Below are 57,671 nucleotides of genomic sequence, written 5' to 3'. Positions count from 1 at the left end.
CTAAATCAGCTCGCGGTTGTTTCGTCTTTGAGGGATGACTGGGCCCTGTGGTCCCGCTTCCTATCGCTAAGGACGCATCGCATGAATGCCGAAAACTCGTTGAAACTCGCTCGCCGCTTTATCGAACTGCCGCCGGAAAAACGCCGTTTGTTCCTGGCTGGGCTACAGGCAGAGGGCGTCGACTTTTCCGTGTTTCCGATCCCTGCCGATGTCGCCTGCGATGACCGCGACGGGTTGTCCTACGCCCAGCGACGCATGTCGTTTCTCTGGCAGCTGGACCCGCAGGGCGCGGCCTACAACCTGCCCATGGCCGTGCGCCTGAAGGGCGAGCTCGACCGCGCAGCCCTGCAGCAGGCGTTCGATCGCCTGGTCGCGCGCCACGAGAGCCTGCGTACGCGCCTGCGCACCCAGGGCGAGCACCTGTACCAGGAAGTTGTCGCCGCACAGGCCGTCGCCATCGTCGAGCATGACCTCACCGCCCTGGCGGTGGCGCAGCGCGAGGCCCGTGTCGCGGCTCTGGCTGAAGCCGAAGCGCAGGCACCGTTCAACCTGCTGCAGGGGCCACTGCTGCGCGTGACCCTGCTGCAACTGGCCACCGACGAGCACGTGCTGCTGCTCACCCTGCACCACATCGTTGCCGACGGCTGGTCGCTGAACGTGCTGATCGACGAGTTCGTGCGCTTGTACGATGCGGCCTGTCAGCGCAGCGAAGCGACCCTGCCGGCTCTGCCCATCCAGTACCGAGACTACGCGCTGTGGCAACGCAGCTGGCTGGAAGCCGGTGAGCAGGAGCGTCAGCTGAACTACTGGCGCGACAAGCTGGGCGATGATCATGCCGTACTGGAACTGCCGTTCGACCATCCACGTGTCGGGGCACCGAGCCACCGCGGTGCGCGGCGCGAGTTGCAGGTCGATCCGGCGCTTGCCGGGCGCCTCAGGGCGCTGGCCAGTGCCCAGGGCGTCACCCTGTTCATGGTGCTTCTGGCGTCGTTCAAGCTGCTGCTGCAACGCTACAGTGGCCAGCGCGCAATCCGCGTCGGCGTTCCGGTCGCCAACCGTCACCGTACAGAAGTCGAGGGCTTGATCGGCTGCTTCATCAACACCCAGGTGCTGCATACCGATATCGACCCGCTCATGAGCGTGAGCCAGCTGCTCGGCCGGGTCAAGGACACCGCCCTGGGAGCCCAGGCGCACCAGGACCTGCCGTTCGAGCGCCTGGTCGAGGCGCTTGAACTCGATCGCAGCAGCGCGCAAAGCCCGTTGTTCCAGGTGCTGTTCAACCATCAGGCGGCTATCGCCGACCCCGGTCAGGTCCGCCTGGGTAACGGGCTGACGCTGGAAAAAGTCGCCTTGGACAAGCACAGCGCTCGCTTCGACCTTGCCCTCGACACCTACGAAAGCGCCGGGCGTCTGCATGCTGTGTTCACCTATGCGCTGGATGTCTTCGAAGAAGCCACCATCATTGGTTTCGGCGAGGATTGGCTGCGACTGCTCGACGGGCTGAGCCAACCGTCCGCCACCCCGGTTGGCGAGCTGCCCTTGGCGACTCAGGCGTCGCACGGGGAGCAGCAGCAAGCTGCCGGAACGCCAGAGCCTGAGTTGTGCATCCATCACCTGATTGAAACGGCCGCCAGCCACAACCTGCAGGGCCTGGCAGCGAGCGGCGACGCCGGTCGGCTAAGCTATGCCACCTTGCAGGCACGCTCGGATGCCCTGGCTCAGGTACTGCTGGCGCGTGGCATACAGGTGGACCAGCGGGTCGGCGTGGTGGCCGACCGGTCCTGCGAAATGCTCATCGCCATGCTGGCCGTGCTCAAGGCTGGGGCGGCCTACCTGCCGCTGGACCCTGAGCAGCCCCAGTCGCGCATCGACTTCATGCTTGCCGATAGCGCGGTCAGCTGGGTACTTGGCCGAGCCGGGCAGATCAGCCTGCCGCAAGGCGTTGCGGCAATCGACGTGGAAGGTGACTACCCCTCGGTTTCGGCGCCCAAGGTGGCGGTGGGTGCAGACAACCTTGCCTATGTCATCTACACCTCCGGCACCACTGGCAAGCCCAAGGGCGTCGCGGTCAGCCATGGCGCCTTGGTCAACTATGTGCGCGGCGTGAGTCAACGCCTGCCAATGGACGAGATCGGTAGCCTGGCGATGGTCACCACGCCGGCGGCCGACCTTGGCCACACCATGCTGTTCGGTGCGCTGTGCTACGGCAAGACCCTGCACATGCTGCCCAAGGAGACGGTGCTCGATGCCGAGGTCTTCGCCGCCTACCTGCAGACGCATGCCATCGATGCACTGAAGATCGTCCCCTCGCACTTGCAGGCCATGCTCGCTGCGGGTGCCCAGGCTTTGCCGCGGCGTTGCCTGGTGGTTGGGGGTGAAGCCTGTAGCCCAGCACTTCTGAGCCGGATCAAGGCATTGGCGCCCGGCCTCGACGTGATCAACCACTACGGCCCCACCGAAACCACGGTCGGTGTGCTTACTCATGCCCTGCAGGAGCGGCCGCTGCTCGGCCAACCCCTGCAAAACCTGCGCGCCCATGCGCTGGACAGTTGCCTTAACCCCGTGCCCGGCAAGGCCAGGGGGGAGCTCTATATCGCCGGTGCAGGGCTTGCTCGTGGTTACCTGGGCCAGGCGGCGCTCACGGCCGAGCGCTTCGTGCCCGACCCCAGTGGCTGCAAGGGTGCGAGGATGTACCGTACCGGCGACTGGGTACGCCTGAACGCTGACGGCGAACGGGTTTTCGCCGGACGTATCGATGGCCAGGTGAAAATCCGCGGCTATCGCGTCGAGCTGGCCGAGATCGATACCTGCCTGCGGCAGTTGCCGGGCATCGAAAGCGCCGTTGTGCGAGTCGTTGGCGAAGACGCCGATCGGCAGCTGGCCGCCTACCTGGTCCCGCAGCACTGGGCTGCACAGGACGAAGCCCGTCAAGCCGTGGTCGACAGCATTCGGGCAGCGCTGAAGCGGGCCTTGCCCGAGCATCTGGTACCGCATTACCTGATGCTGCTGGAGCGTCTGCCAGTGACCCTCAACGGCAAGGTCGACGTCAGGGCGCTGCCTGAACCGGTCGCTGTCACGGCCGTTTACCGGGCGCCCGAAACACCCCTGCAAATGCAGGTCGCGGCCATCTGGGCCGACGTGCTGCAACAGACCCAGGTCGGCCTCGACGACAATTTCTTCGCCTTGGGTGGGCATTCGTTGCTGGCTACCCAGGTGGTCTCGCGGATCAGGCAGCAACTGCGCCTGGACGTGGCTTTGCGGGTGCTGTTCGACACTGCCGACCTGTCCAGTTTTGCCGAAGCTTTGCAAGGCCTGGAGCAGGTCGCCGGGGGCGATATCCAGGTCCTGGACCGGGCACTGCCGCTGCAGGTTTCGCATGCTCAGTATCGCCAGTGGATGTTCTGGAAGCTGCACCCGCAAAGCACCGCCTACAACACCCCCCTGGCCATACGCTTGCACGGCGAGGTGGACCGGGCCGCCATGCAGGCCGCGTTCGATGCACTGGTCATGCGCCATGAATCCCTGCGCACGGTCTTCGAGGAGCATGACGGCATTCCCCGCCAGCGCATACTGCCCGCAGCGTCGGCAATCATTGAATTCCATGACCTCAGTTCGGCGGATGGCCGGGCGCTGCAGCAGCGCATACAGGAAGAAGCGCTCACGCCCTTTGACCTCGAGCAGGGTCCGCTGATCCGGGTCAAGGTGTTCCAGGGCGGGCCGCAGGAGCAGGTGCTGACCGTGCTGTTGCACCACATTGTCTCGGACGGCTGGTCCATGAGCGTCATGGTCCGCGAGCTGGCGGGCGTCTACAACGCCCACACCACCGGGCAGCCGCTTGAACGCCAGGCGCTGGCGGTGCAATACGCCGATTACGCCGCCTGGCAGCGTGAACGCCTGGCCTCGGGGGAGCTGCAGGCCCAGCTGGCATTCTGGAAAGCCACGCTGGCAGACGATTTTGCAGTACTCGAGCTACCCGCCGACCGTATTCGGCCTCAGGCCCAAAGCTATCGTGGCGGGCGCGTGGATGTGCTGCTGCCTGCCGCGCTCACGGCCGATCTGCAACGTTTGGCGGTTGCCGCCAATGCCACGCTGTTCCATGTGTTCCTGGCTTCGTTCGCACTGCTGCTGTCGCGCTACAGCGGGCGCGAAACGCTCAACATCGGCATCCCGGTGACCAACCGCAATCGCCTTGAGCTGGAAGGGCTGATCGGTTTCTTCGTCAACACGCTGGTCGCGCGCGTGGCGGTCGACCCGTTGCAGTCTTTCAGCCACTTGTTGCTGGCGGTCAAAGAGACCACCCTGCAGGCTCAGGCGAACAAGGACATCCCCTTCGATGTACTGGTGGAAGCGCTCAAACCCGAGCGGGGGTTGGGCCACAACCCGCTGTTCCAGGTCATGTACAACCACCTGAGCATTCTTGGCGAGCGGGTCTCCGGCGACAGCGTGCAAGGGCTGAGCGTCGAGGAGGTCGAGCTGGTCGAGCACACCACGCAGTTCGATCTGTCGCTGGACACCCTCGAACGCAGCGATGGCGTGATCGCCTCCTTCGGCTATGCATCGGACCTGTTCGACGTCGAGCGTATCGAGCGCCTGGCATCGGTCTGGGTCAACCTGCTGGGTGCACTGGCCAGTGAGGCGGCATTGCCGGTCGCCGAGCTGCCTCTGCTCACAGCCGCACAGCACAAGCTGGCAGCCCAGGCCGTCGACCCGGCCCCCTTGCGTTTCGCCGAAGACCTTGGCGTGCACCAGCTGTTCGAGGCGCAGGCCCAGCGCGCGCCGCAGGCCACAGCGCTGGTCCTTGATGATCAGGCGCTGACTTACCAGGCACTCAACCGCCGCGCCAACCAGCTGGCCCACAAGTTGCGCGAACTGGGCGTGGGGCCGGATGTGCGTGTCGGCATCGCCGTGGAACGCAGCCTGGACATGGTGGTGGGCCTGCTGGGCATCCTCAAGGCCGGTGCTGCCTATGTGCCGCTCGACCCGCAATACCCGCAGGAACGCTTGCGTTTCATGATGCAGGACAGCGGCATTCACTTGCTCCTGACCCAGCCTCACCTGACACCGACGCTACCGATTCCCCCGGCAGTGACCTGCCTGCAGATGCAGGCGGATGAGCAATGGCTGGCCCAGTACAGCGCAGCCAACCCGGTGAACCTCACCGTCGCCGACAACCTTGCCTATGTGATCTACACCTCCGGGTCCACCGGCAAGCCCAAAGGTGTGGCCGTCGCTCATCGGGAACTGTCGGTGTTCTGCAGCGTGGCGGCCGATTATTCGCGGCTCGACGCCAGTGATCGGGTGCTGCAGTTCGCCACGGTCAACTTCGATGGCTTCGTCGAGCAGCTGTACCCGGCCCTGTGTTGCGGTGCGCGGGTTGTCATGCGTGGACCGCAGCTGTGGGACATTGAAACCCTCCAGCAGGCCATCGTTACCCACGGCATCACCGTGGCGGACCTGACAACCGCCTACTGGCGCATGCTGGCTGCGCAAAAGCTGCCCGCCGGCGCCTGCGCGTCGCTGCGCCAAGTGCACGTGGGCGGTGAAGCCATGCCGATGGAAAGCCTGGGCGACTGGTACGCCAGTGGCCTGCAGCAGGCTCGTCTGCTCAATACCTATGGGCCTACCGAAGCGACCGTGGTAACCACGGTGCAGGACTGCGCAGGCTTGCAGCCCGGTGCCGGTGGCAAGGCCATTGTGCCCATCGGCCGAGCGGTGGGGGGGAGGGTGACGTACGTCTGTGACGATGGCCTGGCCTTGGCCCCGGTCGGTTGGGTGAACGAATTGCTGATCGGTGGCCGGGGCTGCCTAGCCCGCGGCTATTTCAACCGCCCGGGGTTGACCGCCGAGCGGTTCATTCCCGACCCGTTCGACCCGGTCGGCGGCGGGCGCCTGTACCGTACCGGCGATCTGGCGAGCTACCGCGTCGATGGTGTTCTCGACTATGTGGGGCGCATCGACCATCAAGTCAAGATTCGCGGCCTGCGCATCGAAATGGGCGAGATCGAAGCGCGGCTGCAAGAGCACGCCATGGTGCGCGAAGCGCAGGTGATCGACATCGACGGGCCCACCGGCAAGCAACTGGTCGCCTACCTGGTGATAGAGGGCGGTGTCGAGCAGCAGGATGCGTTGCGCGAAAACCTGGCAAGCCACCTCAAGGCCGCATTGCCGGACTACATGGTGCCGGCGCACCTGATGTTCCTCAGCGAGTTGCCGCTGACGCCTAACGGCAAGCTTGACCGCAAGGCGCTGCCAAAGCCCGACCTGGGCCGCGACCAGCCTGCCTACGTGCCCGCGCGCAGCGAACGCGAAAGACAGATCGCGGCTATCTGGGCGCAGGTGCTCAAGGTTGAGCGCATCGGTCTGACCGATCATTTCTTCGAACTGGGCGGGCATTCGTTGCTGGCCACGCAGGTCACCTCGCGTATCCGCCAGGTACTGGGCCTGGAAATCCCCCTGCGCACGCTGTTCGAAGCCCCGGTGCTGGCTGATTTCGTGGCGCTGACCGGGCAAGGGACGGACGCGCCGGCCCCGGCGTTGCAGCCGGTCGACCGCGCGCAGCCGTTAGCCTTGTCCTACGCCCAGCAGCGGCAGTGGTTCTTCTGGCAGATGGCACCCGAAAGCACCGCCTACAACATGGCCACGGTTCTGCGCCTGCGTGGCGATCTGGATGTAGAAGCACTGCGCCTGAGCTTTGAAGCGTTGATCGCGCGACACGAGACCCTGCGTACGACCTTCCGCCAGGCGGGTGACCATGCCCTGCAAGTGATCCATCCGCCGCAGCCGTTCCACCTGCCAAGCGAAGAGGTCGAACTGTGCCAGGGGGATGAGCAGGCGGCGCTGCTCAAGCGCCTGGTCGAGGCAGAAACGCAATGCCCCTTCGACCTGGAGCACGGGCCGTTGCTGCGGGTAAAACTGTTGCGCGTGGCGGAGGATGACCATGTCCTCGTACTGACCTTGCACCATATCGTCTCTGACGGCTGGTCGATGCCGGTGATGGTCGATGAGCTGGTGCAGTTGTACCAAGGGCTGTGCAGTGGGCAAACAGTCGAGCTGCCTGAGCTGCCCATCCAGTACGCCGACTACGCCGTATGGCAGCGGCAGTGGATGGAGGCGGGTGAGCGGGAGCGCCAGCTGGCCTACTGGAAAGGCCAGCTGGGAGACCGGCAACCGGTGCTTGAACTGCCTGGCGATCGCCCACGCCCGGCGACCCAGGACTTTGCCGGCGCCAGCGTCGCCATCGACCTGGATCGCGACCTCGTGCACGCGCTCAAGGCATTGGCCCAGCAGCAGGGCGTCAGCCTGTTCATGCTGCTGTTGGCCAGTTTCCAGACCCTGTTGCACCGCTATTCGGGCCAGGACGATATTCGCGTGGGGGTACCGATCGCTAACCGCAATCGCCTGGAAACCGAGCGCCTGATCGGCTTCTTCGTCAATACCCAGGTGCTCAAGGCCGACTTCGACCTGCACACCACCTTCAGCCAGCTGCTCGAACAGACGCGCCAGACCGCCCTGGCGGCCCAGGCTCATCAGGATTTGCCGTTCGAGCAGTTGGTCGAGGCGCTGCACCCCGAACGCAGCCTGAGCCACAGCCCGCTGTTCCAGGCGCTCTACAATCACCAGACCGAACCCCAGGGGCAAGCGCGCAGCTTGCCTGGGCTGGAAGTTGAAGGCCTGGCCTGGGAGCGCTATACCGCACAGTTCGACCTGACCCTTGACACCTTCGAGCACGCCGACGGACTGGGCGCCTCGCTGGTCTACGCCACGTCGCTGTTCGACCGTGCGCGCATCGAGGCGCTGGCGCAGCACTGGTGCAACCTGCTGGCCGACATCGTGCGTCAACCCCAGCAGCGCGTCGCCGAGCTGGCGATGCTGGGCAGCGAGGAGCGCGAGCAGCTGTTGGCGGCATGGGACCAGACCGGCGACGACTATCCGGACGACCGTTTCGTCCATCAACTGTTCGCCGACCAGGTCGCCCGCACGCCGGACGCCGTCGCCATCCGCTTCGACGATCAACGCCTGAGCTACCGCCAGCTCGATGCACAGGCCAATCGCCTGGCGCACCGCCTGATCGAGCAAGGTGTCGGCCCCGAGGTCAGGGTCGTCATCGCCATGCGCCGTTCTACCGACATCATGGTGGCGTTCATGGCGGTACTCAAGGCAGGTGGCGTGTATGTACCGCTGGACATCGCCTATCCCCAGGACCGCCTGCGCTACATGATGCAGGACTGCGCCGCCGCCTTGGTGCTGACCCAGAGCGATGTGCTGGGCACGCTGCCGATCCCCGAGGGTTTGCCAACGTTGGCGGTGGACCTGCCGGCTGCCTGGCAGCAAGGCCCGGACACGCCACCCGAGGTGGCGCTGTCCAGGCACAACCTTGCCTATGTGATCTACACCTCCGGCTCGACCGGCATGCCCAAGGGCGTTGCAGTGGCGCATGGGCCTTTGGCCTCGCACATCCTGGCCAACGGTGAGCGCTATGAAACCGGCCCGCAGGATTGCGAGCTGCACTTCATGTCATTCGCCTTCGACGGTGCCCATGAGGCCTGGATGCACCTGCTGATCAACGGCGCCAGTGTGCTGGTGCGCGATGACAGCCTGTGGCTGCCCGAGCAGGCCTACGCCGAAATGCACCGGCATGGCGTGACCATTGCGGTGTTCCCGCCGGTGTATCTGCAACAGCTGGCCGAGCATGCTCTGCGCGTGGGCAACCCGCCACCGGTGCGAATCTACTGCTTTGGCGGTGATGCCGTACCGCAAGCCGGTTATGAGCTGGCCTGGCAGGCCCTGCGCCCGCAATACATCTTCAACGGCTACGGGCCGACCGAAACCGTGGTCACACCGCTGCTCTGGAACGCGTCGCCAGGCGATGCCTGCGGTGCGGCCTATGCCCCTATCGGCCGACTGGTCGGGCGCCGCCGCAGTTATGTCCTCGACGCCAGCCTCAACCTGGTGCCGTTGGGCCACAGTGGCGAGTTGTTCCTTGGCGGGCTGTGCCTGGCGCGTGGCTATCTCGACCGCCCAGGGCTGACCGCCGAACGCTTCGTCCCCGACCCGTTCGCTGCGAACGGCGAGCGCGTGTACCGCAGCGGTGACCTGACCCGCACCCGGGCCGACGGTTTGGTCGACTATCTGGGCCGTATCGACCATCAGGTGAAGATCCGTGGTTTTCGCATCGAGCTTGGCGAGATCGAGGCGCGGTTGCAGGATCACCCGGCAGTGCGCGAAAGCGTGGTCATCGACATCCAGGGCCCAGGGGGCAAGCAGTTGGCCGCGTATCTGGTCTGCGCGGATGTGCAACTTCACGACCTGCAGGGGCAAAGCCTGCTGCGCAGCGCGCTGCGCGATCACCTCAAGGGGACCTTGCCGGACTACATGGTGCCCACCCACCTGGTATTTCTCGACACGTTGCCGCTCACGCCCAATGGCAAGCTGGACCGCAAGGGCCTGCCCAAGCCTGACGTCAGCCAGCTGCAGCAGGTGTACGTCGCACCTCGAAACGCGCTGGAACAGACCATTGCCGGGATCTGGGCGGATGTGCTGAAAGTCGACAAGGTGGGGCTGTCGGACAACTTCTTCGAACTGGGTGGTGATTCCATCATTTCGATCCAGGTGGTCAGCCGCGCCCGTCAGGCGGGCATTCGCTTCACCCCCAAAGAGCTGTTCCAGCACCAGACCGTTCAAGGGCTGGCCTCAGTCGCCCGGCAAGGGGACGAAGGTGGGTTGATGATCGAACAGACGGCTGCAACTGGCCAGACGCTGCTGCTGCCGATCCAGCAATCGTTCTTCGAGCAGGACATTGCCCAGCGCCACCACTGGAACCAGGCGCTGTTGCTCAAGGCAGGCCAGGCGCTCGACAGCCAGGTGCTGGAACGGGCCCTTCAGGCCCTGGTGATCCACCATGATGCGCTGCGCCTGCGCTTCGATTGTGCAACGGGCGAGTGGGCGGCACATTACGGCTCGCCCGACCCACAGCAAGGTCTGCTCTGGCAGGCTACGGTGGCCGATGCCCAAGCCCTCGAAGCGTTGTGCGATGAAGTCCAAGGCAGCCTCGACCTGCAGCGTGGCCCTTTGCTGCGGGCATTGCTGGCAACCCTCGAAGATGGCAGCCAGCGCTTGTTGCTGGCAATTCATCACCTGGTGGTGGACGGGGTCTCCTGGCGTGTGCTGCTCGAAGACCTGCAAACCGCCTACAGCCAGTTGCACGCCGGCCAGCCACTCGACCTGCCCGCCAAGACCAGCTCGACCCAAGCGTGGGCCGGCCACCTGCAGACCTACGCACGTAGCGAATCGCTGCAGGCGCAGCTGCCTTACTGGCAGGCGCAACTCGACCAGACTGATGCCGAACTGCCTTGCGACAACCCGGGTGGCTCGTTGCATGGCATGCATGTCGGCACCGCCCGCACCCGTCTCGGCGCGGTCAGTACCCGGCAACTGCTGCAACAGGCGCCTGCTGCCTACCGGACGCAGGTCAACGACTTGCTGCTGACCGCGCTGGCCCGCGTCATCGCACGCTGGACCCAGCGCAGCGACGTGCTCGTGCAGTTGGAGGGGCATGGTCGTGAAGACTTGTTCGATACCCTGGACCTCACGCGGACCGTGGGTTGGTTCACCAGCGTGTTCCCGGTACGGCTGAGCCCGGAGCAGACACTGGGTGCATCGATCAAGCGGATCAAGGAGCAGCTGCGGGCGATCCCGGACAAAGGCATCGGCTACGGTGCCTTGCGCTACCTGGGTGATGACCAGGCTCGAGCGGCGCTTGCGCAGTTGCCGCCCCCACGCATCACCTTCAACTACCTGGGGCAGTTCGACGGCAGCTTCACGCCGGCCTCCGGCGCCGAGGCCCCGGCATTCCTGGTGCCAGCCGACGAAAGCGCCGGGGCCAGCCAGAGCCACGAGGCGCCGCTGGACAACTGGTTGTCGATCAATGGTCAGGTCTATGCCGGTGAGCTGAGCCTTGAGTGGACCTACAGCCGCGACATGTTCGACGTCGGTACGGTGCAACACCTGGCTGACCAGTTTGCCGCCGAGCTCGAGGCGATCGTCGCCCATTGCCTGGAGGATGCCCAGGCGGGTCTGACCCCTTCGGACGTTCCGCTGGCCGGGCTTACCCAGGCCCAGCTGGACAGCCTGCCGATCCCGGCGGCGCAAATCGAAGACCTCTATCCCCTGGCACCCATGCAGCAGGGCATGCTGTTCCACAGCCTGTTCGAGCAAGGCGGCGGCCATTACATCAACCAGATGCGCGTCGACGTCAAAGGGCTCGATGTGCCACGCTTCAGGCTCGCATGGCAGGCCGCCGTCGACCGCCATGAAGTGCTACGGGCCAACTTCGTGACCTGCTTCGAGCACCCTCTGCAGGTGGTCCGCAAGCAGCTCGAGCTGCCGTTCACGTACCTGGACTGGGTGGGCGTCGCCGAGCAGGGCGCGGCCCTGGACCGTTGGGCCGATGCAGACCTGCGCAAGGGCTTCGACCTGCAGCATGACCCCCTGCTGCGTCTGGCGGTGATCCGCACCAGCGAAGCATCCTGCCATCTGGTCTTCACCAGCCATCACATTCTGATGGATGGCTGGAGCAATGCGCAGTTGCTCGGTGAGGTGCTCCAGGCCTACGCCGGGCTGCCGAACAGCGGGCTGACGGGCCGCTATCGCGACTACATCCAATGGCTGCACCGCCAGGACCCCGTGCAGGCCCAAGCCTTCTGGCAGCAGCAGCTGCATGAGCTGAGTGAGCCTACGCGCCTGGCGCTGGCCATGCGTCAGGACAAAGCCGGGCTGGGCGCAGGCTACGGCGAACACCAGCAGCGCTTGAGCGAACGGCAGACGCAGGCGCTGGGTGCCTTTGCCCGGCAGCAGCGAGTGACCGTCAATACCCTGGTGCAGGCGGCATGGCTACTGCTTCTGCAGCGTTACACCGGGCAATCGTGCGTGAGCTTCGGCGCGACGGTGTCCGGTCGCCCGGCAGAGCTGCGTGGTGTGGAGCAACAGCTGGGGCTGTTTATCAACACTTTGCCGGTGGCCGCCAGCCCGCGCCCGCAGCAGCGTGTGGCGCAGTGGGTGCAGCAACTGCAGGCGCAGAACCTGGCGCTGCGCGAGTACGAGCACAGCCCCTTGTACGAGATTCAGCGCTGGGCCGGATCGGGTGGTGAAGGGCTGTTCGATACCCTGCTGGTGTTCGAGAACTACCCGGTCGGCGATGCGCTGCAGCAGAGTGCACCCGCCGGGCTCGCGTTCGGCAACGTGCACGGCCATGAGCAGTCGAGCGTGCCGCTGACCCTGGCGATTAGCGCAGGTGCGCAGCTGTCGGTGCACTACAGCTATGACCGGCAGTGTTTCACCCAGGAAAGCATCGCGCAGATCGCCCGCCACTTCGGTACGTTGTTGCAGGCGCTGGTCGAGGACCCGCAACAGGTGATCGCTCAACTGCCTTTGTTCGACGCACAGGAGCGCCAGGCAATCATCCACGACTGGAATCGGGCGCCTGCCAATCATCGCCCCGATCAATGCCTGCACCAGCTGATCGAAGCCCAGACCGCGCGGACGCCGGAGGCCATCGCGGTGGTGTCGGGTGAGCGGACACTCAGCTACAGACAGCTCAATCGGCGCGCCAATCAGCTGGCGCACAAGCTGCGCGAGCAGGGCGTGGGGCCAGATGTAATGGTAGGGATCGCTGTGGATCGTGGTCTGGAAATGGTCATCGGCCTTCTGGGCATCCTCAAGGCGGGAGGCGCCTATGTGCCGCTGGACCCTGAGTATCCAGAGGATCGCCTGGCCTACATGATGAGCGATAGCGGTATCAACCTGTTGCTGACCCAGTCACATCTGCTCGCCCGCTTACCGCTGCCCGAGGGTGTCGAGCCGCTGCTCCTGGAGCCATTCCCGGGCTACAGCGAAGCTAACCCGGTCAACTTCACGCAACCGGCAAACCTGGCTTACGTGATCTACACCTCGGGGTCTACCGGCAAGCCTAAAGGCACCTTGTTGCCCCATCACAACGTCGTGCGCCTGTTCCAGGCAACCCGGCACTGGTTCTGCTTCGACAGCCAGGATGTCTGGAGCGTGTTCCATTCCTATGCGTTCGATTTTTCTGTCTGGGAACTGTTCGGTGCGCTGGTGCATGGGGCCAAGGCAGTGATCGTGGCCAAGGACGTGGCCCGATCGCCCGCCGACTTCCATGCCTTGTTGGTGCGTGAGCAGGTCACGGTACTCAACCAGACACCCTCGGCGTTCAAGCAACTGATCTCGCACGCCTGCGCACAGCCACAGGGTCAGGCCGAGCTTGCCCTGCGCTATATCGTGTTTGGCGGCGAAGCACTGGACATCGGGAGCCTGGCACCGTGGTTCAACCACTTCGGCGACAGCCAGCCGACCTTGATCAACATGTACGGCATTACAGAAACCACGGTGCACGTCACCTATCGGCCAGTGTGTCGCGAGGATCTGCAGCGCGATGGCGTCAGCCCCATCGGTGAGGTGATTCCGGATCAGTCGCTGTACCTGCTCGATGCTGACTTCAACATCGCCGCGCCCGGTTGTCATGGCGAACTGCACGTTGGCCAGGCCGGTCTCGCCCGTGGCTATCACCGGCGTGCGTCGCTCACCGCGGAGCGCTTCGTACCCGACCCATTCGATGGCAGCGAGCAGGGCGGTGGTCGGCTCTACCGCACCAGCGATCTGGCACGCTATCGCATGCAGGGTGCGATCGAGTATGCGGGGCGCATCGATCATCAGGTGAAGGTCCGAGGTTTCCGTATCGAGCTGGGCGAGATCGAGGCCAGGCTGCAGGAGCATTCGCAAGTCCGCGAAGCGGTGGTGCTCGCCCTGGATGGCCCAAGCGGTACGCAACTGGTTGCCTATCTGATCCCTGCCCAGGCACCCACGGCAGCGTTGCGCGACAGCCTGCGCGAGCACCTTAAAGCGACATTGCCCGAGCACATGGTGCCCGCCCACCAGGTGTTTCTGGAGTCGCTGCCCCTTACGGCAAACGGCAAGCTCGATCGGCGGGCCTTGCCCAGCCCTGATTCCACGCAGCTGCAGCAGCTGTTCGTCGCACCGCAAACCCCGCTGGAGCAGGACGTTGCGGCGATCTGGGCCGATGTACTGAAGCTTGAAAGGGTCGGCCTCAACGACAACTTCTTCGAGCTGGGCGGGCATTCGCTGCTGGCTGTTCAGGCCACCCAGCGCGTGCAGTTGCTGCTGGGGCTGGAGGTACCGCTTTCGGCCCTGTTCGCTGCCGGACGACTGGCGGACTACGTGGCGACGATGGCTGGCCTGGCGCCTGCCAGTGCAGCCGACGTCGATGAGTTGAGTGATTTCCTGGCAGAACTGGAGAGTGTTTGAAATGACGGCCCAGAACATCGAGCTGGTTAAACGGTTCCTGCATCTGCCATTGGAGCAGCGCAAGCAATTTTTTGAAAAGATGCAGTCCAAAGGCATGAGCTTCGCTCGGCTGCCGATCCCGCAGATACGCGACGAATGGGGCCCCATCGGCCTGTCGTACGCCCAGCGGCGACAGTGGTTTCTCTGGCAGTTCGAGCCGCAGAGCGCGGCCTACAACATCAGCATGGCCGTGCGTTTCAAGGGGGCGCTGGATGGCGACCTGCTGCAGCGCAGCCTTGAAGACCTGGTTCAACGCCATGAAAGCCTGCGTACTGCTTTTGCCCAGGACGCTGACCAGCCTGTTCAGGTCGTTGATCCACGCGTGCGGGTGGAAATAGTTCGGGAGCCTTTTGCAGAGGCGGGGGATTTCGCCGAGCGCCTGAAACGGCGTATCGAAGCAGAGGCCGGCCAACCCTTCGACCTGGGGCAGGCGCCCCTGTGGCGGGTGAGGCTGCTGCAGGTGGACGAGGCCGATCACGTACTGATCCTGGTCATGCACCATATCGTCTCCGATGGCTGGTCGATGCCGATACTGCTGGACGAGTGGATCCGCAGCTACGAGGGGCTTCGCCTCGGTCAGCCAGCATCGTTGCCGGCCCTGCCGATCCAGTATGCCGACTATGCCATCTGGCAGCGCCAATGCCTGGAAGCGGGCGAGCTGGAGCGTCAGCTGGCGTACTGGGAGGCCGAGCTGGGGGGTGAACAGCCGGTCCTGGAACTGCCGACCGACCATCCCCGGCCGGCCTTGCAGAGCCGGGCAGGGGCAAGCTTGGATATCCCCCTGGACGATGCACTGTGCGCCGCCCTCAAACAGCTGGCGCAGGATCAGGGCGTGACATTGTTCATGCTCCTGCTGGCCAGCTACCAGACCCTGCTGCATCGCTACAGCGGGCAGAACGACATCCGGGTCGGCATACCCACGGCCAATCGCAATCGTATGGAAACCGAAGGCCTGATCGGCTTTTTCGTCAACACCCAGGTACTCAAGGCCGAATTCGACCTGGGCACGACCTTCACTGACCTGCTCGAGCAGGTTCAGCGACGCGTCGCTGGCGCCCAGGCCCATCAGGACCTGCCGTTCGAGCAACTGGTCGAAGCCTTGCAACCCGAGCGCAGCCTCAGCCATAGCCCGCTGTTCCAGGTCATGTACAACCACCAGACCGAAGCACGCGGGCAGGCTCGGCAACTGCCTGGGCTGACTGTCGAGACCCTGGACTGGGAGCGCAGGACCGCGCAGTTTGATCTGACCCTGGAAACCGTGGAGCACGCGGCGGGGATCGCGGTAACGCTGACCTACGCCACCGCGCTGTTCGACGAAGCCACCATCGCCCAGCTCGCCGGGCACTGGCAGGGCCTGCTGGCCGCTATCGTCGCCCAGCCGCAGCAGCGCATCGCCGAGCTGCCACTGCTGAATGCCACCCAGCAACAACAGGTGCTCCACGACTGGAACCGCACCCAGGCCGATTACCCGGTCGAGCAGTGCCTGCAGCAACTGATCGAAGCCCAGGTCGCCACCACCCCGGATGCCCCGGCGCTGGTATTTGCCGATCAGGCCCTGAGCTATGGCCAGCTGAACCGGCGCGCCAACCAGCTGGCGCACAAGCTGCGCGAGCAGGGCGTGGGGCCGGACGTGCTGGTGGGCATTGCCGCCGAGCGCAGCGTGGACATGGTCATCGGCCTGCTGGGCATTCTCAAGGCCGGTGGCGCCTATGTGCCGCTGGACCCGGAATACCCCGCCGAGCGCCTGGCCTACATGATGCAGGACAGCGGCATCGGCCTGTTGTTGACGCAAGCCCACCTGCTGGCGCAGTTGCCGGTGCCCGAGGGTGTGCAGCCGCTGCTGCTTGAGCCGCTGGCGGGCTACAGTGAGGCCAACCTGGTTCACCACACCTGCCCGGACAACCTGGCCTACGTGATCTACACCTCCGGCTCCACCGGCCGCCCCAAGGGCGCGGGCAACAGCCATCGCGCGCTGGTCAACCGCCTGTGCTGGATGCAGAAGGCCTATGGCCTGGACGCCGGCGATACCGTGTTGCAGAAGACCCCGTTCAGTTTCGACGTCTCGGTCTGGGAGTTCTTCTGGCCGCTGCTTGTCGGCGCTCGCCTGGCGGTGGCACAACCGGGCGAACACCGTGATCCGCAGCGCCTGGTCGAGGTGATCAGGCAGCACGCGGTGACCACGCTGCACTTCGTGCCTTCGATGCTGCAGGCGTTCATGGGCAGCGCCGAGGTCGAGCGCTGCAGCGGCCTCAAGCGCGTGGTGTGCAGCGGCGAAGCCTTGCCCGCAGAGCTGGCGCAACAGACCCTGGCGCGCCTGCCGGGCGCCCAGTTGTACAACCTCTACGGCCCGACCGAAGCGGCCATCGACGTCACCCACTGGACCTGCCGCCCAGGCAGCGACAGCGGCGTGCCGATCGGCCGCCCGATCGACAACCTGAAGACGCACATCCTCGGCGCCGGTTTGCAGAGTGTCGCCCCACGAGCTGCCGGTGAGCTGTACCTGGGCGGCGTCGGCCTGGCCCGCGGTTATCACCGGCGCCCGGCGCTGACGGCGGAACGCTTCGTCCCGGACCCTTTCGACAGCACGGCCCAGGGCGGCGGTCGCCTGTACCGCACCGGTGACCTGGCGCGTTATCGGGCGGACGGGGTGATCGAGTACAAGGGCCGTCTCGACCACCAGGTGAAAATCCGCGGCCTGCGCATCGAACTGGGCGAGATCGAGACACGCCTGCTCGAGCACCCGAGCGTGCGCGAGGCGGTGGTGCTGGACATCGACGGGCCGGGTGGCAAGCAGCTGGCGGGGTATCTGGTGGTCGGCGAAGCACCGGCCGACCCGCAGCAGCAGAACGCACTGCGCAGCGAACTGCGCGAGCACCTCAGGCACGGGCTGGCCGACTACATGGTCCCGACCCACCTGTTGTTCCTCGAGCGCCTGCCGGTGACGGCCAACGGCAAGCTGGACCGCAAGGCCCTGCCCAAACCCGACGCAAGCGTGCTGCAGGACAGCTACGTGGCCCCGCGCAGCGAGCTGGAGCAACAGATTGCGACGATCTGGGCCGAGGTCCTGAAACTCGACCAGGTGGGCGTGACGGATAACTTCTTCGCCCTGGGCGGCCATTCGCTGTCTGCCACCCAGGTGATCGTACGCGTTCGTGAGGCGACGGGCATCGACGCCACCTTGAAGGCACTGTTCGAACAGCCCCGGCTGGAGGATTTCTCACGCTGCCTCGAAGAGAAAAATCAGCAAATCGATCCGATTCAGGCAGAACTGGCTAAATCGCTAGAGGCGCTCAAACGTCTAACCACGGAGGAAATTGATGAACTGATTTCATAGGGGATACATCAGTGCAAGCGTTGCTCGACTCCGTCAAATCGTTGTCCACCAAAGAGCGTCACGCTCTGGCCATGCTCCTGAAGCGTCAGGGAATCAACTTGTACGGAGTCGCGCCGATCCCTGCGAGGGCGCCGGAGGAGGTCCTGGCACTGTCCTACGCCCAGCAGCGGCAGTGGTTTCTCTGGCAGATGGACCCCCAGGGCAGCGCTTACAACATTCCGGTCGCCCTGCGCCTGAAGGGCGATCTCGACCTCAAGGCGTTGCAGGCCAGCTTCGACGGCCTGATCGCTCGACACGAAACCCTGCGCACTACCATTCACCTCGACGGTGACCAACCGGTGCAGGTGATTCACCCCGAGGCACCCTTCGCGCTGGTGATCGAAACGCTCAAGGGCATCGGTGCCGATGCCACTGCGGCACTCAAGGCTTGGGTGGAGCAGGAAGTTCAACAGCCATTCGACCTGGAGCAAGGCCCCTTGCTGCGGGTCAAGCTGCTGCGCCTGGCGGCGGATGACCATGTGCTGGTCCTGACCTCGCACCACATCGTCTCCGATGGCTGGTCGACACCGATCATGGTCGACGAGCTGGTGCGTTTCTACGAAGCTGCCAGATCCGGGCAGGCACTGCGACTGCCGGCGCTCCCGGTGCAGTATGCCGACTACGCGTTGTGGCAACGGCAATGGATGGAAGCGGGCGAGCGCGAAAAGCAGCTGAGCTACTGGACGGCGCGGCTGGGGGACGAACAACCTGTGCTCGAATTGCCGCTGGACCGCCCGCGTGGCTCGGTGCAGAGCCCGGCAGGCGCGCGCTTCGACGTCACCCTCGCCGATGCGCTGGCGGACGCGCTGAAGCTGTTGGCCAAGCGCCAGGGCGTGACCCTCTTCACGTTGCTGCTGGCAAGCTTCCAGGCCCTGCTGCACCGCTACAGCGGGCAGAACGATATCCGCGTCGGCGTCCCGATCGCCAACCGCAATCGCAGCGAAGTCGAGGGCCTCATCGGCTTCTTCGTCAACACCCAGGTGCTCAAGGCCGAATTCGACCTGACCACCACCTTCGATGCGCTGGTCGAGCAGGTGCACCAGGCCGGGCTCGGCGCACAGGCGCATCAGGACCTGCCGTTCGAGCAACTGGTCGAAGCCCTGCAGCCAGAGCGCAGCCTCAGTCATAGCCCGTTGTTCCAGGTGATGCACAACCACGCCAGCGAGGGGCGTGGCCAAGCACGGCATCTGCCAGGCCTGACCCTGGAGGCGCTCGACTGGGAAATCCATACCACCCAGTTCGACCTGGCCTTGAACACGCTCGAGCATGAGCACGGCATCGGTGCGTTCCTGACCTACGCCACCGCGCTGTTCGACGAAGCCACCATCGCCCAGCTCGCCGGGCACTGGCAGGGCCTGCTGGCCGCCATCGTCGCCCAGCCGCAGCAGCGCATCGCCGAGCTGCCACTGCTGAATGCCACCCAGCAACAACAGGTGCTTCACGACTGGAACCGCACCCAGGCCGATTACCCGGTCGAGCAGTGCCTGCAGCAACTGATCGAAGCCCAGGTCGCCGCCACCCCGGATGCCCCGGCGCTGGTATTTGCCGATCAGGCCCTGAGCTATGGCCAGCTGAACCGGCGCGCCAACCAGCTGGCGCACAAGCTGCGCGAGCAGGGCGTGGGGCCGGACGTGCTGGTGGGCATTGCCGCCGAGCGCAGCGTGGACATGGTCATCGGCCTGCTGGGCATTCTCAAGGCCGGTGGCGCCTATGTGCCGCTGGACCCGGAATACCCCGCCGAGCGCCTGGCCTACATGATGCAGGACAGCGGCATCGGCCTGTTGTTGACGCAAGCCCACCTGCTGGCGCAGTTGCCGGTGCCCGAGGGTGTGCAGCCGCTGCTGCTTGAGCCGCTGGCGGGCTACAGTGAGGCCAACCTGGTTCACCACACCTGCCCGGACAACCTGGCCTACGTGATCTACACCTCCGGCTCCACCGGCCGCCCCAAGGGCGCGGGCAACAGCCATCGCGCGCTGGTCAACCGCCTGTGCTGGATGCAGAAGGCCTATGGCCTGGACGCCGGCGATACCGTGTTGCAGAAGACCCCATTCAGTTTCGACGTCTCGGTCTGGGAGTTCTTCTGGCCGCTGCTTGTCGGCGCACGCCTGGCGGTGGCACAACCGGGCGAACACCGTGATCCGCAGCGCCTGGTCGAGGTGATCAGGCAGCACGCGGTGACCACGCTGCACTTCGTGCCTTCGATGCTGCAGGCGTTCATGGGCAGCGCCGAGGTCGAGCGCTGCAGCGGCCTCAAGCGCGTGGTGTGCAGCGGCGAAGCCTTGCCCGCAGAGCTGGCGCAACAGACCCTGGCGCGCCTGCCGGGCGCCCAGTTGTACAACCTCTACGGCCCGACCGAAGCGGCCATCGACGTCACCCACTGGACCTGCCGCCCAGGCAGCGACAGCGGCGTGCCGATCGGCCGCCCGATCGACAACCTGAAGACGCACATCCTCGGCGCCGGTTTGCAGAGTGTCGCCCCACGAGCTGCCGGTGAGCTGTACCTGGGCGGCGTCGGCCTGGCCCGCGGTTATCACCGGCGCCCGGCGCTGACGGCGGAACGCTTCGTCCCGGACCCTTTCGACAGCACGGCCCAGGGCGGCGGTCGCCTGTACCGCACCGGTGACCTGGCGCGTTATCGGGCGGACGGGGTGATCGAGTACAAGGGCCGTCTCGACCACCAGGTGAAAATCCGCGGCCTGCGCATCGAACTGGGCGAGATCGAGACACGCCTGCTCGAGCACCCGAGCGTGCGCGAGGCGGTGGTGCTGGACATCGACGGGCCGGGTGGCAAGCAGCTGGCGGGGTATCTGGTGGTCGGCGAAGCACCGGCCGACCCGCAGCAGCAGAACGCACTGCGCAGCGAACTGCGCGAGCACCTCAGGCACGGGCTGGCCGACTACATGGTCCCGACCCACCTGCTGTTCCTTGAGCGCCTGCCGGTAACGGCCAACGGCAAGCTGGACCGCAAGGCCCTGCCCAAACCCGACGCAAGCGTGCTGCAGGACAGCTACGTGGCCCCGCGCAGCGAGCTGGAGCAACAGATCGCGGCAATCTGGGCCGAGGTCCTGAAGCTCGATCGGGTCGGCGTGACGGACAACTTCTTCGAACTGGGCGGGGATTCGATCATCTCGATCCAGGTGGTCAGCCGGGCGAGACAGGCCGGGATCCACTTCACACCCAAAGCGCTGTTCCAGCATCAGACCGTACAAGACCTGGCCTCGGTGGCCACGCGCATGGAAGGCAGCGGCCCGCAGATCGACCAGGCCCCGGTGGTCGGCGAGACACGCTTGCTGCCTATCCAGCAGGCGTTTTTCGAACAGTCGATCGCCGAGCCTCATCACTGGAACCAGGCGGTCCTGCTTGCCTCGACGAGGCTTATCGATGGCGCCGCGCTGGAAAAGGCCTTGCACACGCTGGTCGAGCATCACGATGCGTTGCGCCTGCGCTTCACGCCACAACAGGACGCAGGCGCATGGCTCGCCGCCCATTGCGCCCCGGGCGACGTTGAGGCCGGGCTGCTGTGGGCAGAGACCCTGACCGACGCGAACGCGCTACAAGCCCTGTGCGAGCGAGCGCAGCGCAGCCTGAACCTGCAACAGGGTCCGCTGTTGCGCGCTGTACTGGCGACCTTGCCCGATGGCAGCCAGCGCCTGCTCCTGGTGATTCATCACCTGGCGGTGGACGGGGTGTCCTGGCGCATTCTCCTGGAGGACCTGCAGAACGCCTATGACCGCCACGTGGCAGGCCAACCTGCCGTGCTGCCCGCCAGGACCACCTCGACCAAAGCCTGGGCCGAACGGCTGCAGGCCTACGCGCAGAGCGATGCAGTGCAGGCAGAGCTCGGTTACTGGCAGTCGCAGTTGCAAGGGGTCGACGCGCAACTGCCCCAGGACAGGGCTGATGGATCGCTGCATGGCCGCCACACCGCGACGGTGCATGCGCGCCTGGACCGGCAGCAAACGTCGCGGCTGTTACAACAGGCGCCAGCCGCCTACCGCACCCAGGTCAACGACTTGCTGCTGACCGCCCTGGCCCGTGTGATCGCCCGTTGGACGCAGCGCGATGAGGTGCTGGTGCAACTGGAAGGGCATGGCCGTGAAGACCTGTTCGATGCGGTCGACCTGACCCGTACTGTCGGCTGGTTGACCAGCCTGTTCCCGGTGAAGCTGACAGCGGCGCCGACCCTCGATGCCTCGATCAAGCAGATCAAGGAACAACTCCGCGCGATCCCCGACAAGGGCATCGGTTATGGCGCGCTGCGTTATCTGGGGGATTCGCACGCACGGGATGTGCTGGCTCGCCTGCCAGTGCCCCCCATCACGTTCAATTACCTGGGGCAGCTTGACAGCACCTTTGCCGAAAGCCCAGGCACAGCCACGGAGCGATTCCTGCAGCCGGCCAGCGAGAGCAGCGGGGCTAGCCAGTCTGCCGAGGCCTTGCTGGAAAACCTGCTGTCCATCAACGGGCAGGTCTACGCTGGCGAGCTGAGCCTGGCCTGGACGTTCAGCCAGGACATGTTCGACCGCGCCACGGTACAGGCCGTGGCCGACGACTATGTCAGCGAGCTTCAGGCGCTGATCGACCATTGCGTCGATCAGGACGTAGTCGCCCTGACACCGTCCGATGTCCCGCTGGCTGCGCTGGATCAGGCCCAGCTGGATGCCTTGCCGATTCCGGCAGGTGCCATCGAGGACATCTATCCGCTTTCGCCCATGCAGCAGGGCATGCTGTTTCACACGGTCTTCGAGCAAGGCCAGGGCGAGTATGTCAATCAGATGCGCGTCAACGTTTCGGGCCTGGATATCGAGCGGTTCAAGCGTGCCTGGCAGGCAATGCTGGACCGACACGACGTGTTGCGCGCCGCATTCGTCGCCAACCTTGAACGCCCGGTGCAGGTGATCCGCAAACACGTCGAGCTGCCGTTCGACGTGCTGGACTGGACCGCGCAGGAGGACATCGAGGGGCGGCTGGATACCTGGGCCGAGGCCGATCGTCGGCGTGGCTTCGACCTGCAGGCGGCACCCTTGTTGCGACTGACAGTCATCCAGACAGACAGTGCGCAGCATCACCTGGTCTTCACCAGTCACCATATCCTGATGGATGGCTGGAGCAATGCGCAGCTGCTGGGCGAGGTGTTGCAGCACTACGCGGGCGTTGCTTTGGCGCGACCGGCCGGGCGCTACCGCGACTATATCGAATGGCTGCAGCGCCAGGATGCCGAGCAGAGCGAGACGTTCTGGCGCCAGCAATTGCTGCACCTCAGCGAGCCCACGCGACTGGCCCAGGCGCTGCGCCTGGATAGAAGCCGCGCGGACACCGGCCATGGCGAACATCATCAGACGCTCGACGCAGCCTGCGCCCAGGCGTTGAGCGCGTTTGCAAGGCAACGACGGGTGACGGTCAATACCTTGCTGCAGGCAGCCTGGCTGCTGCTGGTGCACCGCTATACCGGCCAGGAAGGCGTGGCATTCGGTGCCACGGTTGCCGGCCGGCCGGCGGACCTGCGTGGCGTCGAGCACCAGCTGGGCCTGTTCATCAACACGCTACCAGTGGCAGCCAGGCTGCAGCCTGACCTGCGGGTGGGGGAGTGGGTCGAACGTCTGCAGGCACAGAACCTGAGCATGCGCGAACATGAACACACGCCGCTCTACGACATTCAGCGTTGGGCGGGCTCGGCCGGTGAGCCGTTGTTCGACACGCTGCTGGTGTTCGAGAACTACCCGGTCGGGGAAGTCCTGCAGCAGGGCTCCAGCGCAGGCCTGGCGTTTTCAGGCACGCAGAATCGCGAGCGGACCAACTATCCGCTGACGCTGATGATCGAGTCGGGCAATGCCCTGACGATCCACTACCACTACGACCGCAGTCACCTCGGCGACACCGGCGTCGAGCAGATCGCCCGGCACTTTGCCAATCTGCTGAACGCCCTGGTGCAGCACGCCGATACCCCGGTCGGTGAACTGCAGATGCTCGATGACGAAGAGCGACAGCGCATCGTCCACGACTGGAACCGTACCCAGATGCAGTACCCGCATGAGCGCAGCCTGCCCGAGCTGTTCGAAATGCAGGTCGCGCGCACCCCTGAGGCCCCGGCACTGTTGTTTGCCGAGCAGACCTTGAGCTATGGCGAGCTCAATCAGCGCGCCAACCGCCTGGCGGGCAAGCTGCGCACAATGGGCGTCGGGCCGGATGTGCTGGTCGCGATTGCCGTCGAGCGATCGGTGGAAATGGTCGTTGGCCTGCTGGCGATCCTCAAGGCCGGTGGCGCCTATGTGCCATTGGACCCGGAGTATCCGCGCGAGCGCCTGGGGTTCATGATGGAGCAGAGCGGGGCGCATCTGCTGCTGACCCTCAGCCATCTGCTCCCGCAGCTGCCCACCCACAGCGTGCAGACCTGGTGCCTGGACAGCGACTGGCATCAGGTGGCGGCCTTCGATGGCGAGAACCTCGGTATCGAGCAGCATCCCGAGCACCTTGCCTATTGCATCTACACCTCCGGTTCCACCGGTCGGCCCAAGGGGGTCGAGGTGCGCCACCAGGCACTGGTCAACTTCCTTGCCAGCATGGCGGTCGAGCCTGGGATCGATGCCGGCGATCGGGTCCTGGCGCTGACCTCGCTGTCGTTCGACATTGCCGGCCTGGAGCTGTACCTGCCGTTGCTGGCCGGGGCTTCGGTGGTGCTGATCGGCGAGCGCCAGAACAAGGATCCGTCGGCGCTGCAGGCTGTGATCGAGCGCCACGCCATCACCACCCTCCAGGCCACACCTTCGACCTGGCGCATGCTGCTGCAGGCGCTGCCTGCGCAGACCTTGCGCGGTTGCAAGGTCATCAGTGGCGGTGAGGCGCTGCCTGTCGACCTCGCCGAGCAGTTGCTGGCGCTGTGCGGGCGCATCTGGAACCTGTACGGGCCAACCGAGACGACGATCTGGTCGGCGGCGTACTGCCTGGACAACCAACATCCCTTGCCGTTGCTGGGCAAGCCGATCGCCAACACGACCTTGCAGGTCATGGCGCACGATCTGTCGACTGCCGCGATCGGCATGGCCGGGGAACTGATGATCGGTGGCGATGGCCTGGCGCGGGGTTATCAGCGCCGCGCGGCATTGACGGCCGAGCGCTTCGTCCCGGACCCATACGATCGCAGCGGGCAGGGTGGTGGCCGGCTTTACCGTACCGGTGACCTGGCCAGCTATCGCAGCGATGGGGTGCTCGAGTACGTGGGCCGCATCGACCACCAGGTAAAGGTGCGTGGCTATCGCATCGAACTGGGCGAGATCGAGGCAAGGCTGATCGATGATCCTGCTGTGCGCGAGGCGGTGGTCATCGACATCGATGGCCCTGGTGGCAAGCAACTGGCCGGCTACCTGGTCTCGAGCGGCGAAGCAGCGGTCGCGACGGAGGAACAGCGCAGCGCCCTGCGTCGCCATCTGCGCGAACAGCTGCGCGCGACCTTGCCGGATTACATGGTCCCCGCGTACCTCACCTGGCTCGATGCACTGCCGCTGACACCCAACGGCAAGCTCGACCGCAAAGCGTTGCCCCAGCCTGATCCTGGCGTATCGCAGCAAGGCCATGTCGCGCCGCAGAGCGAGGTGGAGCAGCAGATCGCTGCCGTCTGGGCGCAGCTGCTGAATGTCGAGAAGGTCGGCCTCAATGACAATTTCTTCGAGTTGGGAGGGCACTCGCTGTTGGCGCTATCAGTGCTCTCGCGCTTGCAACTTTCGCTGGGATTGACCGTGGAACCGGCCGTTCTCTTCCAGCACCCGGTCCTTGGCGATTTTGCCAGATACATCGAATCCATCGGCGATGCGTCGGCTTTCGACGAAAAACTGCAGCGTCTGGATAGGCTTTTTGAAGAGTTCGAGGTGAATGAATGAGTAACGATGCCGCGCTGAATATCGCCACGCGTTTTGTCACGCTGCCGCTGGCCAAGCGCAAGCTGTATCTGCAGAAGATGCACGCCGAGAACATTTCTCCGGCTAACTTGCCAGTGCCTTGCACCCAGTCGCTGTTCGACCGCGTTCCGGTATCGTTCGCCCAGCAGCGTCAATGGTTCCTGTGGCAGATGGATCCGCAGAGCACGGCCTACAACCTGGCTATTGCGCTGAGACTGCAGGGCGCACTGGATATCGACGCCCTGCGTGGCGCCTTCCAGGCCTTGATCGTACGGCACCAGACCTTGCGCACCACGTTCTCGCTCGATGACGAACAGCTCGTTCAGGTCATTCACCCGCCAGAATCGTTCGAAATCGACGCGCAACCCGTCGACGTCGGGGCGGCGCCGGAAACCGACTTACAGATCAAGGCATGGGTCGAATCTGAGGCTCGCACGCCCTTTGACCTGGAGCGCCAGTGGCCGACCAGGGTCAGGTTGCTGCGTTTGCACGCGCATGACCATGTGTTGATCATCACCCTGCACCATATCGCTACCGATGGCTGGTCAATGCAGGTGCTGGTCGACGAGCTCATCGGGCATTACGCCCACGCATGTACCGGCGAGGCCGTGGACCTTGCTCCGCTGCCCATTCAGTATGCCGACTATGCCATCTGGCAGCGGCACTGGATGGAGGCAGGCGAGCAGGAGCGTCAGCTGGCGTATTGGCGGGCCCACCTGGGGGATGAACACCCGGTGCTGGAACTGCCCAGCGACCGGCCGCGTCCGGCGACGCAGCGCTTCGAAGGCGCGAGCCTGAAGTTCGAGCTCGAATCAGCACTGGCCGACGCGCTCAAGCAACAGGCGCAACAGCAGGGGGTGACGCTTTTCACACTGCTGCTGGCCAGCTTCCAGACCCTGCTGCACCGGTATTCTGGTCAGGATGAAGTGCGTGTCGGGATTCCCATCGCCAATCGTAACCGGGTCGAAACCGAGCGGCTGATCGGTTTCTTCGTCAACACCCAGGTACTCAAGGCGCAGTTCGATAGCTCGCTGACATTCACGGGCTTGCTCAGCCAGATGCACAAGACCACGCTGGCCGCCCAGGCGCATCAGGACCTGCCTTTCGAGCAACTGGTAGAAGCGCTGCACCCGGAACGAAGCCTGAGTCACAGCCCGTTGTTCCAGGTCATGTACAACCACCAGGCGCAAGCCAGGGGAAATGCCCGGCGCCTGCAGGGTCTGCAGGTCGAAGGCATCGCCTGGGAGCGACAGACCGCGCAGTTCGACCTCACGCTGAACACGGTCGAGCATGAGCATGGGATTGCGGTAGAGCTCAACTACGCGACTGCGCTGTTTGAAGCATCGACGGTCGCGCGCATGGCTTCGCATTTGACCCACTTGTTGGAGGCAATCGCCGAGCGTCCTTGGCAGCTTGTCGCCGAGTTGCCGATGCTCGGGCAGCAAGAGCATCGCCAGATTGTGGAGCAGTGGAACAGCACTCAAGCGTCCTACCCTGCCGACCAGGGCATGCATCAGCTGATCGAAGCGCAAGCCCGTGCGACGCCCCAGGCCCCTGCGGTGCTGTTCGGCGAGGATGTGTTGACCTACCGTCAACTGAACCAGCGCGCCAACCGGCTCGCTCACGCGTTGCGCGACAACGGCGTGGGCCCGGACGTGCTGGTAGGGATCGCGGTGGAGCGTTCGCTCGAGATGGTGGTCGGGCTGCTCGCCGTTCTGAAGGCCGGGGGCGCCTATGTGCCGTTCGATCCCGACTACCCGGCCGAGCGCCTGGCCTACATGATGGAGGACAGCGGCATTCGTCTGCTGCTGACCCAGACTACCCTGCGCGACCAGTTGCCAATCGCCCCCAGCATGGCCTGCATTGTGCTTGATGACGCAGATGAATGGCTGGCTGCCTATAGCGACGTCGACCCTGTCAACCTCAACGTACCGGCCGATCTGGCCTACGTGATCTACACGTCGGGCTCGACCGGCAGGCCCAAGGGCGCCGGCAACACGCACCAGGCGCTGGTCAACCGGCTCTGGTGGATGCAGAAGGCCTACGGTCTGGATCACGGCGATACCGTGCTGCAGAAGACGCCCTTCAGCTTTGACGTATCGGTGTGGGAATTCTTCTGGCCACTGTTCACCGGTGCGCGGCTGGCAGTGGCTCGCCCTGGCGATCACCGGGACCCCGAACGCCTGGTGGAGGCGATCAGGCAACACAGGGTCACGACCCTGCATTTTGTTCCGTCCATGCTTCAGGCCTTCATGACCAGCGAGCACGTGGAGCGGTGCGAAACCCTCAAGCGCGTGGTGTGCAGTGGCGAAGCATTGCCTGCTGACCTTTCAGAGCAGGTCCTGGCCAGGCTCAAGCACGTCGGGCTTTTCAACCTTTACGGCCCGACGGAAGCGGCGATCGACGTTACCCACTGGACCTGCCAGGCGCAAGCCAATGGCAGTGTGCCGATCGGCACACCTATCGACAACCTCAAGACCCATGTCCTCAGCAGTGCCTTGCTGCCGGTGCCGCAAGGTGTGGCAGGCGAGCTCTACCTGGGTGGTGTGGGTCTGGCGCGTGGATATCATCGTCGTCCGGGGCTTACGGCGGAGCGGTTCGTGCCCGACCCGCTTGATCGGAGCGAGCAGGGTGGTGCGCGCCTTTACCGCACCGGGGACCTGGCGCGGTACCGCTCGGGCGGCGTAATCGAATACGCTGGCCGCCTCGACCATCAGGTGAAGATTCGCGGCCTGCGCATCGAGCTTGGCGAGATCGAGTCCAAGCTCCTGGAGCACGACAGCGTGCGCGAGGCCGTGGTAATCGATATCGATGGGCCGGGTGGCAAGCAGTTGGCCGCCTATCTGGTGGTCGATGTACACGCTGGCGAGCTGGAAGAACACCTGCGCCGGCACCTCAAGGCCACACTGCCGGACTACATGGTTCCCAGCCATCTGCTGTTCGTCGACGCGCTGCCGCTGACCCCAAACGGCAAGCTGGATCGCAAGGCATTGCCACGCCCGGATGTACGTCAGCGGCAGAAACACCATGTGGCGCCGCGCACCCCTCTCGAGGCGCGAATCGCCGCGATCTGGGCTGACGTCCTCAAGCTTGAACGGGTAGGGGCCACCGACAACTTCTTCGAACTGGGCGGCGACTCGATCATCTCGATCCAGGTGGTCAGCAGGGCCCGCCGCGAGGGCATGACGTTCACGCCCAAACAGCTATTCCAGCTGCAGACAGTCGAGGGGCTGGCGGCCGTGGTCGCCAAGGGGCACGCCCCGGCCATGCAGATTGATCAGGGCGCGGTGCAGGGGCGCATGCAGCTCTTGCCGATTCACCAGGCATTCTTCAACGAAGACATCGCCGATCGTCACCACTGGAACCAGGCCCTTCTGCTCAAGCCCGGACAGGCCTTGGACAGCAACGTGCTCGACCGCGCGCTGCAAGCGCTGCTGGCCCATCACGATGCGTTGCGCGTGAGCTTCCAGCAGGAAGACGGCAGCACTTGGTCGGCCTGCTATCGCCAGATCGGCGAGCCAGCCCAGGCGACTTGCCTGTGGCAAGCGCAACTTCAGCACCCGTCCGAACTGCAGGCGCTGTGCGACAAGGCGCAACGCAGCCTCGATCTGCAGCAAGGGCCACTGCTGCGAGCCGTGCTGGCAGACCTGCCCGACGGTAACCAGCGGCTACTGCTGGTGATCCACCACCTGGCGGTGGATGGCGTTTCATGGCGAATTCTGCTCGAAGACCTGCAGGCCGCCTACCGTCAGGAGGCGCTGGGTCAGACCATTTCCCTGCCAGCCAAGACCAGTTCCGTCAAGGCATGGGCCGAGGCGCTGCAGACGTACGCCAACAGCGAGGTATTGCGCAATGAACTGCCGTATTGGCAGGCACTGTCAGCGGTCGATGCCACGCTCCCTTGCGACAACGTTGACGGTTCACTGCAGGCCAGGCATGCAGCTGTCGCCCGGACACGGCTCGATGAGCGCTACACCCGCCAGCTCCTGCAGGACGCTCCTGGGGCTTATCGCACTCAGGTCAACGACCTGTTGTTGACGGCCCTGGCCCGCGTGATCGCCCGCTGGACGAAGCAGGAAGAGGTGCTCGTGCAACTGGAAGGGCACGGTCGTGAGGAACTGTGCGATAACGTCGATCTCAGCCGTACCGTTGGTTGGTTCACGAGCATGTTCCCGGTCAGGCTCAGCACCGCCGAGGCGATGGACACCTCGATCAAGACCATCAAGGAGCAGCTGCGTGCGGTTCCCAACAAGGGGCTTGGGTTCGGAGCGCTGCGCTATCTGGGCGACCAAGAGGCCAGCCAGGCCTTGGCGGAACTGGCACCACCCAGGATCACCTTCAATTACCTCGGGCAGTTCGATGCCAGCTTCGACGAGCCTGCCGGCGAACTCGGCCAGGCAGCCTTCCTCATGCCTGCTGCCGAGCACAGTGGCGCAAGCCGAGGCGAGACAGCGCCGCTGGGCAACTGGTTATCGATCGATGGGCAGATATTCAAAGGCGAGCTGAGCCTGAACTGGACCTTCAGCCAGGCCATGTTCGAGGTCACGACGGTCGAACGCCTGGCAGCCGAATACGCTCGGGAATTGCAGGATCTGATTGATCACTGCGTATCCGAAAGTGCCTTCGGCAGGACGCCTTCGGATTTCCCCCTGTGCAACTTGAACCAGGCGCAACTCGACGCCTTGCCTGTGCCCCTCGTCGAAATCGAGGACATCTACCCGTTGTCGCCGATGCAGCAGGGGATGCTGTTTCACAGCGCCTATGAGCAGACCGGAGATTACATCAACCAGATGCGTGTCGACGTTCAGGGCCTGTACGCTGCGCGCTTCGATCAAGCCTGGCAAGCGATGGCGGCGCAGCATGATGTGCTGCGTGCCAATTTCATCACCTTGTTCGAGCAGCCCTTGCAGATCATTCGTGAGCAGGTGCAGATCCCTTGCACCGAACTGGACTGGTCGGCGTCCAAGGATCTGCAACGCGAGCTCTGCGTCTGGGCCGAGCACGATCGTCGCAAGGGCTTCGACCTGCAGCATGATCCGTTGCTCAGGATAACCGCGATCCGTACAGGCCCCGATAGCCATCACCTGATCTATACCAGCCACCACATCCTCATGGATGGCTGGAGCAATTCGCAGTTGCTTGGCGAGGTGCTGCAGCACTACGCGGGGCAGCCGGCCGAGCGTAAGCCTGGCCGTTACCGTGACTACATCCAGTGGCTGCAGGGACAGGGCAAGGATCGCAGCGAAGCCTTCTGGCGAGAGCAGCTTCAGGATCTGCAGGAGCCGACACATCTGGCGCAAGTGTTCCGACAAGGCAAGTCGAACAAGGACAGCGGTTACGCCGATCATTATCAGGTGCTGGACTGGCAGCCCACGCTGAGTGAGTTCGCCCGTGAACGACGGGTTACCGTCAATACGCTGGTGCAAGCGGCCTGGCTGTTGCTGCTACAACGTTATACTGGCCAGGAATGCGTCGCCGTGGGCGCCACGGTCGCTGGCCGACCGGCGGAAGTGGCCGGTGCGGAGCATCAGCTGGGTCTGTTCATCAATACGTTGCCGGTGATCAACCGGCTGCAGCCGACGATCACCGTGGAGCAATGGGTCACCGAACTGCAGGGGCGGAACCTGGCACTGCGCGAGCATGAACACACCGCGCTGTATGACGTCCAGCGCCTGGCTGGCGTAGCGGCGGATGGGCTGTTCGATACCTTGCTGGTGTTCGAGAACTACCCTGTCTCCGAGGCGCTGCGCGAGGGTGCTCCCGCAGGCTTGAGGTTCATCGACACGCACATTCACGAGCAGACCAACTACCCCTTGACCTTGGCCATTGGCCTGGGTGCGCAGTTGTCCGTTCACTACAGCTATGACCGTTCGAGCTTCAGTGACCGGGACATCGAGCAAATCGCCGGGCACTTCGCCAACCTGCTGCATGCCATCATCCAGAAGCCGCAGCGTCTTATTTCCGAGCTGCCGATGTTGGGTGTGGATGAATGCCGTCGCATCGTGGAGGAATGGAACCACACGACGGTCGATTACCCTGGCGCTCACTGCGTGCACCAGTTGTTCGAGGCCCAGGTACTGCAACGACCCGAGGCCGTCGCCCTGGTATTTGCTGGGCAGCAGCTCACGTACCGGCAGCTCAATGTCCGCGCCAATGGCCTGGCGCACCGCTTGCGCGAGCGCGGCGTGGGCCCGGACGTATTGGTCGGTATTGCCCTGGAACGTTCGGTGGACATGGTTGTGGGATTGCTGGCAATCCTGAAAGCAGGGGGGGCCTATGTCCCTCTCGACCCTGAATATCCCCAGGACCGTCTGGCGTACATGATCGAAGACAGTCGAATCCAGCTGCTGTTGACCCATCGAAATGTCCAGCTACCTGCCTGTCCACACATCCACACCCTGATGCTTGATGAGCTGGATGACTGCCTGACGTGGCCGGCTGACAACCTGGCGTTTGCAGGGCACCCTGGCAACCTGGCCTATGTGATCTACACCTCCGGCTCGACGGGCAAGCCCAAAGGTGCCGCCAATACCCACGAAGCGCTGCTGAACAGGCTGTTCTGGATGCAGGACGCCTACGCGTTGCGCACCGATGACAAGGTCCTGCAGAAAACCCCTTTCAGCTTCGATGTATCGGTCTGGGAGTTTTTCTGGCCGTTGATGACGGGAGCCCGACTGGTGCTCGCCCAACCGGGCGAACATCGCGACCCGGCGCTGCTCATGCGGCTGATCGAGACCGAAGCCATCACCACGTTGCACTTCGTGCCATCGATGCTGCAGGCCTTCATCAGTGGTGACAGCCCGCAGGCGGCCTGTACTTCGCTACGGCAGGTGATGTGTTCCGGCGAGGCGCTGCCGCTTGAGCTGCAACGCAGCGCGATGGCATTGCTGCCGGGTACCCAGTTCTACAACCTGTACGGGCCTACCGAAGCGGCTATCGACGTCACCCATTGGCACTGTGTGGACGAGCAAAGTCACAGCGTTCCGATCGGCCGGCCGATTGCCAACCTGCATACCTACATTCTTGACGATGAGCTCAACCCGGTGCCTGCGCCGGTCACGGGCGAACTGTATCTGGGCGGTATCGGCCTGGCCCGCGGTTACCATGAGCGCGCGATGCTGACGGCCGAGCGTTTCTGTGTCAGCCCCTTCGGTGACGGGGAGCGTCTCTACCGCACAGGTGACCTGGCGCGCCAGCGTGAAGACGGGGTGATCGAGTACGCTGGGCGGATCGACCACCAGGTGAAGATCCGTGGCCTGCGTATCGAGCTTGGCGAGATCGAGGCGAGCCTGCTGGAGCACCCGGCCGTGAAGGAAGCCGCTGTCCTGGCAATCGACCTGGCGACCGGCAAGCAACTGGTGGCGTTTGTCGTCATCGACCGTGAAGAACACCTGAACGATGTAAAGGCCGTACTGGCGCGACGGCTGCCTGATTACATGGTGCCTTACCATTACGTTCTGCTCGACAGCATGCCGCTGTCACCCAACGGCAAGCTGGACCGCAAGCGCCTGCCGATGCCCGAGCTCAAGGCCAACGTGCAGCAATACAGCGCCCCGAGCAACGAAGTCGAAAGCGCCCTGGCGCTGATCTGGCAGGAAGTCCTGCAGCGGGAACAGGTAGGTATTCACGACAACTTCTTCGAGCTTGGTGGCGACTCGATCGTGTCGATCCGCATCGCCAGCAAGGCGCGGCTTGCAGGTTACGACGTCTCTCCGAAACGGGTATTCGAGCACCAGACCATCGCTCAGCTCGCCGCGACGTTGGAGCGCCATGCGCCTGTATCCGAAGCGCCAGTCATTGCCCGAGTCGCCGTCAGTGAAGAACAGCGAGCGTTGTTGCCCCTGTCCGCCGACGTCATCGAAGATGTCTACCCGCTCTCGCCGATGCAGCAGGGCATGCTGTTCCATTCCATCGAGGAGAAGGGTGAAGGGCTGTATATCCATCAGGTCAGCCTGCCGGTGACCGGCCTGAAGACCGCACCTTTCATTCAGGCATGGGCAGCGGTGACCGCGCGTCACGAGGTGCTGCGTACCAGTTTCCACTGGGCCGGCCTGGCCGAACCGCTGCAGGTTGTCCATACACAGGCGCAGATGCCCGTAAGGGAAATCGATCTGCAGGGCAGCGAGGCGCCTGACGCGACCGTGCAGGCGCTTGCCCATGAAGAGTGGCTGAACGGTTTCGACCTGACCCAGGCACCTCTGCATAGGCTATTGCTGGTGAAGCTGGACTCGAACACCTATCACATGATCTGGACCAGCCACCACATCTTGATGGACGGCTGGAGCACCTCCCGGCTGTTTGCCGAGGTCATGCAGCACTACGCCGGCAAACCAGTGTCCGGCAGTGTCGGTCGTTATGGTGATTTCATCGCGTGGCTGCAGGCCCAGGACAAGGGGCGGCAGGAGGCCTTCTGGCGTGAAAGTCTGGCAGGTGTCGAGCCTACCTTGTTGGCCCAGACGATTCACCCGCGACACAGCGCCAACGAAACCGGGCACAACGCACTCTATTCACGCTGGGACAAAGCGTGGACGACGCGCCTGCAGGATTACTGCCGAAACCTGAGAGTCACGCCCAACACCGTAATCCAGGGCGCCTGGCTGTTGTTGCTGCAGCGCTACACGGCCAAATCTGCAGTCACCTTCGGGGCGACCGTCGCTGGTCGGCCGGAGTCGCTGCCGGGCGCGGACAGCACCTTGGGGCTGTTCATCAACACATTGCCGGTATCGCAGGAACTTGACCCGACCGCCTGCCTGGAGGACTGGCTCCGTGACCTGCAGGCTTACAACCTGGAGCTGCGCAACTGGTCACATACCCCACTGAACGATGTCCAGAGGTGGTCCGGTACCCCAGGTCAGACGCTGTTCGACAGCATTATCGTGTTCGAGAACTACCCGATCGACGAGAGCATGCGCGAGTCGTCCGATGCCGAAGTGGGCTTTGGCGAATCCAGTGGCGTGGGTGTGACCAACGTTCCCATGGACTTGGCCGTGCATCTCAACGACACCTTGTCGATTGAATACCTGTACCTGCGCAACAGCTTCAGTGAAGCGTCGGTACAAGGCATCCGGCAGACCATGGAAGCCACACTGGACGCCATGTTGAGCCAGCCTCGGGCGAGGCTTGGCAATCTGCAGTGCTTGCTGCCTGCCCAACTGGAGCAGGCAGCGCAATGGGGCGCCGAGCCTGCGACGGTCTATGGTACGCAGACACTGGCGCAGTCGATTGCAGCGCAAGCTCAGCGCCAACCGGATGCCGTCGCGCTGGTGTGTGCCGAGCGAAGCCTCACCTACGCGGAGCTGGAGCGGCAGGCCGAGCATCTGTGCACCGTGCTGCGGCTCAAGGGTGCCGCGCCCGAAGTGATCGTCGGCGTGGCCCTGGAGCGGTCGCTGGAGCTGGTCGTGACGTTGCTGGCGATCATGAAGACGGGGGCTGCCTATGTACCTCTGGATCTCGAGTACCCGGCAGATCGCCTGGCCTGGATGATCGAGGATTCGGGCATGCAGCTGCTGGTGACGCGCCACTCGCTGCTGCAGCGCCTGCCGTCACTGGAACGTGTACACGTCATCGAGCCTGTTGCTGATCAGCGGGTCCCCCAGCCGACGCTGCCTCCTGCGGCCATCGAAGACGGCAACCTGGCCTACCTGATCTACACCTCGGGCTCGACCGGCAAGCCAAAAGGCGTAGCTGTCGCCCAGGGCCCATTGAGCCGGCATTGTCAGGCTATCGTGGAGCGATACGAAATGGGGCCCTCGACGCGAGAACTGCATTTCATGTCGTTCGCCTTCGATGGTGCTCAGGAGCGCTGGCTGAGTACCCTGCTCTGCGGTGGCACGCTGGTCATACGCGACGGTGACGTGTGGACAGTGGAGCAGACCCTGCAGGCTTTGTGGCGCCAGCGCATCACCATCGCCTGTTTCCCGCCGGCCTACCTCAAGCAGTTGGCAGAGTCGGTGCAGGCCAGCGGCGATCAGCCGCCACCGGTGCAGATCTACTGCTTTGGTGGCGATGCGGTGCCCGAACAGACGTTCGAGCAGGTCAGGAAGGCCCTCAAGCCCACCTGGATGACCAATGGCTACGGCCCTACCGAAACGGTGGTGACGCCGCTTTTGTGGAAGGTGCCTGGAGACGGTCATTGTGCGGCTGCCTATGCGCCTATCGGCCATGCGGTCGGTCGGCGCTCCCTTCGTGTACTCGATGACGAGCTCAACCCGCTGCCTCCGGGCTTCGCGGGCGAATTGATGATCGGCGGCGACGGCGTCGCTCGCGGCTATCATGGCCGCCCGGCCCTGACTGCGGAGCGCTTCGTGCCTGACCCATTGGGTAAGGAGGGTGCCCGTCTGTACCGCAGCGGTGACCTGGTACGTAGACGGGATGACGGTGTGGTCGACTACGTGGGCCGTATCGACAACCAAGTCAAGATCAGGGGGTTCCGGATCGAGCTCGGTGAAGTCGAAGCCGCTCTGCGTACCCAGGACGGGGTGCGGGACGCCGTCGTTGTCGTGCACGAAACGACGGTGGGCAAGCAACTGATCGGGTATGTGGTAGGCGAAGACACGAGCATGGCGAAGGCTTTGAGAGCCGTACTGGCTGCCCAATTGCCGGAGTACATGGTGCCGTCGCAGATCATCGTGTTGCCTTCATTCCCGGTCACGCCGAACGGCAAGCTCGACCGCAAGCGCCTGCCGGATCCGGTATTCGAGTCGTCAGGGCATGTCGCTCCTCGCAATGAACAGGAGCGATTGCTGGCGCAGATCTGGGAAGAGGTACTGCAGGTCGATCCCATTGGCATTACGGACAACTTCTTCGAGCTTGGCGGCGACTCCATCCTCAGCCTGCAGGTGGTGTCTCGGGTGAGGAATCACCCGACCTTGGACATGGAACTCAAACTCCGTGATGTGCTGCGTTATCAGACGATCGAGGCGATCGTCGGCAAACAGGAGCAGGCCGACCATGCACCCGTGCAGGTGGCCGATACCGGGGCGGTCGACGGCCTGTTCAATCTGCTGCCCATCCAGGAGTGGATGTTCGCCGAGGCGCTTGCGGACCCCGCGCACTTCAACCAGGCCCTGATGCTCAAACCGCGCATCGCGCTGGACCTGGATGCGCTCGACCAAGCGCTTGCCTGCATCGAAGCGCACCATGACGCCCTGCGGCTGCGCTTCGTTCAGGAGAACGGTCGTTGGCTGCAACGCTACCTGACACCTGATGAGGCCAGGCAACCGCTGCTGCAGCGGGAACAGGCTTGTGACGAGCAGGCGCTGATGACGCTGGCGAATCAGGCTCAACGTAGCCTGAGGCTTGTCGATGGACCTGTCTGGCGAGCTGTGCACGTACAGCTTGCCGATGGGCAGGCGCGACTGTTGCTGGTCATCCATCACCTGGTCATGGACGGTGTGTCATGGCGGGTACTGCTCGAAGACCTGCAGCGGGCTTACCAGGCCTGTACCCAGGGTGACACGCCGGCATTGCCTGCTCGCACCACGAGCTACAGGGCCTGGGCAGAGCTTCTGCGAAAAGAGGCTGCATCGATTGGCGCGCAGCAGGGTGACTGGTGGCTTGCTCAACTCGAACCGCTGTCGAACGAGTTTCCTTGCGACAACCCGCGCGGGCGCAATGAGGTCAGCGAGCAGGCGGCCGCCCATCTGTACCTGACACGGGAAAAGACTGCGCAGTTGCTCAAACAGGCGCCTGCCGCCTATCGCACGCAGGTGAACGACATCCTACTGGCGGCGCTGGCACGTGTGCTGTGCCGTTGGAGTGGCGAAGAGGCCGCATTGATCCAGCTGGAAGGACATGGTCGCGAAGACCTTTACGAAGGCGTGGATCTGTCCCGGACAGTGGGCTGGTTTACCAGCATGTTCCCGGTACGTCTCGCCCCTGGCGAGGCTGCGGCGGTCGGTGAGTCGATCCTGGCCACGCAACGGCAATTGGCGGCGGTACCTGACAAGGGGGTCGGTTATGGCGTGTTGCGTTACCTGGGCGAACCTCGGATGCGCGAGCGCCTGGCGGCAGTAGCTCAACCGCGGGTGACGTTCAACTATTTCGGTCAGTTCGACCAAAGCTTTGACAAGCACGCTTTGCTTGAGCCTGCGCCGGAAGGGTCAGGCGATTGCTATAGCCCGAGGGCGCGCCTGGCCAACTGGCTGGAGATCGTCGGCCAGGTCTACGACGGCTCGCTTTCATTGCGATGCGTCTACAGCAAACGTCGTTATCGGGCGCAGACCATCGACGCCCTGATGGAAAGCTATCGCGAAGAACTTGAACTGCTGATTGATCACTGCCTCTCCGTGACTGGCGCTGCCTGAGTGCAAGCGCCAGGCGGTTTTTTCAAGGAATATCAAGTTGAATAACGATCTGGAAGCGTTTCTCGATATGGTTGCAATGAACCCACAGGATCAGGCCTTGCATCGGCTGGGTCCGGTGCAGGCACGCACCCGTTTCGAGTTGGCCACGCAGCGTCTTCGCTGGCAAGCGCCGCAGGACCTGGCGCTAGGTTCGCTGACCTGCACCGCACGCGATGGTACGGCTTTGCCGTTGCGTGTTTACAAACCTGCGCAGGCCGATGGCCGGCCCCTGCCGGTGCTGGTTTATTTCCATGGCGGTGGCTTTGTCGTCGGCAGCCTGGATTCACATGATGGCGTATGCCGTGAGCTGTGCGCACGGTCAGGCTGCGCGGTGGTTTCGGTAGGCTATCGCCTGGCCCCTGAGCACCGGTTCCCAACGGCTTTCGAGGACGGTTGGGATGTGCTCGAAGCGCTGCCCTCCATCGCCCAGGCACAGGGGCTGGACCTGCAACGCGTCGTCCTTGCGGGCGACAGCGTGGGCGCGACCCTGGCCACCACCTTGGCCCTGCATGCCGCCAGGCAAGGCCTGGCGGCCGTGGTACGGCCGATCGGGCAACTGTTGTGTTACCCGGTCACGGATGCGGGGGGCGAATACGCCTCGCGCACCCTGTTTGGGGAGGGGTACCTGCTGGAAGACGAAACGCTCGAATGGTTCTATGACCTTTATGCACGCGAACACCTGGATCGTCACGACTGGCGTTTCTCTCCCTTGCGCGCAGAAAGCCTGAGCGGTGTCGCTCCAGCCATCGTCCTGCTGGCCGGCCTGGATCCGCTGCTGGATGAAGGGCAAGCCTACGCTGAGCGATTGCAAGCATCCGGGGTGGATGTGGAAATCATCCTGGCGCAGGACATGACCCACGACCTGCTGCGCATGATGTCAGTGACTGCAGAAGTTTCGACAGTGTACAAGCGATTGGTCGACAGTCTGCTTGCGCTTATCGCCAAGGCACGATAGACCTCCAGCCCCAAGGGCATTGTGGTCGCGCTGAGCGCAATGCCCTGGCGAGCCCCGCGTCAGGGCCCTGCTGAATCAAGCAGACAGGTGGTGTAGGAACAGAGGAGGGAAAGGCGCCAGCCACCTTCGGCGGTGGCTGGCGCAGGGGGGGGATCAGTTTTCGTAACGCAGGGTAAGCGCGAAATTGCGTGGGGCGCCGTAGTAGTTGCCGGTGTCTTCGCTGAAGATGGCAGTGTAGTATTTCTCGTCAAACACGTTGTTGAGGTTCAACTGCACGCTAACGTTCTGGTTGACCCGAAAGTTGGCATTGAGATCGACCAGGTTGTAAGCGCTCTGGGTGATGTTGTTCAGGTAGAGCTTGCTCTGGTGATAGACGCTGGTACCCACTCGCCACTGGTCCAGCGCACCCGGCAGCTGGTAGGTGGTAGCCGCCTTGAACAGTCGCTGGGGCGAGTTTTCCGTACCGTAGGTGTCGCCCTTGTTGGCCCCGGCAACGTACTTGGGATGGCTGTAGGTGTAGCCCATCGAAGCATTCCACCCAGGCATCAGCTCGCCTGACACTTCGGCATCGAAACCGCGATTGCGCACCTTGGCACCTTCGGTATAGCAACGTGCATCGCGGTTCGGTCCGCACACACGACCGGCTTCTGGCACGACCTGGGGCAGGCCAGTCTGATCGACCTGGAACAGCGCCAGAGAGGTGTTGAGCCTGCCGTCGAACAGCTCGTTCTTGAGGCCGATCTCGTAGTTGCTGCCCGTGGTGGGGGCCAGCAGCTTGTTGTCGACACTGTAGTTGCTTTGCAGTTTGTAGATTTCAGTGTAACTGGCGTAGACCGAGGTCTGATCGGTGATGTCATAAACGATGCCCCCATACGGAATGACCTTGCGGTCTTCCTTGAAGCGATCGGTTTCCCAAGGTCCTTGGGTATCGTAATCGACCCAGCTCAAGCGGCTGCCGAGGATTACGTGGAGGTCGTCGGTAGGATTAAGACGGGTAGCCGCGTAGATCCCTTTGTCCTTGCGCACGTGGCGGCTTGGCGTAAGGTTGCCGACTATTTCCGGTTTGGGGAATTGCGAAGCATTGAAGTCGAGGACGTCTACCTTGGGGTAGAAGCTCGGCGAGCCGGTCACGTACTGCAGGCGATCGCGGCGCATGCTTGTGCCCACGACCACTTCATGCTTCTGGCCCATCAGGTTGAACGCACCATTCAGCGCTGCATCCAGGTTGACCTGCTCGTCATCGTATCTGGCGCTGTTGGGGTAGTGCTGCATCGACGAGTCGGTCTCGCCGGTGTGATAACCGACCTGTGCCAAAAAGTCCGCATTGGACCAGATGAGGTTGGTCGCGACGGTCAGGTTCCAGTCTTCGTTGAACGAATGCTTGATATCGGCGAAGACGTTGCGGTTCAGCTTGTCCAGATAGGCCCATTTGCCGGCCAGGGAGGTCGAGCGGGAGAAGTCGTAGAAACTGCCGTCCTGGTGTGTTGGCAGGCCACCCCAGTCGTAACCATTGTTGTTGTCCTGCTGCAGCGAGCCACCGAGGGTCAAGGTGGTCGAGTCACTCAGGTCAGCTTCGCCGATGGCATAGAACAGCTGGTTTTCCTTGCCGGCGTAATCCTGGTAGCTATTGCGGTTGTTGTACATCAGTACCGTTCGACCGCGCAGTGTCCCTTCGGCATTCAACGGACCGCCGACATCCAGCTGGGTGCGGTAGTTATCCCATGAACCTGCGCCGATCTCGGCCTTGAGCTGATAGCTCCGGGTAGGCCGCTTGCGCACCATGTTGATGGCTGCCGACGGGCTGCCCGCCCCCTGCAGCAGGCCATTGGCGCCGCGCACGATCTCGACCCGATCATACATGGCCATGTTATTGACCGACATGACGTCCATCGAGAAGCTTTCAGTCACGCTGGTCGGCAGGCCATCGACCTGCAGGTCGTCCACCTGGAACCCTCGCGAGTAATACAGTGGGCGCTCGGTGCCGAAACCCTTGACGGTATTGATCCCTGTCGCGGCCATGGCCACGTCTTCCAGGGACTGCATGTTCTGGTCGTCCATCTGTTGGCGGGTGACGACGCTGACCGATTGGGGCGTCTCCCGGGGTGACAGCCCCAGCCTGGTGGCCGTGCTGGTCACACCCGTGGTGTATGAGCCTGTGTTTTCGGTAGTTGCACCCAAGGCAGCGGACTGGATGCTCGTGGCATCGAGGAGCATTGCGCTGTCACCCTCGTTGCTCGCCTGCAAGGTCAATGTGTTGTCGCGCAGCTGATAGCGCAGCCCACTCTCCCCGAGCAAGATACGCACCGATTGATCCAGGCTGTGACGACCGCTTAACGCACCCGAGCGAAGGTTCTGCACGGCACCGGGCTCGTACAGCACCTGCACGTCGGTCAGTTCTGCAAACTTCTGCAGCGCCGAGCTCAGTGGCTGTGCCGGGATATTCAAAGTCAGTTGCTGATCTTGCGCCTGGGCCGCCAGGGGCAGCGCCAGGGTGAGGGCCAGCGCTGGCAGTTGTGCATTGAAAGCGCGTCGAAGGCCAAGCGCCCTGGTCAAGTGATTCAATCGAAGGTGGGTGGGCATTTCGGTGCTCGTTGTAGATGTTGAGTGGGCAGGCTGGGCAGATCTGTTTTTATGTCGACTACGGGTATGACGCACGATGGGTGACAAACCGGAATGCAAATGTTTCGCTTTTGTTGCATCAGGCGACGCACGTTTCGACCAGCACCCTACCGGCCTCCATGCGCACCAGTTGGTCGGCGACATCGAAATAGCGGTCATCATGGCTGATGACGATGATGGTCTTGCCCAGGCGCTTCAGTTCGGGGAGCAGCTCGGTATAGAAGATGCGCCGGAATGTCGGGTCCTGGTCCGCTGCCCATTCGTCGAACACCAGCACCGGGCGCTCCTCGAGCCAGGCGTTGATCAGTGCCAGCCGCTTGCGTTGCCCGGTCGAGAGGTCGGTGGTGGTGAAACTGCCGTCGCGGATGCTGACCTTGTGTGCAATTTCCAGCCGCTTGAGATAGACCTCGGCGCTCTCCGGCACCTGCTGCGCGCCCAGGAAGGGGTCGTCGAACAGGTAGTAATCAGAAAAGACAGTGGTGAAGAGCTGGCGGTAATCGTCGCGATTGAGCGCGGTGATGGGTTGGTCGTTGATGCGTATCTCGCCTTTTTGCGGCGGATACAGACCTAGCAGCAGCTTGATCAGGGTGGTCTTGCCACAGCCGTTTTCACCGACGATGAACACGATATCGCCCTGGCTGACCTGCAGGTTCACCGGCCCAAGGGTAAACGGCGCATTGCCGTCGACCGGAGGGAAGGCAAAACGCACGTCATGCAACTCGAGAGTACGCAAGACGGGCAGCTGGCTGGCCTTGTCTTCGAGCAGCAGGTGCGGCTCGGGGGAGGAGAACTGTTCGGACAACTCGGCAATCCGGCGGAAGGCGATCTGAGCCCGGCTGACGATGGGCAACGTGCCTACCAGATATTCCAGCGGGCCTTTCATGTACAGCAGTACCAGCACGAAGCCGCTCATTACTGCCTTGTCGCCGCTAGGCCACAAGGATTGCAGGGCAAGGGCCAGGCCGATAACCACGAAGAACAGCATCGAGCCGAAGGTCTTGGCGATGACGAAGGTATTGATGGAGCGGATCTGGATATCGCGTATCTGGTCAGCTGTGCCTTGGATATTGCGGCTGAACATGCGTTGGCGGCGCGCGCGGTGGATGCGCAGCTCCTTGGCACCGGCGGCAATCGCATTGTAATGCCGTTGCAGTTCATCTTCGGCGTCCCGTGCCGCAACAAACCCTCGAATGCCCTTGGATCGGGCGATGTACTGCACGACGGTACCGAGTGCGATCGCTGCCAGCATCAGCAGGAACATCGGCCAGGAAAGCAATGCCAGATAGCCAAGGCAGCCCAAGGTAACGGTCAGGGCGATCGCCAATGGCGCGAAAGCGAAAGCGAAATCGCTGATGGTGTCCACGTCGTGCGTCAGCACGGGGATCAGTCGATGGCTGCGATAGCGCTCGATCTGTTCGATGGGGGCAGACAGAACCTTCTCGCCCAGTTCCTTGCGCAAGGCGGCGATGATGTTCTGGCCTACCCGGTTGCTACCGATGTCGGAAAACACCGAGCTGGCCAGGGCCACCAGGCAAAGCCCGGCGAAACCCCAGACAACGCCTTGGGTCAGGCCGCTGTCGTCGTGCAGGGCGCGGTTGATGGTGGCCAGCAGGAAGGTGATGCTGAGGCCGCCGACCATGCCCAGGATGACGGACAGCGCGACGGTATATTTGAACGGCTTGAGCAGGGCGAAGAGATCCTGCACGGCGCCGCGGGAGGACTGGGACATGATGGGCTCCTGAGTTGATCAGCCGACGCTGGCAAGGGGTTTGGTTTGCGCCTGGTGTGCGCTGCTGGAAAGGTTCAGGGCGCCATAGAGCGCTTTTCCGATCTCTTCGCTGCGCATCGGCAGCACTGAAAGCAAGGTGTCGCTCAAGCCGTGGGTGGCCTCGCAGAAGCCTTGCAGGAAGACTGGCGCCTGGAGCTGTGGGGTGGCCAGGGCGCGATAGGTACGGTCCACTTCCAGGCCATGCAGGTAAGGCAGAAGCGGTTCGAGCAGGTGCTGATGGCTGTTGCGCTCGTAGCCGGTGGCCAGTATCACGGCATCGTAGCGGTGGGTCTGCTGTTGCCCGGTGGCGAGGTCACGCAGGGTCAGTTCGATGCCCCCTTCGACATCGACTGCCGCTTCCAGGTGTTGACGGCAGAGCACCGCGTGGCGGGGCTGACGGGTGATCTTCTGCCGGTACAGCACGGCATAGATGCGCTCGATCAGCCCCAGGTCGACGACCGAGTAGTTGGTGTTATGGTATTCGCCGATCAACTTTTCGCGGTCTTGCGGTGCTTGCTGGAAAACCAGGTCGGTGTACGCAGGGGCGAAAATTTCGTTGACGAAAGGCGAGTCGTCGGCGGGCTTGAGGGCTGAGCTGCGCAGGATCATTTCAGCCCGCACCGAAGGAAAGCTGTCGTTGAGGTCGATGAACGCTTCGGCGGCACTCTGCCCGGAACCGATGATCGCGATACGCATCGGCTTGCCTTCGCTGCAGGCCAGGTGCTGCATGCCGGTGAGGTAGCGGGAATGATGAAAAACCCGGGCATTGTTGCGCAGCGGGGCGAACATGGCTGGAATCTTCGGTGAGCCACCGGTGCTGATCACCACCGAACGCGTGCGACGGGTGCGCTGCATGCCTTGTGCATTGCGCGAGATCAGCCTGAGGTGATGAATGACCCCATTATCGAGCTCGGGCTCGATGCGCAACACATCTTCGCCATACAGTGCCTGCCCGGCGAACTGCTCGGCGACCCAGCCCAGATAGTCGTTGTACTCCAGCCGGCACGGGTAAAAGGTGCCGAGGTTGACGAAGTCGACCAGGCGGCCCTGCTGCTTGAGGTAGTTGACGAAGCTGTAGGGGCTGGTGGGGTTGCGCAGCGAAACCAGGTCCTTGAGGAACGAGATCTGCAGTTCGCTCTGCGAGGACAAGGTATCCCCATGCCAGCGATAGTGCTCCTGCTTGTCCATGAACAAGGCGTCAATGGGCTTGCCATTGCTCTGGGAAAGCTCCTGCAGGGCGATGGCCAGGGCCAGGTTGGACGGGCCGAAGCCTACGCCGATCAGGTCGTGGAGAGTTGAGGCGCTCATGTCGTTGACTCCTGCTGTTGCTGGTGAGCGGTGAGTAGGTGTTAAACGAAGCCGCAGAGGCTGGATTTAGCCGGTCACGACCAGCCGGGCATGCACCCCACGCAGGTGTTCGCAGAGACGCAGAAGTTGTGATCCGAGGAGGGGCATACGCTGCGCGCTGGCGCACGAAAACCCCGCAGGCATGCTGCGCCAGGCGCCCGCCGGGGTTCGTGGCTCAGGGTAGATGCGGGTAGGCGCAGCGCAGCCTAGCGTTGCATGACGTCGAAGAACGCCTTCAGAAAGGCTTGCATTTGCTCCGCCGTGCCGACACTGACGCGCATCCACTGCGGCCACGCCTCGAATACCCGTCCAACCCGGACCCGGCGTTGTGCAAGTGCTTCGATCACGGGTTTGGCAGGTCGGCCAAGGGCCACCATGAAACAGTTGGCGTGTGCGTCGGTGCAGCGGTAACCGGCCTTTTGCAGGGCGTCGGTAGTGGTCAGAAGAATGTGGCGATTGATGCGTTTGCGTTCGCTGACCAGGTCGCCTTGTTGCAGGCTGGCGATACCGCCCATGGCGGCGGCAAGCGGCACGAAGTTGTAGCCATTCAGGCGTTGCAGGTCGTGCAGCAACGCCGGTTTGCCGATCGCCAGCCCCAGGCGGGCACCGGCCATGCCATAGAGCTTGGAGAATGTCCTCAACACCAGGACATCGTCATGGCTGACCGCCAGATCCAGGCAGGAAGGGGCGTCGCAAAAGTGGATGTACGCCTCATCGATGATGGCCAGGCTGCCTGCCGCCTTGTGGCTGACCAGGTGCTCGATGTCGGCGCGTGGCGTCAGCGTGCCGGTGGGGTTGTTCGGATTGCACAGGTACAACACCCCGGGCTGGGGGTTGGCGGCAAGCATGCCGCGCACGTCATGGGCGTGGCGGGCATCGAGCGGCACTTCATGCACGGTCGCGCCGACGGCTCTGGCGCCATTGGCCACGGAGTCATAGGTCGGCGCGGCGGTGACCACGGCCCGCTTGTCGGCGTGGCGAGCCAGGGCATATTGCAACGGTGAGCGGGAGCCGCAGAAGACTGCCACATGGTCTTCGGGCACGTTGTGCTGCCGCGCGAACAGCTCGATCAGGCGATATTCATGCTCCGGAAAGTAATGCCCGCTCTGGCGTATCCCCAGGCTCATTGCCTGGAGCGCCGAGGGGCAGGGGCCGTAAGGGCTCTCGTTGTAGTCCAGGCGGATGATGTCATCGTCCACCGTCGGATCGCCCGCTGCGCCCGCCGCCCAGGCGGGCATGGCGGGTACGAGGCCGGTCAAGGTGGCTGCCGCTACGAAACGGCGTCTGCTCAAAGCGGGCATGGTCACTCTCCCTGTAGGTTGTCAGTTGTGTTCGCCGTCCTTGAGGTCGCGGGCTACCCGAAAGCCCAGCCAGTCACCGCGCACTTCGGGTTCGCGCTCGTTGCGGTTGCCCGAGCGGGAGAAGATGGGCGGTTCCAGGTAGTCGTTGCCGCGGATCTGCCGGTGCGTGCAGGTGCCACCTGTGGTCCAGGCGCTGCCATCGGTGGGCGCACCGACATAATCGGTGTGCCAGCAGTCTTCGACCCACTCGTAGATATTGCCATGCATGTCATACATGCCGAACGCGTTGGCCGGGAAGCTGCCGACCGGCGCCGTGTAGGTGAAGCCATCCCGTGGCCCGTAAGTGTTGGCATGCTTGCTGATCTGATACTCGCCTTCCTCATCGAAGGGGAACGGGAAAGGACCGGTGGAGCCAGCGCGACCTGCGTATTCGCGTTCGGCCTCGCTGACCATGCGGTAAGGCTTGCCGGTTTTCTTCGCCAGCCAGCCAATATAGCCGCGCGCTTCCTCCCAGGTCATGCAGACCGCTGGCTGGGTAGGCCCTTGCGGGTAACTGGGCTTGCCGTTCTTGCACAGACGGCCCGGGCGATCGTCGCCGTCGGGCAGCACGGTGTGGGTGTCCCTGGCATAGGCTTGCCATTGGCTGGCCGTCACGTGGAAGCGACTCATGGCGAAGGCCTTGGCGAATGTTACGGTATGCAGCGGACCTTCATCGTCCTGTTTGCCCAGTTCGTCATCGGGGGTGCCCATCACGTAGCTGCCGGCGGGCAGCACGACCATTTCCGGGCAATCCTTGCAGTCCTTGAAGACCTTGCCCGGTGCACTCGGGGCGCCAGCGAGGGCATCGAGCGACAGCGAGAGACAACCGAGTGCAATCAGTGAGGTCAGCCGTTTCATGGGGTTCCTTGCGGGTAGTGGGCAATGGGAGGTGGGGTGGGCTTGGCAGCTTTCTGGGCGGCTTCCCAAACACGCAGGAAGTTGGCCCCCCAGAGCTTGGCGATGTCTTCATCGGAATAGCCACGCTGCATCAGTTCGGCGGTGACATTGCGGCTCTGGCTGACATTTTCCCAGCCGACCACACCGCCGCCGTCGTTGAAATCGGAACTGATGCCTACATGGTCGATACCGATCTTCTTCACCGCGTAATCGATCGAGTCGACATAGTCGGCCAGGGTGGCCTCTGGCTCGGCGCCGAGGATTTCGTAGAACGGTGTGAGGTATTCACCGAACTTCTTCTCTGACCAGATCGAGAACACCGGGTCGGTGGTGGTGCCCATCTGGGTCTGGTTTTGTACGTCGGGCAAGCCATGCCTGGCACGCAAAGCGTTCATCTTCTCGATGGTGGGGCGCGAGAACGGCTTGAGGTAGTGGGAGTAGGCCACGATATTGACCAGCCCATCGGTGGCCTTGATGTGTGCCAGGTCGGCATCGCTGAGGTTGCGGCGAATGTCCATCAGGCCTTGTACGCCGGTGTGCGAGGCCATGACCGGCGCTCGGCTAAGCTGGGTGACCTGGGTCAGCGCCTGGCTGGACATCTGCGACACGTCGATGACCACGCCGAGGTCGTTGAGCCGGGTGATGGCGCGCCGACCAATCGCGGAAAGCCCGCCCAGCGGGTCGACCGAATCGCCCAGGAAAGGCAGGGGCCGTGCCGAGTCTACCCAGCTGTTGTTACCGACGTAGCCTGGTCCGAATACCCGCATGCCGCGTGCGGCCCAGTGGTCCAGTTTGTCAATGTCGTCGCCCAAAGGCGCGGCATTGAGCATGCTGATGATGATGGCGAACTTGCCTTCACTGACCAGTCGGCGGAAGTCAGCGGGGGTGTAGGCGATGCCGGCCTGTGCAGGGAAATCCTTGGCGATGCTGGTGATGATCCGGTAGCGCACTTCCAGTTCGTTGGCCATTGCGGCCTCGAAGCCTGGGGTGGGGCGGTGTGGCCAGTTGGGCCCACTCCAGAATTCCGGCCATGACCAGATCGCGATCGAAGCGCCGCTCAGGCGGCCTTTGGCGGCTTTCACCAGATCGAACTGTGTCGGGCCATCGCGGTTTGCTTCCTCGCCATCGGTGCCATAGCTCAGCGGCACATCGAGGTGCGCATCCAGGGCCGGGATGCGCGCCTGCAGGGCGTTGGCTCGCTGTTCGATTTCCCGGCTGTAGGGGTGCTTGGCAAGGTAAACCCAGTACCACCAGGCGCCTGCGGCCATCAGGAGCAGGAGCAGAAGTGCCAATGCCCATGGCCATCTGCGCGAAAACAAAGCCGGTTTCTTCATTGCGTACTCGATCGCCTGCACGACGGCCCCATGCCGTTCGAACTTGCTGGGTGAAACGAGCCGGGGCAAAGAGAATTTAGCAACCCTCTAAATCGCTTCCTCAACCATTCGTTTTTGCAGCAGTAGTCACGTCATGAGTACAGTGGATGAAAGTGTCACGTCGAAAGATCCTGGCAGGCCTGGTGGCTGCCGGTGTAGCTCTGCCTGCCGGCTATTACGCACAGCAGGAATGGCAGCGGGCCCAGGAAGCGGAGCTGAGCAGTGACGAACCTGCGGTGCCGGTCGACGACCTGCCCAATGCGCTGCTGGGTGAACGCCTGGTCGGGATCTGGGACTGGCGCCTGACAGGCAATCACCCGGCGCTGGCTGTGCTGGCCGGGCCGCAGCAGCTGTTGCTCGACGTCGGGCAGGGTGCCCGTGCCTTGCGTGGCTACCTGGGTACCGCGCCGTATGGCGACCGGGGTTTGCAGGTTTACGGGCCGCTGGCTGCCGACCGATTGCCAGCGGTGCGCCTGAAGATAATTGCCGGCCCTGGCGAAGCCTATGACTGCGACGCCGTGCTGGATGAGATATGGGGCGACTGGAGCGAGGGCGGAGGCAGCGCCACCCTGAGTGGGCAAGTGCGTCTGGCAGGGACGCAGGCGGGGCATTCCGGTGTGCAAGCGGGTTTTGTCGCGGTCCGTCGACCGTTTGTGCTGGCGCGTGAGCGGCTGCCTTTTGTGGCGGCCCTGCACGAGGACCTGATTTCGCCGCAGCGCCGCTACTATCATCAGCTGTGGCATGCCAGCCGCGATCGTTGGCACCGCATCGATGATTCCCGACGGCAGATGGTGCGTGCGCTGGGCTGGCAGGTCGGCCCGTTGGGCAAGGAGCGCAACGCCCGCGGGCATGATCGCCATCGCAACGGCTCCGGCGAGGATTTTCTGTTCATGCATCGGCATATGCTGCATGGGGTACGTAAGGTCCAGGACCTGCGTTCCTGGGCCAGCCTGCCCGCGGCACGTCCTTCGATCGGGCATGGCGCCCAGGCGTTTTTCGATTACCTCGACAACCGCGACGGCTACAGCGTCCCGCCCAATTGGCAGGCGGCCGGCGATGATGCCTTCAGCCAGTGGCTGTACTACGTGAAGAGCACTCAGGGCCTGCACGCCAACTTCCAGCTGTGGGAAGCCCAGCTGCATGACCCGGAATATCTCAGCACCTTGTGCCTGGGAGAGTTGGGGTCGCGTATCGAGTTGGGGGTCCACGATTGGTTGCACATGCGCTGGGCATCCCTGGGGCGCGATCCGAACTCGGATTACCCGATGCCCTACGGGCGTCGCAACTATGATTTTTCCGAACGTTGGTTTCGCGCCGAGAACGACTTCCTTGGCGATCCGTTTTCATCTCACGTGAACCCGGTGTTCTGGGCGTTTCATGGCTGGATCGACGACCGTCTGAACGACTGGTACCTGGCCCACCAGCAGGCGCACCCGGGGGAAGTGAAGCCGCGAATGATCGAGGGTGTTCCGTGGTTTGCGCCGGGGCGCTGGGTGCGTGTGGCCGAGCCTTGGCTAGGGCCCACCCGTGACGGTTGCGGTGCCTGGGGGCTGGGCAATGGAGGCGGCACCGGGAAACTGGACATCGAGACCATGAAGCTGGCCTTGCAGGTCATTTTCAGCCCTGAAGAAGACGCCGATCGCCTGTCTGGCAGGGTGCCACAGCGGCCCTGGTATGCTCGCCATCTTGCACCTGGCCCGCGGCGTGACGGGTTGTAGCGCGGGTGCCCGGCATCGGATCTTCAGTGCCTGTGAGCGCGGGCTCACAGGCACTGAAGATAGCGTGACAAACTACCTCACCGTCATCAGCGCATCCGTGCCTGTCCACCCCCCGCCCAATGCCTTGTAAAGCGCAACACTGGCCTGCAGCCGCGCCTCACGCAGGCGTACCCGCTCGGCCTGTGCTGCAAACAGGCTGCGTTGCGCCTCCAGCACGCTGAGCAGGTCTTCGGCCCCGGCCCGATAGCGGTTTTCGGCCAGGTCGAACGCGCGCTGTGCCTGGCTAAGCGCCTCATTCTGCCAGCGAGTCTGGCGGTCCAGGCCGTCCACGCTGTTCAGTGCCTTCTCGACTTCGCCGAAGCTGGTTATCAGTACGCTGCGATACGCATCGAGCAACTCGTCCTGGCGAGCGATGGCGCGATCACGCGCAGCGCGCAAGGCGCCATTGTTGAAAATGGGGGCCGTCAGACCGGCACCGAGGTTGAACGCCGGGTTGTGCAGCAGGTCGATGGCCTTTCTGTCGCCGGTGGCCAGGCTGGCCGTCAGGCTTACCGTGGGGAACAGGGCTGCCCGTGCAACGCTGACATCCGCCTGAGCCGCTGCCAGGCGCGCCTCTGCGCTGGCAATGTCCGGGCGACGGGTCAACAGCTGGCTGGGAATGCCGGCGGCAATGCTCGGGCCGCGCAGTTGATCGAAAGGCTGATCGGCAAGCTCAAGTGCCTGCACCGGCACACCGAGCAGGGTTGCCAGGGTGATCTGCGCATCGCGGGCTTCTTGCTGGTAGAGCGGCAACTGTCGTTGCTGATTGGCCACCAGGCTCTCTTGTTGGGCCAGCTCCAGGGCAGTTGACGAGCCAGCCTGAAACCGCGTGCGCACCACATTGAGGATCTTGTCGGCGTTTTCCAGGTTGAGCGTGGCGATGTGGGCCTGCTCGCGAGCGGCGAGGGCTCGCAGATAGGTGTCGGCAACACTGCTCGTCAGGCTCAGCTCGAGGGTGTCACGGTCAAATGCAGTGGCTTGCAGGCCAAGCCGGGCACTGTCCCGCGCAGCGGCATTTGCGCCCCAGAAGTCCAGCTCGTAGCTGGCCGTCAGGGCCGTGTCGAAGTAGCGGTAAGTCCGTTTGCTGCTCGAGGTGTCCTGTTCGCTGTACCCTTGGCCTCGCAGGAGGCGCTGCTGATAGGCGTCGGCGCTGGCGTCCAGGCTCGGCAGCAGAGGGCCACCGGCAATGCGAAGGTCGGCCCGAGCCTGCCTGACCCTGGCCATGGCGGCGCGCAGGTCATGGCTGCCGTGGCGCGCCTGCTCGATGAGCTGGCTCAATTGAGCGCTGTTGAAGGTTGTCCACCACTGCGCCGAGGTAGCCGTGACCCCAGTCGGACCTTGCCAGCTGGCGGGCGCAACAATACCGCTGTCCAAGGGGGCGGGTGTGTGGCTGCAAGCGCCAAGCAGGGTCAGCAGCGGCAGCAGAAAAAGCGGGGTTCTGGTCATGGTCATTCACTGGTCAGAGCGGCGACAGGGTCGAGGGCGGCAGCCTTGCGCGCGGGCATGAAGCCGAAGATGACGCCGGTGGCTACCGAGCAGGCGAAAGCACCCACCATCGCCAGGGCGGAAAACGCCACGGCCACCTGGGCCAGGCTGAGTACCACACCGATCAGCAGCGCCAGGCACACGCCGATAAGGCCACCGGTGAGCGAAAGCACAACGGCCTCGGTCAGAAACTGGCGCAGGATGTCGCGCTGCCGGGCACCGGTGGCGATCCGTATACCGATCTCGCGGGTGCGTTCGCGCACGGTCATGAGCATCACGTTCATCACGCCGATTCCGCCCACCAGCAGCGAAATGGCGGCAATGGCCCCCAGCATCAGGGACAACCCGTTGCGCGTCGCGGCTTCGGCCTGGATCATCGCCGCGCTGTTGTCGATCTCAAAATCTTCGATGCCATTGTGCAGTCTCAGCATCAACTGGCGTATCGCCCGTTCGGCTTCATGCACCTGGGTGCTGTCGGCGGCGCCGATGATCACGTATTCCGGGTGCTGTGTGCCGGACAGCCGTATGGCAGTCGCTGAGTACGGCACTGCGATGCGCAGGTCGTTTCGCTGATTGGCGCCGCTGGAGCCTTTGCTGGCCAGCACGCCGATCACCTGGAAAGGCACGTTCTCGATGAGGATGTATTGGCCGATCGGGTCTTGGCCGTCCACGAACAGCTTTCTGCGCACTTCAGAGCCGATCACGGCCACGGCGGCAGCCGTAGCCAGGTCGTTGTCGGTGAAGAAACTGCCCTCGCTGACGGGCCAGCTCATCAGGGTCGGGAACACCGGCGTATAGCCGCCTATGGTCGATTCGAGATCGCGGTTGCCGAAGCGCACCTGCGCTTCCAGCGTCATGGCCGGCATGATGGATTTCACCTGGGGCAGCTCGGCCAGCGCCTGTACGTCGCTGAGGCGAACGTCGCCGGGTGGGGCGCGCGGAGCGGGAGAGGCGCCGTTCATGAACATGATGTTCGAGCCGAACGCGCCCATCTGGGCCATGACCTGGCGCTTGCTGCCTTCGCCCACCGCCAGCATCACGACCACCGACGCGACGCCGATGATGATCCCCAGCAGGGTCAGCGCGGTGCGTGTACGGTTGCTCCACATGACCCGCCAGGCGGCCTGCAGCGCGTCGCGGGTTTCGCCCAGCCAAGGGCTGCGCTGGGTGTCGGCCCGGGCCAGGCGATGGGCCAGATCATCTGCCTGCAGTGCGCCCTGGCGATCCTGTGGCGGCGCCTGACCGGCGCCACTGTCGCTGATCACTTCGCCGTCGCGGATCTCTATGATGCGCTGCGCACGAGCGGCCACATCGCGGTCATGGGTGATCAGAATCACCACATGGCCCTGCTCGGCCAGCTCATCCAGCAGGCGCATGACCTCGGTGCCACTGTGGCTGTCCAGCGCACCGGTGGGCTCGTCCGCGAGGATGATGTGGCCGCCGTTCATCAATGCCCGGGCGATGGATACCCGTTGTTGCTGGCCACCTGAAAGCTGGCGCGGGCGATTGCCGGTGCGCTCACCCAGGCCCAGGCGTTGCAGCAGGGCCCGGGCCCTTTCGGCGCGCGTGGCAGCGGTGGTCCCGGCGTAGATTGCCGGCATCTCCACGTTCTCTTGCGCCGAGGCGGAGGGGATCAGGTGGTAGCCCTGAAACACGAACCCGAACGCCTCGCGGCGCAACCAGGCCAGCTCGTCATTGTTCAGCCCGGCAACATCCTGGCCGGCGAAGCGATAGCTTCCGGCGCTCGGGCGATCGAGGCAACCCAGGATGTTCATCAGGGTCGACTTGCCGGAACCCGAGGTGCCGACGATGGCGATGAATTCTCCGGCATGGATCTTCAGGTCAATGCCGCGCAACACATCGACCTGAGGGCTGTCACCGCCACCGTAGGATTTACGGATGCCGACCAGTTCTATCAGCGGAGTGTTCATGTCAACCCTCGCTGCCGACAGGGCCGATCAGCAACTTGTCACCTTCATCAAGGCCCTCGAGTACCTGCACGCGCAGGCGGTCGCTGAGCCCGGTGCGTACCTGGCGCGTCTGGACTTCGCCCTTGCCGGTCAGCACGTGGGCAGTCTGCAGCCCCTCGCGCTGGCCGCGTCCCTGCAGTGCGGCGATGGGCACGGTCAATACGTCCTTGGCGGCTCCGGCGACGAAGAACACCTGTGCGGTCATGTCGGCCATCAGCGCATTGTCATCGTTGTCGACGTCCAGCAGCACGGTGTAGAGCACCACGCGCCCGGTCCCGTTGGCACTTGTACCGCTGGCGGCAACCGGGCTGCCGCCGCCTTGACTGAGCTGGTCCAGCGGCTTGGGCGGGATTGGCAAAATTTGCCTGACGGTGCCGGTCCAGCGCCTGCCGCCACTGCCCAAGGTGGTGAAGTAGGCCTGCATGCCGGTCTTGACCTGGCCGATATCGGCTTCCGAGACTTCGGCCCAAACCGTCATCGGCGACAGCTTGGCGATCCGCAGGATCAGCGGGGTGCGCTGCTGTGCGTTCAAGGTCTGCCCCTCGCGTGCATCGACCGCCACCACCGTGCCGCCAATTGGAGCATAGATGCGCGTATAGCCAAGCTCGGCTTCTGCGCTGCGTAACGTGGCCTGTGCCTGGAGAATCTGTGCCTGGTACATGTCAATCCGCGCCTGGGTTGTCAGCACTTTCGCCTGGGCGGTTTGCACATCTTCCTCGCGCGTGGCGCCGTCGTTGGCCATCCGCTGCTGACGCCGCAACTGCTGCTCGGCCAGGACATGCTCGGCGCGTTGCTCCTTGACCTGCGCTTTCAGGGTTTCGATGGCATAGCGCTCGGCATCCAGCCGGGCCTGTTGCGTTGCGGGGTCGATTTCCACCAGCAACTGCCCTTGCTTGACGGTGTCCCCTACCTCGACATGCAAGGTACGGATCTGGCCGGAGGCCTGCGCGCCGACATCGACGTACTGGCGGGGTTGCAAGGTGCCCAGAGCGGTGACGCTGGCTTCGATGTTGCCACGGCTGACGCTGACGAAAGGCCGCTTATCGGCTTCGCCGGGCAACAATTGCCAGGCTGCGAGTGCGGCCAGCGGGATCAGGCAAAGCACGAGTGTGACGGCGCGACGAGTAAGGCGTTGAGGGATCATGCAGTATTCCGACCATGAGAGGGCCGCTGTCACCAAGGAGCAGCTAGGGAGGCTGCCGATTAAACGAAAGCGCCAAGGACGGATTTAGCGGGAAGCGCCCGTTGCGGGCGGGGGAAATGTAACAGCGTCTTTAAACTTGATGAGAATTATTATAGTTTAAGCGCCGGCAATGCCATTACTTGGCCTGCACTGCAGTCATATCATCATCGGAAAACAGGGAAAGCGCTTCGATGCCGTCTTCGGGTGTACTGCTCGAGCAATACTATCGTGAACTGGTCGGGTACCTTCGTTCGCGTCTCGGCAGCCGCCATGCTGCCGAGGATATCGCTCAGGAGGCCTATCTGCGGATACTCGAGCGGTGTGACGACACGCAGATCTCCCATCCGCGCGCTTTCCTTTATCGCACGGCCCTGAACCTGGTCACCGATGGCCATCGGCGCAGCAAGGTCCGCCGCGCCGAGCCTTTGGAAGTACTGGAGACCGACGAGCGGTTCTTTGTCGCGCCCGTGCACGGTGTCTGTCGGCAGGAAGAGCGCTTGGCGTTGCTGCAACGTGCGGTGGCCGAATTGAGCGAAACCTGCCGGCAGTGCTTTTTGCTCCGCAAGCTCGAAGGCCTGTCGCATGGCGAGATCGCCACGCGGCTGGGTTTGTCCAGGGCCACGGTGGAAAAACACATCGTCAACGCCATGAAACATTGCCGCCTGCGCATGCGCGAGTGGGCCGAGGCCTGAGCGCACGCGCGGCTGCGCGGCGCGGGTTGCGTTCGCATCAGTTGCCTGACGGTGCACCGAATGTCAGGGCGCCCTTCATCATGGTCGAATGGAAAGGGTAGGAGCAGAAGAACGCGTACGCCTGGCCGGCCTGCAGCACGCGGGTGTCGAAGGTGACCGAATCCTTTTCGCCGCCACCGATTAACCGGGTATGGGCGAGCACGCGCTGGTCGCCCGGCTGGATATAGTCATCGGCTTCACCGGCTGCAGCGCCATCGGTGGTCACGCCTTTTATGTCTTCCTTTTTGGCTAGCACCCAGTTGTGGCCCATGATGTTCCTGGGCATCGTGCCGGTGTGCTGCAGGTTCACCGTGAAGCGTTGGCAGGACTGCGGCACGGTGATCGTCTTCAGGTCGTAGGTCATCTGGTCGGTACTGCGAATGTCCACGGAGCAGGGCTCGGCGGACCATGCGACGCTGGAAAGGCTCAGGGCGAAAAAGGCGAGGGCAGGGCGAAACATCTGGGTACTCCGAAAATGTAAGAGGCAATGCCTTGGGGCATGCGCCTTTTTTATACGAAGCCCGGACGTCAGGGTTTAGGGCGGGCGCTAGCCGCTCGCTTTGCCGGGGGGAGCACGGGTGGTAATCCTGCTTGCCGGGTTAAAGGCAAATGCAAATTCCGTCAGTCAATCACTTGATTTATGCGGGTTTACCGACTTCTATCAAAGAAGACCGCTGCCAGGCGTGACCTTGGCAGTAGCCGTTACTGGCGCAGTACGGTCATGGAGCGTACCCATTACCCAACTGCCCAGGTCCCACCATGGCAAACAAGACCCTGCGCATCCTCATCGCCGACGCCCACCCATGCCAGCGGCTGCAGCTGGAACGGTTGCTCAATGGCCTGGGCTATTACCGGATAGCCCCCGTGGAGAGCTTCGAGGAGCTGCAGCGCCTGGTGCATTGCGCCTTGCAGCCCTTTCATCTGTTGCTGGGCAATATCGAGCTGGCAAACCATGCAGGGGTTGACCTTGAGCGCTTCTGCCGGGTCAGCACGCAAATCCAGCACGCCCTGCTTTACCACTCCAGTCAATTGAGGGTGCCTTCAGTACCGGCGACCGAACGCCAGGCGGTCAGCCTGAGCCTGCCGCACGTGCCAGATAACGAGGCGCTGGAGTCGTTCATGGCGATCATCGACGCGCCACTGCTGGTCGGCAAATTGCCGCTGCCGAGTGGCATGCCGGCTGCTACGGTGCGGCCACGGCCGCGGGCCAACTTCGCGCACACAGTGTTCAACCGCTAGCGGCGCAGCGGGCAGGGCAACGGGGCCGCTATTTGTTATCCTCTTGCCCTTTGCCGATTTGCGGACCCTGCCATGACTGCCATCGATACCGCTCGCCCGCCCCGGTTCAGCCGCGGCGATCACCGGACCTTGGGCCTGGCTGCGTTGGGCGGCGCGCTGGAAATCTACGACTTCATCATTTTCGTGTTCTTTGCGCTTACCCTCAGCCAGTTGTTCTTCCCGCCCGAAATGCCGGAGTGGCTGCGCCTGCTGCAAAGCTTCGGCATCTTCGTCACCGGGTACCTGGCGCGGCCGCTGGGCGGCATCCTGATGGCGCACTTCGCGGACCACCTGGGGCGCAAGCGGGTCTTCAGCCTGAGTATTCTGATGATGGCCTTGCCATGCCTGTTGATCGGGGTAATGCCGACCTATGCCGACATCGGTTATGCCGCGCCGCTGATCCTGCTGGCCTTGCGCATCCTGCAGGGCGCGGCGGTGGGGGGCGAAGTGCCGAGTGCCTGGACCTTCGTCGCCGAACATGCGCCCATCGGGCGGCGCGGTTACGCCTTGGGCTTCCTGCAGGCCGGGCTGACCTTCGGCTACCTGCTGGGGGCGCTGATCGCGACCTTGCTGGCGCAAGTATTCACACCGCAGGAGATCCTCGACTACGCCTGGCGCTACCCGTTCCTGCTCGGTGGGGTGTTTGGTGTGATTGGCGTGTGGCTGCGCCGCTGGCTCAGCGAAACGCCGGTGTTCCTGGCCCTGCGCGCGCGCCAGGAGCAACCGGTGAAGTTCCCGCTGCGAAGGGTACTGGGCGAACACCGCCGGGCGCTGATCCCGGCGGCGTTGCTGACCTGTGTGCTGACTTCTGCCGTGGTGGTGCTGGTGGTAATCACCCCAACGGTGATGCAGCAGCGCTTCGGCATGAGCGCCGGGCACACCTTTGCCCTCAGCAGCGTGGGGATTGTCTTCCTCAATATCGGCTGCGTGCTGGCCGGCTTGCTGGTTGACCGCGTGGGCGCCTGGCGCGCGCTGATGCTCTA

19 protein-coding genes (1 of these 19 running past the window's edge) are annotated in these 57,671 nt (G+C 63.7%); 9 read left to right on the top strand and 10 right to left on the bottom strand.

Annotated elements, in window-relative coordinates; all coding sequences use genetic code 11:
* Positions 1 to 81 precede the first annotated feature (81 nt).
* From OZ911_RS20160 to OZ911_RS20140, 5 genes are read left to right on the top strand one after another with little or no spacing between them, the layout of a single operon-like run.
* Complete coding sequence (locus tag OZ911_RS20160; RefSeq protein WP_268968463.1) at positions 82 to 14,337, top strand: non-ribosomal peptide synthase/polyketide synthase; 14,256 nt, start codon at positions 82 to 84, stop codon at positions 14,335 to 14,337.
* Between the two features lies 1 nt (position 14,338).
* Positions 14,339 to 17,710, top strand: coding sequence for a non-ribosomal peptide synthetase (locus tag OZ911_RS20155; RefSeq protein WP_102689648.1), 3,372 nt, complete (start codon positions 14,339 to 14,341; stop codon positions 17,708 to 17,710).
* A gap of 11 nt (positions 17,711 to 17,721) precedes the next feature.
* Entirely contained in the window at positions 17,722 to 25,623 is a 7,902-nt protein-coding gene (locus tag OZ911_RS20150) for a non-ribosomal peptide synthetase (protein ID WP_268968462.1), read from the top strand.
* On the top strand, positions 25,620 to 37,946 hold the full coding sequence (locus tag OZ911_RS20145; protein WP_268968461.1) for a non-ribosomal peptide synthase/polyketide synthase: 12,327 nt from the start codon (positions 25,620 to 25,622) through the stop codon (positions 37,944 to 37,946). The genes OZ911_RS20150 and OZ911_RS20145 overlap by 4 nt, the downstream gene beginning before the upstream one ends.
* Positions 37,947 to 37,977: 31 nt before the next feature.
* Positions 37,978 to 38,940 (top strand): alpha/beta hydrolase, encoded by a 963-nt coding sequence (locus OZ911_RS20140; protein ID WP_070086765.1) that lies wholly within the window; start codon positions 37,978 to 37,980, stop codon positions 38,938 to 38,940.
* A gap of 153 nt (positions 38,941 to 39,093) precedes the next feature.
* Here the strand turns inward: OZ911_RS20140 and OZ911_RS20135 are convergent, their stop codons facing one another.
* The 6 genes from OZ911_RS20135 to OZ911_RS20110 all read right to left on the bottom strand — a co-directional run bounded on the left by OZ911_RS20135 (position 39,094) and on the right by OZ911_RS20110 (position 48,245).
* Complete coding sequence (locus OZ911_RS20135; protein WP_268968460.1) at positions 39,094 to 41,520, bottom strand: TonB-dependent siderophore receptor; 2,427 nt, start codon at positions 41,518 to 41,520, stop codon at positions 39,094 to 39,096.
* Positions 41,521 to 41,638: 118 nt separating this feature from the next.
* Positions 41,639 to 43,288 (bottom strand): cyclic peptide export ABC transporter, encoded by a 1,650-nt coding sequence (locus OZ911_RS20130; RefSeq protein ID WP_016488306.1) that lies wholly within the window; start codon positions 43,286 to 43,288, stop codon positions 41,639 to 41,641.
* Between the two features lie 18 nt (positions 43,289 to 43,306).
* Positions 43,307 to 44,635 carry a lysine N(6)-hydroxylase/L-ornithine N(5)-oxygenase family protein gene (locus OZ911_RS20125; RefSeq protein ID WP_070086766.1) on the bottom strand — a complete coding sequence of 443 codons (1,329 nt, stop codon included), beginning with the start codon at positions 44,633 to 44,635 and terminating at the stop codon, positions 43,307 to 43,309.
* 245 nt (positions 44,636 to 44,880) lie between these two features.
* Complete coding sequence (ptaA, locus tag OZ911_RS20120; RefSeq protein ID WP_023048634.1) at positions 44,881 to 45,975, bottom strand: pyoverdine biosynthesis transaminase PtaA; 1,095 nt, start codon at positions 45,973 to 45,975, stop codon at positions 44,881 to 44,883.
* A gap of 21 nt (positions 45,976 to 45,996) precedes the next feature.
* Entirely contained in the window at positions 45,997 to 46,872 is an 876-nt protein-coding gene (pvdO, locus tag OZ911_RS20115; protein WP_016488303.1) for a dihydropyoverdine dehydrogenase, read from the bottom strand.
* Positions 46,869 to 48,245: a dipeptidase gene (locus tag OZ911_RS20110; RefSeq protein WP_016488302.1), complete on the bottom strand. Its 1,377-nt coding sequence runs from the start codon at positions 48,243 to 48,245 to the stop codon at positions 46,869 to 46,871. The genes pvdO and OZ911_RS20110 overlap by 4 nt, the downstream gene beginning before the upstream one ends.
* A gap of 146 nt (positions 48,246 to 48,391) precedes the next feature.
* On the opposite strand from OZ911_RS20110, the gene pvdP reads away from it, so the two are divergent.
* Positions 48,392 to 50,002: a pyoverdine maturation tyrosinase PvdP gene (pvdP, locus tag OZ911_RS20105; protein WP_023048635.1), complete on the top strand. Its 1,611-nt coding sequence runs from the start codon at positions 48,392 to 48,394 to the stop codon at positions 50,000 to 50,002.
* Positions 50,003 to 50,074: 72 nt separating this feature from the next.
* Here pvdP and OZ911_RS20100 read toward each other — a convergent pair whose 3' ends face one another.
* From OZ911_RS20100 to OZ911_RS20090, 3 genes are read right to left on the bottom strand one after another with little or no spacing between them, the layout of a single operon-like run.
* Positions 50,075 to 51,493, bottom strand: coding sequence for an efflux transporter outer membrane subunit (locus tag OZ911_RS20100; RefSeq protein ID WP_070086767.1), 1,419 nt, complete (start codon positions 51,491 to 51,493; stop codon positions 50,075 to 50,077).
* Entirely contained in the window at positions 51,490 to 53,457 is a 1,968-nt protein-coding gene (locus OZ911_RS20095; protein WP_016488299.1) for a MacB family efflux pump subunit, read from the bottom strand. Before OZ911_RS20095 ends, OZ911_RS20100 begins: the two co-directional genes overlap by 4 nt.
* A 1-nt stretch (position 53,458) precedes the next feature.
* Positions 53,459 to 54,640, bottom strand: coding sequence for an efflux RND transporter periplasmic adaptor subunit (locus OZ911_RS20090; RefSeq protein WP_031312009.1), 1,182 nt, complete (start codon positions 54,638 to 54,640; stop codon positions 53,459 to 53,461).
* Between the two features lie 230 nt (positions 54,641 to 54,870).
* Between OZ911_RS20090 and OZ911_RS20085 the strand changes: the two genes are divergently transcribed.
* The gene (locus OZ911_RS20085; RefSeq protein ID WP_016488297.1) at positions 54,871 to 55,371 is read left to right on the top strand and encodes a sigma-70 family RNA polymerase sigma factor; all 501 of its coding nucleotides are present in this window, start codon (positions 54,871 to 54,873) and stop codon (positions 55,369 to 55,371) included.
* 37 nt (positions 55,372 to 55,408) lie between these two features.
* On the opposite strand, the gene azu is transcribed toward OZ911_RS20085, so the two are convergent.
* Complete coding sequence (gene azu, locus OZ911_RS20080; RefSeq protein WP_023048064.1) at positions 55,409 to 55,870, bottom strand: azurin; 462 nt, start codon at positions 55,868 to 55,870, stop codon at positions 55,409 to 55,411.
* A gap of 299 nt (positions 55,871 to 56,169) precedes the next feature.
* Between azu and OZ911_RS20075 the strand changes: the two genes are divergently transcribed.
* Positions 56,170 to 56,649 (top strand): hypothetical protein, encoded by a 480-nt coding sequence (locus OZ911_RS20075; protein WP_023048065.1) that lies wholly within the window; start codon positions 56,170 to 56,172, stop codon positions 56,647 to 56,649.
* Between the two features lie 72 nt (positions 56,650 to 56,721).
* Positions 56,722 to 57,671 carry the 5' portion of an MFS transporter gene (locus OZ911_RS20070; RefSeq protein ID WP_023048066.1) on the top strand. It continues 376 nt past the right edge of the window, so only the first 950 of its 1,326 coding nucleotides appear in the window; it begins with the start codon at positions 56,722 to 56,724; its stop codon lies off the right edge, out of view.

The organism is Pseudomonas fortuita, assembly GCF_026898135.2.
In the GTDB taxonomy this organism is placed as follows: Bacteria; Pseudomonadota; Gammaproteobacteria; order Pseudomonadales; family Pseudomonadaceae; genus Aquipseudomonas; species Aquipseudomonas fortuita.
This window is presented reverse-complemented; position numbering and strand designations above follow the sequence as displayed.

Excerpts from the sequence above, each read along its gene's own strand:
- OZ911_RS20160 (WP_268968463.1), top strand. The coding sequence starts at position 82 with ATGAATGCCGAAAACTCGTTGAAACTCGCTCGCCGCTTTATCGAACTG.
- OZ911_RS20155 (WP_102689648.1), top strand. The coding sequence starts at position 14,339 with ATGACGGCCCAGAACATCGAGCTGGTTAAACGGTTCCTGCATCTGCCA.
- OZ911_RS20145 (WP_268968461.1), top strand. The coding sequence starts at position 25,620 with ATGAGTAACGATGCCGCGCTGAATATCGCCACGCGTTTTGTCACGCTG.
- OZ911_RS20135 (WP_268968460.1), bottom strand. The coding sequence starts at position 41,520 with ATGCCCACCCACCTTCGATTGAATCACTTGACCAGGGCGCTTGGCCTT.
- OZ911_RS20130 (WP_016488306.1), bottom strand. The coding sequence starts at position 43,288 with ATGTCCCAGTCCTCCCGCGGCGCCGTGCAGGATCTCTTCGCCCTGCTC.
- OZ911_RS20125 (WP_070086766.1), bottom strand. The coding sequence starts at position 44,635 with ATGAGCGCCTCAACTCTCCACGACCTGATCGGCGTAGGCTTCGGCCCG.
- ptaA (WP_023048634.1), bottom strand. The coding sequence starts at position 45,975 with ATGCCCGCTTTGAGCAGACGCCGTTTCGTAGCGGCAGCCACCTTGACC.
- pvdO (WP_016488303.1), bottom strand. The coding sequence starts at position 46,872 with ATGAAACGGCTGACCTCACTGATTGCACTCGGTTGTCTCTCGCTGTCG.
- OZ911_RS20110 (WP_016488302.1), bottom strand. The coding sequence starts at position 48,245 with ATGAAGAAACCGGCTTTGTTTTCGCGCAGATGGCCATGGGCATTGGCA.
- pvdP (WP_023048635.1), top strand. The coding sequence starts at position 48,392 with ATGAAAGTGTCACGTCGAAAGATCCTGGCAGGCCTGGTGGCTGCCGGT.
- OZ911_RS20100 (WP_070086767.1), bottom strand. The coding sequence starts at position 51,493 with ATGACCATGACCAGAACCCCGCTTTTTCTGCTGCCGCTGCTGACCCTG.
- OZ911_RS20095 (WP_016488299.1), bottom strand. The coding sequence starts at position 53,457 with ATGAACACTCCGCTGATAGAACTGGTCGGCATCCGTAAATCCTACGGT.
- OZ911_RS20090 (WP_031312009.1), bottom strand. The coding sequence starts at position 54,640 with ATGATCCCTCAACGCCTTACTCGTCGCGCCGTCACACTCGTGCTTTGC.
- OZ911_RS20085 (WP_016488297.1), top strand. The coding sequence starts at position 54,871 with ATGCCGTCTTCGGGTGTACTGCTCGAGCAATACTATCGTGAACTGGTC.
- azu (WP_023048064.1), bottom strand. The coding sequence starts at position 55,870 with ATGTTTCGCCCTGCCCTCGCCTTTTTCGCCCTGAGCCTTTCCAGCGTC.
- OZ911_RS20075 (WP_023048065.1), top strand. The coding sequence starts at position 56,170 with ATGGCAAACAAGACCCTGCGCATCCTCATCGCCGACGCCCACCCATGC.